Here is a 57,671-nt window from a genome sequence, read left to right on the forward strand (position 1 = left end):
CGGCATCGACGGTTGCGGATACCGCCGAGCGCCTGAGAATGTGCATGAGATCGCCGGCGAGACCGTCGGAGATATCGAGCGCCGCGTGCGCGACGCCGCCGAGCGCGAGGCCGAGCGCCACGCGCGGTTCTGGCTTCTCCAGCGCGCGTTTCCATGCGGATGCCGCTTCGTCGGGCGCGCGCCATTCGCCGCGCATGACGCCGAGGCCCGCGCGCGCATCGCCGAGCGTGCCGGAAACGTAGATGTCGTCGCCGGGTTTCGCTGCATCGCGGCGCAGCGCCGATGCATGCGCGACATCGCCGAAAACGGTGATGCAGATGTTGAGCGGGCCGCTCGTCGTATCGCCGCCGACGAGCGCGCAGTCGAAGCGTTCGGCAAGCGCGAACATGCCGTCGCTGAACGCTTCGAGCCACGCTTCGTCGGCGTGCGGCAAGGCGAGCGCGAGCGTGAATGCGTGCGGCTTCGCGCCCATCGCGGCGAGATCGGACAGATTGACGGCGAGCGCCTTGTGGCCGAGCGCGCGTGCGTCGACGTCGGCGAAGAAGTGGCGGCCCGCGACCAGCATGTCGGTTGAAATCGCCAGTTGATGGCCGGCGGGCGGGGCGATCAGCGCGCAGTCGTCGCCGATGCCGAGCGGCGCGTCGCCCTGTCTCGGCGACGGCGCTTTCGCACGGCGCGCGAAGTATCGATCGATCAGTGAAAACTCGGAAAGCATCGTCGGAAAAGCGGAATCATGGTGCGCTGCAAGAAGAAAACCGGAGGCGGCGCGAACGTGCTCATTCGCGTGGTGCGCGCAACCGCCGCGCGTCTCGAAAAAAATCGGCGAAGCGCCGCAAGCCTTGCCCGACCGGGACATCAGACGTTTTCCGGTCACGGCACTTGTAGCTGAATTGCATGCACTGCAGGCCGAAGCGGGGCTTGAATGGCGCTACAATGCGTTCGAACTTCCATTCTAATTCCCGCACCGCTAGCCCGCCTTATGACGACTCCCGCCAATACGAAGTTGCGCGAAGCCGCGCTCGATTATCACGAGTTTCCGACGCCCGGCAAAATCGCGATCGCCCCGACCAAGCAGATGATCAACCAGCGCGACCTCGCGCTCGCGTATTCGCCCGGCGTGGCGTTCGCGTGCGAGGAGATCGTCGCCGATCCGCTGAACGCCGCGCGCTTCACCGCGCGCAGCAACCTGGTGGGCGTGGTGACGAACGGCACGGCCGTGCTCGGTCTCGGCAACATCGGACCGCTCGCGTCGAAGCCGGTCATGGAAGGCAAGGCGGTGCTCTTCAAGAAGTTCGCCGGCATCGACGTGTTCGATATCGAGCTCAACGAGACCGATCCGCATAAGCTCGTGGACGTGATCGCCGCGCTCGAACCGACCTTCGGCGGCATCAACCTAGAAGACATCAAGGCGCCGGACTGCTTCATCGTCGAGCGGGAATCGCGCAAGCGCATGAAGATTCCCGTCTTTCACGACGATCAGCACGGCACGGCCATCGTCGTGGCGGCGGCGGTCACCAACGGCCTGAAGGTCGTCGGCAAGGACATCGGCGAAGTGAAGCTCGTCGCCTCCGGCGCGGGCGCGGCGGCGCTCGCGTGTCTGGATCTTCTCGTCGATCTCGGCATGAAGCTCGAGAACATTTACGTGACGGATTTGGCCGGTGTGGTCTACAAGGGCCGCGTCGAACTGATGGACCCGGACAAGGAGCGCTTCGCCCGCGAAACCAGCGCGCGCACGCTCGCGGAAGTGATCGAAGGCGCCGACGTGTTCCTCGGCCTGTCGGCCGGCGGCGTGCTCAAGCAGGACATGGTCAAGCAGATGGGCACGAAGCCGCTGATTCTCGCGCTCGCCAATCCGACGCCCGAAATCCTGCCGGAGCTCGCGCTCGAAGTGCGCCCGGACGCGGTGATCGCCACCGGTCGCACGGATTATCCGAATCAGGTCAACAACGTTCTGTGCTTTCCGTTCATCTTCCGAGGCGCGCTCGATGCGGGCGCGACCACCATCACGAAGGAAATGGAAATCGCCGCCGTGAACGCGATCGCGGAACTGGCGCGTCAGGAGCAGAGCGACATCGTCGCGACGGCGTATGGCATTCAGGACTTGTCCTTCGGGCCGGAATATCTGATTCCGAAGCCGTTCGATCCGCGTCTCATCGTGAAGATCGCGCCGGCGGTGGCGAAGGCCGCGATGGATTCCGGCGTCGCGACGCGTCCGATCGAAGACATGGACGCCTACGAGCAGCACTTGCAGCAGTTCGTGTATCACAGCGGCACGACGATGAAGCCCGTCTTTCAGCTCGCGCGCAGCGTGGAGCCGGAGAAAAAGCGCATCGTGTTCGCGGAAGGCGAGGAGGAGCGCGTGCTGCGCGCGGTGCAGATCGCCGTCGATGAAAAGATCGCCAAGCCCATTCTCATCGGCCGGCCGGCGGTCATTGCCCAGCGCATCACGAAGTTCGGCCTGCGCCTCACGCCGGGCGTCGATTTCACCGTCGTCGACACCGACCACGACGAGCGTTACCGCGACTTCTGGCAGACGTATCACGCGATGATGGCGCGCAAGGGCATCAGCCAGCAAATGGCCAAGCTCGAAATGCGCCGCCGCACGACGCTGATCGGCTCGATGCTCGTCAAGAAGGGCGAAGCGGACGGCATGATCTGCGGCACGGTGAGCACGACGCATCGCCATCTGCATTTCATCGATCAGGTGATCGGCAAGAAGGACGGCTGCAACGTGTACGCGGCGATGAACGCGCTCGTGCTGCCGGGCCGCCAGATTTTTATCGTCGATACGCACGTGAACGTCGATCCGACGCCCGAGCAGCTTGCCGAAATCACGATCCTCGCGGCGGAAGAAGTGAAGCGCTTCGGCATCGTGCCGAAGATCGCGCTGTTGTCGCATTCGAACTTCGGCACGAGCAACGCACCGACCGCGCAGAAGATGCGCGACGCGCTCGCGATTCTCAAGGAGCGCGCGCCCGATCTCGACGTGGACGGCGAAATGCACGGCGACGTCGCGCTCGATGCGCGTCTGCGCCGCGAAGTGCTGCCCGAGTCGACGCTCGAAGGCGATGCGAACTTGCTCGTGCTGCCGAACATCGACGCGGCCAACATCTCGTACAACCTGCTGAAGACGGCGGCGGGCAACAACATCGCGATCGGGCCGATTCTGCTGGGCGCGGCGAAGCCCGTCCATGTGCTCACGGCGTCGGCGACGGTGCGGCGCATTGTCAACATGACGGCGCTGCTGGTGGCGGACGCCACGGCTGCGCGTTGACGCGGGCTTCGGAGTAGCGAATAAGAAGGCGGCAAGAACATCCTGCCGCCTTTTTTTCGGGCAAAAAAAAGCGTGCCGTGAAGCACGGCACGCCTTGGGGCAAGAGCAAGGGGAATTTGCTGCTTCCCGGAAGGTGCAGGGTGTCCGGCAATGGAGCGCATTCCGTGAAACTGGCGACAAGTGAGGCGGCTTGCCCAGCGGTTCCAAACCCTGCGGACCAATTATTATCTTTCACGCGATAAAAATCGCTCAGATTTCGGCTAAATCCGGTTGCTTTTTCTCAAGGATCGCCAGTTCAATGGCGCGGGAGGAGGAAATAATTTCCGAATTCCCGGCCAACGTTGCTTCGCCCTGTCATTAGCGATACCCTTACATCTTTCAGGGTCGACGGATCTTCTGGGTCAACGCGGGGACAAACGTTTCGTGAAGCGTGCATCGGCACTCGCCTGCATCGTCGTATTGAGCGTCGTTCTGGGCGGCTGCGGCAAGGACGAATCGCGCAGCGACGCGCCTGCGGTGGCGAACGCGGCGTCGGTCAGCGAGGCGAACGCCGTAGCGCGCAAGCCGGATGAACCGCTCGCGCAGCCGGGCGTCGGCCAGTCGCCGGCCGCTGTCCGGCAGACGCGGGACGATACGCTCGGCACGGTCGCCGTCGCGCAGTTGCCGAAGCAGGCTGTGCAGACGCTCAGACTGATAGAAGCGGGCGGCCCTTTCCGTTACGAGAAGGACGGCGTCGTGTTCGGCAATCGCGAACGTTTGCTGCCGCAGCATCCACGCGGCTACTACCACGAATACACAGTCCCCACGCCGCGCGCGCGGGATCGGGGCGCGCGCCGGATCGTGTGCGGCGGACCGAAGCGGCAGATCGGCGATTGCTTCTATTCGGACGACCATTACGCCAGTTTTAAACGCATTGCGGGATAACTAGGGATTAACGGCATGAGCGACAACATCTACGCGCACGACCACGGCGTCGCGAGTGATCTTTTCGCCACCGGCGATGGCAACCTGTTCCAGCGAGTATTGCGGCTACGCATGACAGAACACGACAACAGACCCGACGACGAGCCGAACGGGAGTCCCGACGCGGCGTCCCATGCGCAGGACGAGTCGGAGTCTCTTTTCGCGACGGTGCGGCCCAACATCGTGCAGTCCATCCGCGCGTTTCGCGTGCAGGAACTTGCCGACGAAGCCAACCGCCTCGGCCAGCATTTTCTGTATGCGTATCTGGGCCAGGCGCAGAGCAAACAGGAAGTGCTGGAGACGATCGCGTTGTCGTTCCTGTTTCCGAAGCACTTCGGCAAGAACTACGACGCGCTCTACGATTGCCTCACCGATCTCGTCCAGAAGGCCGGTTCTCAGCCGGGTTTCGTGATCGTGCTCGAACAATTGCCGATCGCGCAGAAGTTCGACAAAGAAGGGCGCGAGACGCTGCTCGACGTTTTCCGTGATGCCGCCGAGTTCTGGGCCGAGCGGCGCGTCGCGTTCCGCGTTTTTTATTCGTTCGTTTGATCAGCAACAGCCAGCAGATCGTAAAGCAGACAGCCCGATGACACGTCATCGGGCTGTTTTCGTTTAGCGCGCGATTCCCGCCTTCACCATCCGCCCCAGCGCGCGGCCAGCGCCGCCAGCACCGCGATTCCCGCCGTCTCCGTGCGCAACACGCGCGGTCCGAGGCCGAGCGCCGAGAATCCCGCCGCGACGATCTCGCCTTCCTCCTTCGGCGAAAAGCCCGCTTCCGGACCGATGACCAATGTGACGCGACCGCGCGGAGGCGTGGCGGGCAGCGCGTCGAACGCGACGTCGGCGCGCGGCGACAGCAACAGCCGCAACTCGTCATCCGATGCGTCCGGCAGTTGCGCGAGCCACGCGCTCAGGTCGCGCGGCGCGGCGACTTCCGGCACGCGATTACGTCCGCATTGCTCGCATGCCGCGCGCACGAGCGCCTGCCAGTGCGCCTGACGCCGCAGCGCGCGCTCGCCCGCAAGCCGCACGACGCCGCGCTCGGCGATCAGCGGCACGATCTCGCCGACGCCCAGTTCCACCGTTTTCTCGATGAGCCAGTCCATCTTGTCGCCGCCGGCGACGCCCTGCGCCAGCGTCACGCGATAGGGCGGCTCGGCTTCGCGCTCGCTGTGCGCGTCGATGCGCGCGAGCACCGCGCGCTTGCCGATATCGACGAGCGCGCCGTGATATTCGCCGCCCGCGCCGTCGAAGAGCGTGATCGCGTCGCCGGGAGCGAGGCGCAGCACCTGAACGTGGCGGACGACGTCGTCGGGAAGGGAAAGCGTTTCGCCCGCCGCGAGCGGGCCGTCGACAAAAAAGCGTGGCATGGATGCGTGACCGTGAGACCTAGCGCAGATGCCGGGCGATGGCCCAGCGATAGCCGTCCGGATCTTCAATTTGGGCGAAGCGGTCGCCCCAGAACTGATCCTGCGGTTCGATGAGCGCCTTGGCGCCGACCGCGAGCGCGTGCGCGAACGTGGCGTCGACATCGTCGACATACAGATAGAACGACTGCGGCGCCATCTGCCCGGCGCTCTTCGGCGTGCGCGCCTGTGATCCGTAAGCGCCCTCTGGCGCGAACATCAGAATCAACTGCCCGCGATACGTCATCTCGACATGGATGACCGTGCCGTCGTCATTCACGCTGTCGCGCACCGCGAAGCCGAGCGCCTTCTCGTAGAACGCAATGCTCACGCGCGCATCGCGCACGGTCAGGTAGGGCGTCAGCCAGGGAACGTCGGCGGGGCGTGGGTCGGTCATCGAAAGCACTCCTTGAAGCCTCTTGCTCATTCGGGTGATGGGCATTTTGCCATGAGGCCGCGACCGGTCGCGGCACGCGGTCACAGGCGGCCACGGGATGAAGTGCCGCGCGCGCTCGCCGGCGCACGGAACATGCCCGCGAAACGCCGGGAGCCGCACGTTCGGGGCGGTATCGCACGCGTGTCAATCGGACCGGTCTGTTAGAATGACCGCCTCCCGATCCTCGTCGTTTCTCGTCGTTCCGGTCCTGAAAACGTGGTGTGCCGCGGGTCCGGCGTGCAGTGCGAAGCACTGGTTTGCACGTTGCGGCAAGAAGCACCGTGGATCATTTCAGCACCAGCCTCAACGCTCCCGTAGCCGCCGAAATCCGACATGACGATCCCGACTTCCAGCCCGACCGCCCTCATGGCCAACGCAATCCGCGCGCTCGCCATGGACGCCGTTCAACAAGCCAACTCCGGTCATCCCGGCATGCCGATGGGCATGGCCGAAATTGGCGTCGCGCTGTGGTCGCGGCATCTGAAGCACAATCCGTCGAATCCGCACTGGTTCGACCGCGATCGTTTCGTGTTGTCGAACGGTCACGGCTCCATGCTGCTTTACGCGCTGCTGCACCTCACCGGCTACGACCTGCCGATGAGCGAGCTGAAGAACTTCCGCCAGCTTCATTCGAAGACGCCGGGGCATCCGGAAGTGGGCATCACGCCGGGCGTCGAAACGACCACCGGCCCGCTCGGTCAGGGCGTCGGCAACGCGGTCGGCATGGCGCTCGCCGAAGCGCTGCTCGCCGCGGAGTTCAACAAGGCCGACGCGAGAATCGTCGATCACCATACGTATGTGTTCCTCGGCGACGGCTGCCTGATGGAAGGCATCTCGCACGAAGCCTGTTCGCTCGCGGGCACGCTCAAGCTCAACAAGCTGATCGCGCTCTACGACGACAACGGCATTTCCATCGACGGCCACGTCGAGCACTGGTTTCACGACGACACGCCGAAGCGCTTCGAAGCCTACGGCTGGAACGTGATTCGCGGCGTGAACGGTCATGATGTCGACGCGGTCGATGCGGCCATCGCTCAGGCCAAGCAATCGGACAAGCCCACGCTCATCTGCTGCCGCACGGTCATCGGCAAGGGCGCGCCGACGAAGGCGGGCGGTCACGATGCACACGGCGCCCCGCTCGGCGGCGACGAGATCGCGGCGACGCGCGCGGCAATCGGCTGGGCGTATGAGCCGTTCGTGATTCCGCAGGAAGTCTATGCGGCGTGGGATGGCAAGGAAGAGGGCAAGCGCGCCGAAGGCGAGTGGAACACGGCGTTCGCGGCTTATCGCGCGAAATATGCGAAGGAAGCGGACGAGTTCACGCGCCGCATGAAGGGCGAACTGCCCGCGAACTGGAAAGAGAGCGCGGCGAAGATCATCGAGGACGCGAATCAGCGCGCCGAAACCGTGGCGACGCGCAAGGCATCGCAGCAGGCCATCGAAGGTCTCGCCGCCGCGTTGCCTGAACTGCTCGGCGGTTCCGCCGACCTGACCGGTTCCAATCTCACCAACTGGAAGGCGTCCAAAGCCGTGCGCGCCGCGGGCGATGCCGAAAACGGCAACGTGAACCACGCGGGCATCCAGTGGGGCAATCACATCAACTACGGCGTGCGCGAGTTCGGCATGAGCGCGGCCATCAACGGTCTCGCGCTGCATGGCGGCTTCCGTCCGTTCGGCGGCACGTTCCTCACGTTCTCCGACTACAGCCGCAACGCGCTGCGCGTCGCGGCGCTGATGAAGTCGCGTTCGATCTTCGTGTTCACGCACGATTCCATCGGCCTCGGCGAAGACGGCCCGACGCACCAGTCGGTCGAACACGTGTCCAGCCTGCGCCTGATTCCGCATCTGCAGACGTGGCGTCCGGCGGATACGGTCGAAACGGCTGTCGCGTGGACGCATGCCATCGAGCATCAAGGCCCGTCGACGCTGATCTTCAGCCGCCAGAACCTGCAATACTCGCCGCGCAACGACATCCAGATCGCCAACATCGCGAAGGGCGGCTACGTGCTGCGCGACTGGAACGACGACATCCCCGCGCGCAAGATCATCCTGATCGCGACCGGCTCCGAAGTGCAGCTCGCGATGCAGGCGGTCGAGGCGCTCGCGAAGGACGGCATCGGCGCGCGCGTCGTGTCGATGCCCTGCACGAATGTCTTCGACAAGCAGGACGCCGAGTATCGCGAGCGCGTGCTGCCGAAGGGCGTCGCGCGCGTGGCGATCGAAGCGGGCGTGACGGATTTCTGGCGCAAGTACGTGGGCCTGGAAGGCGGCGTGGTCGGCATCGACTCGTTCGGTGAATCGGCGCCGGCCGGCGTGCTCTTCAAGTACTTCGGCTTCACGGTGGAGCACGTCGTCGAAACGGCGAAGGCCGTTCTCGCGGCGTAAGCGCTTCCGCGTGCAGCAAAGCCCGAGTTTTTTAAGCCAAGGAGATAGACCATGACGATTCGCGTTGCAATCAACGGCTACGGCCGGATCGGCCGCAACACGTTGCGCGCCTTCTACGAGAACGGCAAGAAGCACGACATCGAGATCGTCGCCATCAACGATCTCGGCGACGCCAAGACCAACGCGCACCTGACGCAGTACGACACCGCGCACGGCAAGTTTCCGGGCCAGGTGTCGGTGGACGGCGATTTCCTCGTCGTCAACGGCGACAAGATCCGCGTGCTGGCGAATCGCAATCCGGCCGAACTGCCGTGGGGCGAGCTGAACGTCGACGTGGTGATGGAGTGCACCGGCTTCTTCACGACGAAGGAAAAGGCGAGCGCGCACATCAAGGGCGGCGCGAAGAAGGTCATCATCTCCGCGCCGGGCGGCAAGGACGTGGACGCGACCGTCGTGTACGGCGTGAACCACAACGTGCTGAAGGCGTCGGACACGGTCATCTCGAACGCGTCCTGCACGACGAACTGCCTGGCGCCGCTCGTCAAGCCGCTGAACGACAAGATCGGCCTCGTCAACGGTCTGATGACGACGATCCACGCCTACACGAACGACCAGGTTCTGACCGACGTGTATCACGAAGACCTGCGCCGCGCGCGCTCGGCCACGCACAGCCAGATTCCGACGAAGACGGGCGCGGCGTCCGCCGTCGGTCTCGTGCTGCCGGAGCTGAACGGCAAGCTGGACGGCTACGCGATCCGCGTGCCGACCATCAACGTGTCGGTGGTCGATCTGTCGTTCATCGCCGCGCGCGACACGACGGTCGAGGAAGTGAACCGGATCATGAAGGAAGCGTCGGAAGGCGCGCTCAAGGGCATTCTCGGCTACAACGACGCGCCGCTGGTGTCGATCGACTTCAACCACAACCCGGCTTCGTCGACGTTCGATTCCACGCTCACGAAGGTCTCGGGCCGTCTCGTGAAGGTGTCGAGCTGGTACGACAACGAGTGGGGCTTCTCGAACCGCATGCTGGATACGGCCGTCGCGCTGGCGAACGCGAAATAAGCGTTTCAGCCATCGGCAGACGTGCGAAAGCCGCTCTTCGGAGCGGCTTTTGTTTTGGCGTTAGCGTCCGCAACGCACGAAAGCTGCAGGCGAAACAAAACCGCCGTCCATCAAAGAAGATGGACGGCGGTTCCAGTTCCGCGCCACGCGTTCAGTGCTTGCGGTGCGGGCAGTTCTCTTTCGTGCACGCGCCGTAGAGCGCAAGCGCATGTTCGTGCAGCTTGAAACCGCGTTCCTTCGCGATGGATTGCTGACGGCGTTCGATCTCGGCATCGAAGAATTCCTCGACGCGGCCGCAGTCGATGCAGACGAGGTGATCGTGATGCGAGCCTTCGTTCAGTTCGAACACGGCCTTGCCGGATTCGAAGTTGCTTCGCGACAGAAGGCCCGCCTGCTCGAACTGCGTGAGCACGCGATAAACCGTCGCCAGTCCGATGTCCAGTTCTTCGCTGAGCAGGTTGCGATAGACGTCTTCGGCGGTCAGATGACGCACCGGACTATGCTGGAAGATTTCCAGAATCTTGAGGCGGGGCAGGGTCGCCTTGAGCCCGATATTTTTCAGATCGGAGGGATTGGTCATGGCTAGGCATCCCTAGAGTACAATTCAAGGTTCTCATAGTAATGCGTTTTTCCGAATCCTGACATCTCATGCCGGACTGGAACGAGAACGGAATAGAAAGAGCGCAGCCTGCTAGCGCGGTGCGCGAAAGGTGAAATGATCTCAAAATTTTTATCGAATTGCAGGGAGAGCCGCCGCATGCGTGGAACCATGATCGCAGCAACCCTCGCCGCGTTGCTCGCGGGTTGCTCGACTTACGACAGCGTCACGCAGAAGATCGCGCAGAGCATCACGCCGTATCGCATCACGGTAGTGCAGGGCAATTTCGTTTCGCAGGAAGCGGCGAACCAGATGCAGGTGGGCATGTCGCGCGACCAGGTTCGCACGCTGCTCGGCACGCCGCTGCTCACGGACATGTTCCACGCGGACCGCTGGGACTACGTGTTCTACTTCAAGCGCGGCTCGACTTCCGTCGTGCAGCAGCGCGACTTTGTCGTGAACTTCGCGAGCGATCGCGTCGTGAGCTGGTCGGGTGGCGAGAATCTGCCGTCGAACCTCGAACTGCTCGCCGAGATCGACGGCGACAAGGGCGTGAAGGTCGCGAAGCCGGCGGCGGCTCCCACAGCGGCGGCGGCGTCAAGTGCGGCGTCCGCATCGGCGGTGACGGCGCCGGCTGGCCAGCCGTCCACGCAGCCGAACACGGCGGCCGCTTTCGCCGGCGACGCGAATCAGCAAGCGGCGCAAGCCGCGAACCGCGCGACGGCGCAGGTCGAAATGCCGACCGGCCGCTCGCAATCGTCGGTGCGAGCGAACGTTCCGCAAAGCCCCGGCGCGGCGCCGGGCGCGGGAAGTCAGGGCATGAATTCCCAGATCCAGTTGCAGCGCAAGCCGCAGACCATCAACATTCCCGACAGCAGCGCGGTCGGGCCGGCAAGCACGTCGCCGGCGCCTGCCAATGCGGGCGGACAAGCGCAGTTCTCCATGCCGCAGTAACACGGGCAGCTTCAGCGGGAACGCGCGGACGCCGCGCTTCCCGCCAGCATCATTCAATACGAGACAGCCATGAAGATCGCCATCGCCGGGGCGTCGGGCCGCATGGGCCGGATGCTGATCGAAACCGTTCTCAACGACCCCGACGCGCAACTCGTCGGCGCACTCGACCGTCCGGGCGTGCCGCAACTCGGGCAGGACGCCGGTGCGCTCCTCGGCAAGACGACGGGCGTCACGCTCACCGACGACATCGAACGCGTGTTCGCGCAAGCCGACTATCTGATCGACTTCACGCGTCCCGAAGGCACGCTCGCGCATCTGGAAGCGGCGCTGCGTCACAACGTGAAGATGGTCATCGGCACGACCGGCTTCTCCGACGAGCAGAAGGCGCGGCTGAAGCAGGCGGGCGAAAAGATCGGCGTCGTGTTCGCGCCGAACATGAGCGTCGGCGTGAACGTGACGCTCAAGCTGCTCGAATTCGCCGCGAAGCATTTCGCGCAGGGCTACGACATCGAGATCATCGAGGCGCATCACCGGCACAAGGTCGATGCGCCGTCCGGCACCGCGCTCGCGATGGGCGAAGTGGTCGCCAACGCGCTCGGCCGCGACTTGAAGGACTGCGCCGTGTACGCGCGCGAAGGCGTGACCGGCGAACGCGATCCGTCGACCATCGGTTTCTCCGCGATTCGCGGCGGCGATATCGTCGGCGATCACACGGTGCTGTTCGCGGGCATCGGCGAGCGCGTCGAGATCACGCACAAGTCCGCGAGCCGTCTCTCGTATGCGCAGGGCGCGTTGCGCGCGGTGCGCTTTCTCGGCGCGCACGAGACGGGATTCTTCGACATGCAGGACGTGCTCGGCCTGCGCTGAGACCGCATTCGCCGACGATGGCCGCAACGGGCGTCATCCACTATCTGCAAAGCGGCGATGCCGTGACGCATGCGGTCGCGGCCGTGCTGCTCGCGATGTCGCTCGCGAGTTGGTGCTTTCTGCTCGTGAAGGCGTGGATGCTCGCGCGCGCCAAGTGGCAAGGTCCGCGCGCGTTGCAGCGCTTCTGGCAGGCGGCGACGCTGAAAGAAGGCATCGGCGCGTTGCGAAGCGCGGATCGCGAGCGCGTATTTCTGCCGCTCGCCGAGGCGGCGTGGCGCGCATCCGAAGCCGAGGTGCCCGGCGCGCTGCTCGCGCGCGTCGAACGGAATGAGCGCGTTTTACGCGCATTGCGTCAGGCGTTGCTGAACTCGCAACGCCGGCTGGAATTCGGGCAAGTGCTGCTCGCGTCGGTGGGCAGCACCGCGCCGTTCGTCGGCTTGCTGGGCACGGTCTGGGGCATCTATCACGCGCTCGGCAGCATCGCGGCGAGCGGACAGGCGCTGATCGAAAACGTCGCGGCTCCGGTTGGCGAGGCGCTCATCATGACGGCATTCGGGCTTGTCGTCGCGATTCCCGCCGTGCTCGCGTACAACGTGCTCGGCCGCTACGTGCGGCAGGTTTCGGAAGAGCTGGACGGCTTCGCGCACGACCTGCACGCGTTCGTCTGCGGCGAGTCGAAGTAGGAGCGCGCGATGGCCTTCGGCGGACTCGACAACAAGCCCAACGGCTCGCCGATGGCCGAGATCAACATGACGCCGCTCATCGACGTCATGCTCGTGCTGCTCGTGATCTTCATCATCACCGCGCCGCTTTTCACGCACGCGATCCCGCTCGACTTGCCGAAAGTCGCATCGCAGGCGGCGCGCGAGACGCCGCAGACCATCACGCTTTCAATCGACGGCGCCGGCAGGCTCTACTGGAACGACGCGCCCATCACCGCCGACGCGATGCGCGCGCGCTTCGCTGCCGCGGGCAAGGCCGCCGACAAGCCGGAGTTGCATCTGCGGGCGTCGGGCGCGGCGCGCTACGAAGTCGTCGCGCAGGTGATGGGCGCGGCGCAGCAGGCCGGCATCACGCGAATCGGGTTCGTCACCGAGCCGGTGCAATAAAGCCGCGTCCGCGTTTTCCGCCCACTGCGCGAAGCTCGCCCGGCGCGCCAGCGCACGCGGGCGCGACGGTATAATCCCCTTTGCCCGTCCGGTGCGGCTGCGAGTTCGGCAGACGCATCCCAATCAAGACCGATTCAGCGGCAGAGGCCACGCGCGGCGCGTTCCGCATCGACGTGGCGAGTCCCGAGGTCCGTTCCCAGCATCAGCGTAAAGCCATCACACCATGCACGATAAATACGTACCCGCCGACGTCGAATCCGCCGCGCAGAGCACCTGGCGCGCGAACGACGTCTACCGGACGACCGAGACCTCCGACAAACCCAAGTTCTACTGCGTCTCGATGCTGCCGTATCCGTCGGGCAAGCTGCACATGGGCCACGTGCGCAACTACACCATCAACGACGTGATGTACCGCTATCTGCGCATGAACGGCCACAACACGCTCATGCCGATGGGCTGGGACGCGTTCGGCATGCCCGCGGAAAACGCCGCGATGGCCAATGGCGTGCCGCCCGCGAAGTGGACTTACGACAACATCGCGTACATGAAGAAGCAGATGCAGTCGATGGGTCTCGCCATCGACTGGTCGCGCGAAGTCGCCACCTGTTCGCCCGAGTACTACAAGTGGAACCAGTGGCTGTTCCTCAAGATGCTGGAAAAGGGCATCGCGTACAAGAAAACGGGCACCGTGAACTGGGACCCGGTCGATCAGACCGTGCTCGCGAACGAACAGGTCATCGACGGGCGCGGCTGGCGCTCGGGCGCGCTGGTCGAAAAGCGCGAAATCCCGATGTACTACCTGCGCATCACCGACTACGCGGATCAACTGCTCGACGATCTCGAAGGTCTCGGCTGGCCCGAGCGCGTCAAGATCATGCAGCAGAACTGGATCGGCAAGAGCTTCGGCGTGAACTTCGGCTTTCCGTATGAAATCGACGGCGAGCAGAAGCTGCTGCGCGTTTTCACGACGCGCGCCGACACCATCATGGGCGTGACGTTCGCGGCGGTCGCGGCGGAACATCCGCTCGCGACGCGCCTCGCGCGCGACAACGCGGACCTGCAGGCGTTCATCGAGGAATGCAAGCGCGGCGGCGTGGCGGAAGCGGACGTCGCCACGATGGAAAAGAAGGGCATGCCGACCGGCTTCTTTATCACGCATCCGCTGACGGGCGAGAACGTGGAAGTGTGGATCGGCAATTACGTGCTGATGTCCTACGGCGAAGGCGCGGTGATGGGCGTGCCGTCGCACGACGAACGCGACTTCGCGTTCGCGAAGAAATACGGTCTGCCGATCAAGCAGGTCGTTGCGGTCGAAGGCAAGACGTATTCGACCGACGCGTGGCAGGAGTGGTATGGCGACAAGACCGCGGGCAAGCTCGTCAACAGCGGCAAGTACGACGGCATGACGACCAGCGAAGCCATCGACGCGATCGCCGCCGATCTGAAGGCGAAGGAACTCGGCGACAAGCAGATTACGTGGCGTCTGCGCGACTGGGGCATCTCGCGTCAGCGTTACTGGGGCACGCCGATTCCGATCATCCACTGCCCGACATGCGGCGACGTGCCCGTGCCGGAAAAGGACCTGCCGGTCGTGCTGCCGGAAGACCTCGTGCCGGACGGCACGGGCAATCCACTCGCGAAGTCCGAAGCGTTCCTAAACTGCGCTTGCCCGAAATGCGGCGCGGCGGCCAAGCGCGAAACCGACACGATGGACACGTTCGTCGATTCCTCGTGGTACTTCTCGCGCTACAGCGCGCCGGACGCGCAGACGATGGTCGACGCGCGCACCGATTACTGGATGCCGATGGACCAGTACATCGGCGGTATCGAGCACGCCATTCTCCATTTGCTGTACTCGCGTTTCTGGACGAAGGTCATGCGCGACATGGGCCTCGTGAAGTTCGGCGAGCCGGCGAAGAACCTGCTCACGCAGGGCATGGTGCTCAACGAGACGTTCTATCGCGAGGACGCGAGCGGCAAGAAGACCTGGTACAACCCGCTCGACGTGACCGTTTCGCACGACGAGAAGGGCCGTCCGACGGGCGCGACGCTCAACGCGGACGGTCAGCCGGTCGTGCTCGGCGGCGTCGAGAAGATGTCGAAGTCGAAGAACAACGGCGTCGATCCGCAGACGCTCATCGACCAGTACGGCGCGGATACCGCGCGTCTGTTCGTGATGTTCGCGGCGCCGCCCGAGCAATCGCTCGAATGGTCGGGCGCGGGCGTCGAAGGCGCGAGCCGCTTCCTGCGTCGCGTGTGGCACTTCGCGCACGACAACGCCGATGCGCTGCGCCAGCACGCCAAGCTCGACGCGTCGAAGCTCAACGACGCCGGCCGCATGCTGCGCCGTGAAATCTACACGGTGCTCAAGCAAGCCGACTTCGACTACGGCCGCCTGCAATACAACACGGTCGTCTCCGCCGCGATGAAGATGCTCAACGCGCTGGAAGGCGCAAAGGCGTCGACCGAAGGCGTGCTGAACGAAACCTTCAGCGTGCTTCTGCGCGTGCTCTATCCGGTCGTGCCGCATCTCACGTTCCAGTTGTGGTCGGAACTCGGCTACGCGGACCGCTTCGGCCCGCTGCTCGACGCGCCGTGGCCGAAGGTCGATGAAGCCGCGCTGGAGCAATCGGAGATCGAACTCGTGCTGCAGGTCAACGGCAAGGTGCGCGGCGCGCTGACAGTGGCGAAGGAAGCATCGCGCGAAGCGATCGAGAAGGCCGCCATCGCGCACGAGATGTTCGAGAAGTTCTCCGAAGGCCGCACGCCGAAGAAGATCGTCGTGGTGCCGGGGCGTCTCGTCAACGTGGTGGTCTGATGCGGCCCATGCGTCCGATGCTCAAAACCAGAGGAGTGGATGTGACAGGTCTTGCGGACACGAAAGGCGTGAGCAGGCGTTCGTTTCTGGCGCTCGCATGCGGTGCGCTCGCGCTGTCCGCGTGCGGTTTCCAGTTGCGCGGCCAGCAGGATTACGCGTTCAAGCGCCTCGCCGTCACCGGCGGCGCGCCGCAGATGGTCGCGCGGCTCGAGCGCATGGTGCAGGGCGGAAGCGATACGGTCGTCGTGAGGCCGTCGGAGAAGCCGGACGCGACGCTGGTTCTTTCCGAGGGACAAGGCCTCAGGACTTTGAGTCTGAACTCGCAGGGCGTCATCGAGGAGTACGAACTCGTCTACAATCTGAGCTATAGCCTCGTGGGCGCGGACGGCACCGTGCTGATCCCGCCGAGCGCGATCGCGCTCAACCGGGCGATGACCTATAGCAACCAGTACACGCTCGCGAAACAGCAGGAAGCGACGCTGCTTTACAACGACATGCGCAACGACGCCGTCGACCAGTTGACGCGCCGGCTCGCGGCCGTGCGCTCGCTGCATCCGACGCCGGGCGAGCAGACGCCGGGCATCGCGCCGCGCGCGCCGCTGCCGACGCCGCCGCTTTGACGGCGGCAGACGCTTCATCATGCAACTGAAGCTCGACGCGCTCGAAGCGCACCTCGCGAAAGGCCTGAAGGCGCTCTACGTCGTCTATGGCGACGAGCACCTGCTCGCGCAGGAAGCGTGCGACCGCATCCGGGCCGCCGCGCGCGCGGGCGGCTTCACCGATCGCACGGTGTTCACGGTCGAGCGCGGCTTCGACTGGAGCGCGCTCATCGGCGCGACGCAGTCGATGTCGCTCTTCGGCGACCGTCAACTTATCGAACTGCGCATTCCAGGCGGCAAGCCGGGCAAGGAAGGCGCCGAAGCGCTGAAGACGCTCGCCGCCGCCGACAACCCCGACGTCGTCACGCTCATCACGCTGCCGCGCCTCGATTCCGCTACGCAGAAATCCGCGTGGTTCACGGCGCTCATCGGCGCGGGCGTCGCGCTCAAGATCGATCCGGTCGAGCGCGCGCAGTTGCCCATGTGGGTCGGCCAGCGGCTCGGGATGCAAGGCCAGCGCGTCGCACCGGGCGAGGAAGGGCGGCGCGCGCTCCTTTTCATCGCGGAGCGCGTCGAGGGCAATCTGCTCGCCGCGCATCAGGAAATCCAGAAGCTTGGGCTGCTGTATCCGCAGGGCGTGCTCAGTTTCGAGGAGATTCACGACGCGGTGCTGAACGTCGCGCGCTATGACGTCTTCAAGCTCAACGAGGCGATGCTGACCGGCGACGTCGCCCGGCTTTCGCGCATGCTCGACGGACTCAAGGGCGAAGGCGAAGCCGCCGTGCTGGTGCTGTGGGCGCTCGTCGACGAAGTCCGCACGCTGCTGCGCATCAAGCGCGGCGTGGCGTCGGGCAAGCCGCTCGCGACGCTTCTGCGCGAGAACCGCGTGTGGGGACCGCGCGAGCGGCTGATCGGTCCGGCGCTTTCGCGCGTGACGGAAGACGCGCTCGAACGCGCGCTCTCGCTCGCGGCGCGGCTGGATCGGCAAGTGAAAGGGCTGTCGGGCAGTTCCGGCCGGCGCGGCAGCGAGCCGCCGCCCGATCCGTGGGCGGGCATGTTCGAACTGGCGATGGCCGTCGCTCATGGCGGCGGGAACCCACGACCGCGTCGCTGAAAACGCATCGCGGCTTAGAATGATTCCTTGCGCGTCCGATTCACGCGGACGCGATTCTCAGAAGCGCCGCCGCGCCCGAGATGCGCCACCGGCACACGGAACACACGCACATGAACATCGACCAGTACATGACCGACCTCGGCCGCCGCGCGCGCGCGGCGTCACGCGCGATGGCGCGGGCGTCGACGGCGGCGAAGAACGCGGCGCTCGTCGCGGTGGCGAGCGGCATCGAGCGCGAGCGCGACGCGCTCAAGGCCGCGAACGCTCGCGATCTCGCGCGGGCGCGCGAGAAAGGACACGACGCCGCGTTCATCGACCGCCTGACGCTCTCCGACAAGGCGCTCGGCACGATGGTCGAAGGCTTGCGCCAGGTGGCGTCGCTGGCCGATCCGATCGGCGAAATCAGCGGTCTCAAATATCGTCCGACGGGCATTCAGGTCGGGCAGATGCGCGTGCCGCTCGGCGTCATCGGCATCATCTACGAATCGCGTCCGAACGTGACTATCGACGCCGCCGCGCTCTGCCTGAAATCCGGGAACGCGACGATTCTGCGCGGCGGCTCCGAAGCGCTCGAATGCAACACCGCGCTCGCGAAGCTCATCGGCGAGGGATTGCAGGCGGCCGGGCTGCCGCAGGACGCCGTGCAGGTTGTCGAGACGGCGGATCGCGCGGCTGTCGGCAAGCTCATCACGATGACCGAATTCGTCGACGTGATCGTGCCGCGCGGCGGCAAGAGCCTGATCGCGCGGCTAATGGAAGAGTCGCGCGTGCCGATGATCAAGCATCTCGACGGCATCTGCCACGTTTACGTGGACGACCGCGCGGATCTCGCGAAGGCTGCCGCGATTTGCGACAACGCGAAGACGCATCGCTACGGAACGTGCAACACGATGGAAACGCTGCTCGTCGCGCGCGGCATTGCCGCGCAAGCGTTGCCGGAACTGGCGCGCGCGTTTCAGGCGAAGGATGTGGAGCTGCGCGTGGACGGGCACGCGCGCGCGGTGCTGGAAGCCGCGAATATCGGCTCGCTCGTGGACGCGGCCGAAGCCGACTGGAGCACCGAATATCTCGCGCCGGTGCTGGCGGTGAAGATCGTCGACGGTCTCGATGACGCCATCGGACATATCAACGCCTACGGCTCGCATCACACGGACGCGATCGTCACCGAAGATCACGATCGCGCGATGCGCTTCCTGCGCGAAGTCGATTCTGCGAGCGTGATGGTGAACGCGTCGACGCGCTTCGCGGACGGCTTCGAATTCGGGCTGGGCGCCGAGATCGGCATCTCGAACGACAAACTGCACGCGCGCGGACCCGTCGGGCTGGAAGGGCTGACGTCGCTCAAATACGTGGTCCTCGGCCACGGCGAAGTGCGCCAATAAGAACCATCGAACCCTAACAACGATGCTCTGGATCAAGTCGCTGCATATCGTGCTGGTCGCCTCGTGGTTTGCCGGCCTCTTTTATCTGCCGCGCATTTACGTGAATCTGGCGATGGAGAAGGACCCGGCGGCCACGGCCCGCCTTCTTCTGATGGCACGGAAGCTCTTTCGCTTCATGACGTTCATCGCGGTGCCGGCGCTTGCTTGCGGGCTGTGGCTATGGCTCGTAGTCGGCATCGGGCGCGGGCAGGGCTGGCTGCACGCGAAGCTCACGATCGTCGTGCTTCTGATCGTCTATCACGCGTATTGCGGACGCTTGCTGCGCACGTTCCAGCGCGGCGAGAACACGCGCTCGGACAAGTGGTATCGCATGTTCAACGAGTTGCCGGTGCTGGGGCTTCTCGGCGCGACGCTGCTCGTCGTCATCAAGCCGTTTTGAAGCGGCATTTATCGAGGCTTTACCGCGAGCACACGAGCGATTGCGCGTTTTCAGCGCGCTAACGCCTAGGTTCCTACCCGCCGGCCTTCCAGAACGTCCTTCGTTTCCGCGAGCTTCTCCGCGAGCGCCGGCCCGCGCGCCAGCGCAAGCCCGACCGCCAGAATGTCGCCGATTGCGAGATGCGAAACGCGCGACGTCATCGGCGAAAAAATATCCGTGTCTTCATCGACATTTGCAAATAGCCCGACGGTCGCGAGGCGCGCGAGCGGCGAATTGCCGTGCGTGATCGCGATGACTTTCGCGCCGCCGTTGAGCGCCGACTTGCACGCTTCGAGGATGTCGCGGGTGCGGCCGGTGTTGGAAATGGCGACGACGACATCGCCCGCGCCGAGCAGCGCCGCCGACGTCGTGTAAGTGTGGGGGTCCGAATACGCGACCGACGGCACGCCGAGGCGGAAGAACTTGTGCTGCATGTCCAGCGCGGCGATGCCCGAGCCGCCCGCACCGTAAAACTCGATTCGCCGCGCATTCGAAAGAATCCCGATCGCCGCCGCGACGCTGTCCGACGACAAACTGTTGCGCACGGCAATGAGCGCGCCGATGGTCCGGTCGAGCACTTTGGCCGCCACGCCGGCGGGCGGCTCGTCGGCGCGCACGTCGCGGTACACGGTGGGGACGTCCGCCGCCACGCTTTGCGCAAGGCGAATCTTGAATTCACGAAAGCCCGAAAAGCCGAGCGCCTGACAAAAACGCGCGATGGTCGGCTGGCTGACGCCGGCGTGCGCGGCGAAATCGGTCATCGAGAGGTCGAGCACTTCGCGCGGCGCCGCCAGCACGTAGTCGGCAAGTTTGCGTTCCGAGGGGCGCAACTGCTCGCGCATCGCTTCGACTTGGGACAGCAACATCGGAAAACTCGCCTAAGCTGGAAATTTGCCTGCGACTATAGCCGATGAATCGATCTGTACAAATACTACATAACCAGACGTGCCAAAACTAGGTGATTTCCCTGAGAGGCAGGCGGACAAAGCGCCGCAGTTACGCGCTCGCTGAAGAAACTTAGGCGTGTGATGCGTTGTCATCGTGTAGTTTTTCTACTAACATCTGCGAGACGGCAGAACGACACGATAACGACGCAGCCGCCGTTCCTCGCGATTGACCCAACCCTCAAAACTCGACGGCAGCGCGCCGGAGTGACGCGCCGGAGTGAGATAAGGAGCTTCGATGGTTTCCCCGCATCCGCAACTCAAGAAAGTCACCGACCGCGTGATCGAGCGCAGCAAAGCGACGCGCGCGGCGTATCTCGCGCGCATCGACGCCGCGCATGGCAAATTCCCGGCGCGCGGCGCGCTATCCTGCGCGAACCTCGCGCATGGTTTTGCCGGGCTGGAAGGCCAGGAAAAGTTCGCGATCAAGGCCGTGCGCGAGCCGAATATCGGCATCGTGTCGTCGTATAACGAGATGCTTTCGGCGCATGCGCCGTACAAGAGCTTCCCGGACATCATCAAGCAGGCGGCGCGCGAACACGGCGGCATCGCGCAGTTCGCGGGCGGCGTGCCGGCCATGTGCGACGGCATCACGCAAGGCAACGCGGGCATGGAACTGTCGCTCTTCTCGCGCGAAGTCATCGCGATGAGCACGGCCGTCGCGCTCACGCACAACATGTTCGACGCCGCGCTGTGCCTCGGCGTGTGCGACAAGATCGTGCCGGGACTGGCTATCGGCGCGTTGCAGTTCGGGCATCTGCCGACCATTTTCGTACCCGCCGGCCCGATGACGAGCGGCCTCACCAACGACGACAAGGCGAAGGTCCGGCAGGAGTTCGCCACGGGCAAGTGCAACCGGGACGCGCTTCTCGAAGCGGAAGCCGCGGCGTATCACGGACACGGCACCTGCACGTTCTACGGCACGGCGAACAGCAATCAGATGCTGATGGAAGTCATGGGCCTGCATCTGCCGAGCGCCGCGTTCGTGCATCCGCATACGCCGCTGCGCGATGCGCTCACCGCCGAAGCCGCGCGCCGCGTGCTGGATCTCACGCTCGAGCGCGGCAACTACACGCCGATCGGTCATGTCGTCGATGAAAAAGCGATCGTGAACGGCATCGTCGCGCTGCTCGCGACGGGCGGTTCCACCAATCACACGCTGCATCTCGTGGCGATTGCGCGCGCGGCGGGCATCGTCATCGACTGGAACGATTTCGACGAACTTTCGCAAGTCGTGCCGCTCCTCGCGAAGATCTATCCGAACGGCAAGGCCGACGTGAACCACTTCCACGCGGCCGGCGGCGTGGCGTTTCTCGTGCGCAATCTGCTCGAAGGCGGGCTGCTGCATGAGGACGTGCAGACGGTCGCGGGCCGCGGCTTGTCGCATTACACGAAGGAACCCAAGCTCATCGACGGCAAGCTGCAATGGGTCGACGGCGCCGCGGAAAGCCACGACACGAAGGTGCTGCGCGGCATCGGCGAGCCGTTCCAGCCGGATGGCGGGCTGCGCCTGATGCAGGGCAAGCTCGGGCGCGGCGTCATCAAGATTTCGGCGGTCGCGCCGGAGCATCGCGTGGTGAAAGCGCCGGCGATCGTCTTCAATTCGCAGGAAGAAGTGCAGGCAGCGTTCGATAACGGCGAGCTGAAGCGCGATTTCGTCGCGGTCGTGCGCTTTCAAGGCGCGCGTGCGAACGGCATGCCGGAACTGCATCGGTTGACGCCGCTTCTCGGCGTGTTGCAGGATCAGGGCTTTCACGTCGCGCTCGTGACGGACGGGCGCATGTCGGGCGCATCCGGGAAGGTGCCGGCGGTCATCCACGTTTCGCCGGAGACGCTGTTGCAAGGGCCGCTCGGCAAGGTTCGCACGGGCGACATGCTGGTGATCGATGCGCCGGCCGGCGTGCTGGATATCGACATCGACGAGAACGAGTGGGCGTCGCGCCCTGTCGAAGCGCCTTTGAACCAGGCGGAAAACGAAGTCGGCTTCGGGCGCGAGTTGTTCGGCGTGTTTCGCAATGCAGCGTTGCCGGCGGAAGAGGGCGCGTCGGTATTCGGCGCGCTGATCGGCGCAGCGCCCGCGCAAGACGGGCACGCGGACGGCGCGGCTGCGGGACGGGAACGGCACGCGCTTCACGACAATGCGCGCGCGGCGGCATCGGCGCTCAACAAGGCGCACGCGACGCAGCACTGAATCTCCGAGCCGACGGAAAACCGCTCGAATCAGAAACCCGCGGACTGTCCGATAAGGCGCCGCTTAAAACAGGAGTCGCATCAAATGAAAACGGTAAGCGAAATCGTGCGTCTTGGCCCGGTGATTCCGGTGCTTGCATTCGATTCCGTCGAGCAGGGCGAACATGTGTCGCGCGCGCTGCATGCGGGCGGCGTGAAGGTGCTGGAGATCACGCTGCGCACGGCGGCGGGCATCGCGGCCATCGAGCGCGCAAGCCAGCTCGCGGATGACATCGTGGTGGGCGTCGGCACCATCACGAAGCCGGAACATTGCGAGCAGGCGAAGAAGGCGGGCGCGCAGTTCGGGGTGTCGCCGGGGCTGACCAAGGAGATGCATCAGGCCGCGCAGGACGCCGGCCTGCCGCTGCTGCCGGGCGTGATGACACCGACCGACATCATCGCTGCAATGGAACTGGGCTATGAAATCGTCAAGTTCTTCCCCGCGCAACAGGCGGGCGGCGTTCCGATGCTGCAGGCGTTTTACGGTCCGTTTCCGAACCTGAAGTTCTGCCCGACCGGGGGAATCACTGCGGAGACGGCATCGACGTTTCTCGCCCAGCCGAATGTGGTGTGCGTCGGCGGCTCGTGGCTCACGCCGAAGGCTGCGCTCGCGGCGCAGAACTGGGAGGAGGTGACGCGGTTGGCGCGGGCTGCGAGTGAGCTGGCACCGCATGCATAAGTGAGTACGCCGGTTCGGCGTACCTGTCGACGATGCGCTGGAGAGCGCATCGTCGATTGGCGGATTAGAACCGGCAGTCGCGTTCTGCTTGCAACGCGTCAATCCGCGGGGTTCGAGCAACCATGGTTTGGCGCTTTACTGGTTCGGAATCGTCGTGGCAGTGATATCAACGTTCACTGCGGTCGAGGACGACGAACTCGAGCTGCTCTTGGCAGCGCCGCCTGCGAGTTGCGCCTGAGCCAATGAATTGCGTTCGATCTTGATCATTTTATTGTTCCTTCTAATCAACGAATATAATAAACCTCAGCCTTGAGCGTGTAACAGGAGATACTCGAATCGAGTTTTTCCTTACCAAGTTTCCCATACGTATTCAGTCAAATTGTATTGCGCCTTGACCGAAATCGGTTAACTAGATATTCATCTATGCGACCGAAATTAAACGCCCGGCCGAATGCTAGCAGTGTGAAAATGCCCGGTCAATGTTGAAATGTCTTAAAGCTCAGTTATTAAGAATCTCGTAATTCTCGATGAGAATTAGCCGGAAAATTCTGTTGATTCGAAGCCGCCAATTGGCAGAAACCACTGTCATCTGATTGGATCTCATTCGGCGTTCCAGACCATGAGCGACACGCCAGTGACTCTTGCACCAAGAGCATGCCGTAGCGTGCGCCTCCGAAACGCCTTCGACTGCTACAGCTACCGAAACGCTGCAGTTCGATAGGACAACTCTTATAAATATCCCAGTCTGCTGGGAAATTTCAATTTTCTTCTATATATTCGACGATAGAAGTCGCGATCTTCGCGCTCGCTAAGACCGCTTCCTGTTTGTCGGTTCCGCTGGCTTCGCCGTCCCGAGTGTTGCGGGTTTTGCGCCAGTCAGTGAATCAAAGCCGAACAAATAGCGCCCGCCCTTTCGATTACTGCAATACGGCATTCTCTGAGATATCACTGATGGCTATCCGAATCGGAATTTCCGTCGTCACGCATCAAGGACAAAACATCTGGCAAAACGGTCTTGGCCAGAACGTCATTTTCCTCGCGGATGCGCTGCAAAAGCTGCCTTTCGTAGAGAACGTACTACTCATCGATGTCGGCGACCAAAACGCACTGCCCCCGCAGGTAGACGCGTCGGCGAAAGAACTGCGCATCGTCCGTATGTCGGACGCCACCGACCAGGTGGATGTCGTTTTTGAAATGGGCGGCGCGCTCGATACGCAATGGCTCGACCTGATGCGCGCGCGCGGTAAGAAGGTCGTGTATTACTGCTGCGGCCAGCCTTACGTCGGGCTCGTGGAAGCGCCGGTCTTCGACAAGCCGGTGCATGTCATGAGGCCCGACCGCTACGACGAGATCTGGCTGATGTCGAAAGATCGGCTTTCCGTTCCGATGATGCGAACGCTTCACCGTTGCGATGTCCATCTCGTGCCTTTCATCTGGCATCCGCAGTTTCTCCAGAAGCGCATTGCCGAAGTGGCCGAACACGGCTTGCACTATGGCTATCAGCCGCGCACGGAAGGTTCATTGGATGCCACCGCTCGGAAGCAGGGGTTCCGCGTTTCGATTTTCGAACCGAATATCTCGGTCGTTAAGACATCCAGCATTGCGATGCTCGCCTGCGAAGAGGCGTATCGCGCGGACCCTTCGAGCGTGTCCCACATGCATGTGCTCAATACGTTGCACATGAAAGATCATCCGACGCTCGTGCAAATGGCCAATTCGCTGAACCTCGTGAAAGACAGCAAGGCCACTTTCCACGGTCGTAACGATATCGCCGGGTTCATGGCGCAGTTCTCCGATGCAGTCGTATCGCATCAGTGGGGCAACGACCAGAATTATCTCTACCTCGACGTGCTTTATGGCGGCTATCCGCTGGTGCACAACTCACCGTGGCTGGATGCCGGGTATTACTACCCGGGTTTCGACGCGCAGGAAGCCGGGCGTCAAGTGTTACGCGCGTCACGCGAGCACGATACGTCGCTTACGGAATATCGCGGCCGCGCACAACGAGTCATCGACTCGGTGAAGGTTGCTGCATCTGTTCGTCGGCAGCGAGGCAAAACTCGGCGTATGAATAAGCAAACGAAGTCCCGCATGCCGGATCGGCTCAATGTGGGCGTCTCCATCTTCATTCGTAAAGGCGAACAGTCGCTTTGGGAAAACGGCATTTTTCAAAATTGCCTGTACCTCGTGATGTTGCTCAAACGCTCGCCGCGGGTGAAATCGACCTATCTCGTCACGGGCGGCGGTGATGGCGGGCCGGAGGACGCGAAGCGTTTTCTGGTCGATGCTCCGGTGCCGCTCATCGACATGGAAACCGCCATGACGAAGCTCGATGTGATGATCGAGATGAGCGCGGTGATTCAAGCCATCGACGAGCACGATCAACGGTTCGTGCAGTATCGCGAAGCGCAACGCTCCGCAATATCCCGGTTTCTGCCGGATGATCCGCGACTCGTCGAGTCATATTCGGCGCTTCTCGATTCGCTGATGCAGAAGGCTGCGCGCTGATCTGCGTTTTCTAAAGGCGAGCGGCGGCTCGTATCTTATTAGCTTCAAAGGCTGCGGGACGCACGTAAACGCGCGTCCCGCACGCGTCTTAAGACCAATCCGAATTTCGCGCCGATAAAACGTCGCCGTGCTTTTACACGGAAAGCTCACTGTCGTTTTTTGCGCAAATTGTCCACTCAAATTCAGACTAGTCCTACCTATTAGCGCGCGCGCTGCGCATCTCCGCGGCCCGCACGAAGCAGTTTGCCGTTGATCCATCGAATTTCTTCGAAATTAGGACGTGTCCGCTTCAAGCGCGGTGCGACCATGAATATTCTCTGTGGTGGTCAAAGGTGTTCCTTTATTTTTTGTAAAAGACGCTCGTTTTTTTGTGGGTCAATTCGGTTTATGAATAAGTCATACCGCAGTATTTGGAATGAGAAAGTGGGTACGTTCGTGGCTGTCGCGGAGACCGCGATGGCTCGAGGAAAGAGTACTTCCAGCGTCGCACGAGCGGACTCGGGTGAGGCCGGCTCGCACCTGCTGGAGAGGGAGGGTCATTCTGGGCTTCTTAAGGGCGCCATGGGTCTCGGTGCTTCCATGGCCCTTCTTTTTGGCGGAGCAGGCGGGTTCGGCGGGGCGCAAGCCGTCGCGGCACCCAGTATTGCATCATGTACCAGCGGTACCGGCTGGGGCTTTTCAAACACCAGCAGCGGCAGCGCCAACAACAACCAGTGCGGCGGTTCCAACGCGGCGGCAGGGCTGGGGACTAGTTTCACAGGCGTGTACCTCACCGATAACACGAGCGGCCCCACGGCATGGATGTCGGTCGGCAGCGGCTACGTGAAGATGGGAGCGAGTACGAGCATCCAGATGCTGCAGTATCTGGATATGACCTCGCACTCCATCACCAACCTGACGGCAGGTGCCATCAATGCGAGCAGCACGGATGCCGTGAACGGAAGCCAGTTGTTCTCGATGTCGAATTCGCTCTCGACTGTCGTGAGTTCCACGTCGCTCTCGCTGTCCACGAACGTCAGTTCCATGTCGACCGGTATGAGTTCGCTCTCCACGGCTTGGTCCAGCGCGTCGACCAGTTTGTCCACGAACATGAGCTCGGTCTCCACGGCGTGGTCCACTGCGTCCTCGAGCGTGTCGACTTCGATGAGTTCCATCTCGACGGCATGGTCGTCGGTTTCTGCGAGCACGTCGACTGTATGCGGTCCTTCAGGGACGCCCTAGCAATGGACGAGTGATTCTCTGATGCTACCTGTCCACGTGGACAGCTGGGATGAGAGTACATGACAGAAGATCGAGATTTGCGTAGCCGTCTGGTAGTCGGCGCGAAGCGGGATGGTCGCCGGGAATACGATCCGCAAGCCCGCGAGGAACTGGTCCAGTTGTGCATGACGTCCGGCGTTTCGATAGCGCGTACGGCGATGGAATACGGCTTGAACCCGAATCTGTTGCGCGAGTGGATCACGCGCTATCAGAAGACACATGCGGCGCAGAATTCGGCGGAGAAGGAACTGAGGCCAGTAGACAGGGCATCGCTTGATGTTACGCCGCCGGCCTTTCGGACTCACGCGCCCGACGTGTCATCACCATTTGTACCGGTCGTTCAGGGGGCTGTGACGGTTGAACGAGCGGTGTCCGCGCGCACACCATCGATCACGGTTGCCTTGCACATACGTTTGCCCAACGGTGTTGAGTTCGACATCGCAGAGGCGACCATCGACGAGCTGAGCACCGTGGTCCAGATGCTCGGGAGGATGCCGTGTTCCGGTTCGACGATAATCTGAAGGTCTACCTGCACCGCGATCCTGTCGACTTCCGCTACGGCATGAACAGTCTGTCGATTCTCGTCGAGCAGTCGATGCACCTAAATCCGATGGACACGTCGCTTTACATCTTCGGAAACCGACGTCGTGACCGAATAAAGATTCTTGGCTGGGACGGCAGTGGTTTCTGGCTTTTGATAAAACGATTGGAGAGCAGCCACTTCATCTGGCCAGACAACAAGGCTGAGATCGTGACGATGACGACCAACGTGTTGCACGCGTTGCTCGATGGCGATGACATCACCGCGATACGACGGCATCCGAAGCAGGAATATCGCCGCGTGAGCTGAACAGTGAGGCCGTGCGCCGGTCTAACCGGCCATGCCGATCAATGTCACGATCACCGCCGAGGAATTGAAGGCGTTGCTCGCCGAGCGCGATGCTGCTCGTGCATTGCGAGAAGAACAGGAGGCCTTACGCGGCGCCTTGCGGCTTATGACGGCAGAGCGCGATCTTGCTGAGGAGCGACTCCGAGCCTACCGTCGCGAACTGTTCGGCGCCAAGAGCGAGGCACGAGATTCTGATCAACTTGGCTTGTTCAACGAAGCCGAGGTGCTCGGCGCGAACAGCGCGCCTGCCCAAGAAGACACGCCGGAGACGACGGTTGGCGCGCACAAGCGCAAGAAGCGCGGTCACCGCAAGCCGCTTGATCCCAATCTACCGCGCGACGTCGTGCGGCACGAATTGCCCGAAGCCGAACGCTTTTGCACGAACGATGGGCACGCGCTCGTCGAGATCGGCGCGGAGATCAGCGAGCAGCTCGATGTGATCCCCGAGCAGCTTCGAGTGATCCAACACCAGCGCGTTAAATATGCGTGTCCGTGCTGCGATCTCGGCATCAAGGTCACTCCAGCGCCGCCGCGCATCATTGCGCGCGGACTGTTGAGCGAAGCGGCGCTCGCATGGATCGCCACCGGCAAATATCAGTTCGGTATGCCGCTCTATCGCCAGGCCGGTTTGCTGTGTCGCTTCGGCGGAGACATCTCGTCGAACACGATCGCCGCCAGCATGGTTCGCGTTGGCCTCGCGACCCAGCCCGTGATCAACCTCATGCGCGATGCGTTGCTCGATGCCGAACTGATCTACTGTGACGAGACGACCTTCCAGGTACTGAAAGAGAAAGGGCGCAAGCCGCAAACGAAGAGCTACCTCTGGGCGCAGATGACCAATTCAGGCATCCCCATCCGCTGCTTCAGCTATACGCCCGGACGCGGTGCCAAACTGGCCGACAAGCTGTTCACGGGGATCCGCAAGGGCGCCGTTCTGATGACTGATGGCTACGAGCCTTACAACGACATCGCTCAACGCTACGACCTCGTGCACCTCGGGTGTTGGGCACACCTAAGACGGTACTTCATCAAAGCGGAGGAGAACGTGCCGAAAGCCGCGCGTTCGCCCGATCTGCTCGCGACACGCTTCATCACGCTGATCGGCAAGCTGTTCACTGCGGAGGCCCGCTCTAAGAAATGGGCAGCTGAGCGACGACAGCGACTGCGACGTCGATACAGCACGCGCATACTCGACGCCATCTACGCTTTAGCCCTCGCGGAGTCGCCCGGCGTCGTACCAAAAAGTTTGCTCGGGAAGGCACTGACCTATCTGCGCGAGCAGTGGCCGAAGCTGATCCGCTACGTCGAGAACGGCACTTGGGCCATCTCGAACAACCCTTGCGAGAATGCGATTCGCCCATTCGTCGTCGGGCGCCGCTCATGGCTTTTTAGCGACACCGTAGCGGGGGCGAACGCAAGTGCAAACCTCTACAGCCTGATCGAAACCTGCAAAGCCGGGGGCATCGATCCCTATCGCTACCTTCACTGGTTGTTCCAACGTCTTCCTCTGGCGAGGACCGTTGACGACTACGACGCGCTGCTTCCTTGGAAGATGCCCGCAGATCTCCGCTGACCCGCATTGCTGATGCACATCACGCGCTCTCCACCTTACTCCGAGGGGCGTCGTTCGTGGATCGCGTACCGTCGACTAGCGTCAGCTCGATGTCCACCGCCACTTCTTCGCTGTCCGTCACGGTCAGTTCCCTGTCCACGGGCGTCAGCACTGCCAACAGTCGCGTGACGAGCCTCTCGACGAGCCTCAGTTCCTTGTCGACGTCTGCGTCGACCGGCATAAGCAGTCTGTCTCTATCGACGGCGACGCAAGTCGATTCACTGTCGACGGGTCTTAGCACGGCCACGAGTTCCATCAGCAGCCTTTCGACCGGCCTCAGTACGACGACGAGCGCGGTCTCGAGCATTTCGACCGGTTTGAGTACGGTCAACAGTTCCGTCAGCAGCCTGTCGACAGGCGTAAGTACCGTTACGAGCAACGTGAACAGCCTGTCCACGGGGCTCAGCACCACGAACATCGCGGTAAGCAGCCTCTCGACCGGTCTCAGCACGACGAACAGCGCTGTGAACAGCCTGTCCACGGGCCTCAGCACGACCAACAGCGCAGTAAGCAGCCTGTCCACGGGCCTTAGCACCACCAACAGCTCGGTGAGCTCGCTGTCGACCGGTCTAAGCACGACCAACACTGCAGTAAGCAGCCTCTCGACCGGCCTCAGCACGACCAACGCCGCGGTGAGCAGCCTGTCCACGGGCCTCAGCACCACGAACAGCACGGTGGACAGCCTGTCGACCGGCCTCAGCACGACGAACAGCTCCGTGAGTTCGCTCTCGACCGGCATAAGCAGCGTCAGCAGCTCGGTGAGCAGCCTGTCGACGGGCATGAGCACCACGGCCAGCACCGTCAGCTCGCTCTCGACCAGCCTCAGTTCGTTGTCGGTATCGACGTCGACGGGCATCAATTCGCTGTCGACCGGCCTGAGCACCACGAACAGTACGGTCAACTCGGTTTCGACGGCAGTGAGCACCGCCTCGAGCAAAGTGGATAGTCTGTCGACGGGTGTGAGCACGGCCAACAGCAGGGTAGACAGCCTTTCCACCGGCCTTAGCACGACCAACAGCACGGTGAGTTCCCTGTCGACCGGCGTCAGCACGATCGGCAGCACGGTGAGCAGCCTGTCCACCGGCCTCAGTTCTCTTTCGGTTTCCACGTCGACCGGTCTCGCTTCGTTGTCGAGCGGACTCAGCACGACGAACACGTCGGTGAACAGCCTTTCGACGGGGCTGTCCACCACGAGCAGCGCGGTGAGCAGCCTGTCCACGGGCATGAGCACGGTCACGAGCACAGTCAACAGCCTGTCGACCGGCATCAGCACGACGAACAGCTCGGTAAGCTCGCTGTCGACCACCGTGACGAGCCTGTCCACGGGCTTGAGCACGACGAACAGCAAGGTCGATAGCCTGTCCACGGGCCTGAGCACGGCCGGCAGCAAGGTCGACAGCCTGTCCACGGGCGTCAGCACGGCCAGCAGCGCGGTCAGCAGCCTGTCGACCGTCGTCAGTTCGTTCTCGACCGGTCTGAGCACCACGAATAGCGCGGTGAGCAGCTTGTCGACCGGTCTGAGCACCACCAACAGCTCGGTGAACAGCCTCTCGACGGGCCTCAGCACCACGAACAGCACGGTCAGCTCGCTCTCGACGAATCTGAGTTCGCTCTCCGTCTCCGCCTCGACGGGCATCAGTTCACTGTCGACCGGCTTGAGCAGCACGAACAGCACGGTCAGCAGCCTTTCGACCGGTCTGAGCACCACGAACAATACGGTGAGCAGTCTGTCGACGGGATTGAGCACGACGGGCAGCAAGGTGGATAGCCTCTCGACCGGTCTCAGCACCGCGACGAGCTCGGTGAGCTCGCTATCGAGCAGTGTGAGTTCGTTGTCGACCGGTTTGAGCACGACGAACAGCACGGTAAGCAGCCTGTCGAGCACCCTCAGCACCACGAACACCGCGGTGACAAGCCTGTCCACCGGCCTCAGCACGACCAATAGCTCGGTCACGAGCCTGTCCAGCGGCCTGAGTTCGGTCTCGGCGTCGGCTTCGACCGGTATCAGTTCGTTGTCGACCGGCTTGAGCACGGCCACGAGTTCGGTGAGCAGCCTGTCGACCGGTCTGAGCACGACGAACAGCACGGTAAGCTCGTTGTCGACCGGCCTGAGCACGACGAGCAGCAAGGTCGACAGTCTGTCGACCACGGTAAGCACGCTGTCGACGGGTCTGAGCACGACGAACAGCGCGGTAAGCAGCCTGTCGACTGGCCTGAGCACGACCAACAGCACGGTGAACTTGCTGTCGACGGGCTTTGCTTCGCTGTCGAATTCCACGTCGACCAGCGTCGGCTCGCTGTCGAGCGGCCTGAGCACGACCAATAGCTCGGTGACGAGCCTGTCGAGCGGTCTCGCGGCGACGAACAGCACGGTCGGCTCCTTGTCGAGCACGGTCGGCACGCTGTCGACCAGCTTGAGCACGACCAACGTAAGCGCGAATTAACACGCACCACGGCGGACCACTGAATAATCTGCGCTCGATCACGTTGACGCGAATTCGTCGTTCCGCTTCGTGAAGTTGAATGGGAGCAGGTCCCGGATATCGGCATCCGCTGAGCGCTGCGGCAGCTCGGTCAGCACGCGCAGCAGATAGGCATACGGCTCGACTCCGCATGCACGGCACGTCAGCATCAAGCTGTAAATGATCGCACTGGCCTTCGCGCCAGCGACTGTGTCGCTGAACAGCCATGCCTTTCTTCCGGTCGTAAATGGGCGGATGTCGCGCTCGAGCAGATTGTTGTCGATGGGTGAGACCCCATCATCGACATAACGTCGCAGGTATGCCCACTGATTGCGTGTGTAGCTGATAGCCTTGCCGGTCAGACTTTCAGGCAGCACTTGCGACGCCTGTTCATCGAGCCAGATTTTGAACGCCTCCAGCAGAGGCACGCTGTGCGCCTGGCGCAACTCATACGTGTGCTCGGCACGGCTTCGACCTTCGGGCAGTACGCCGCGTGCGAGGGTCTCAACCTGGTAAAGCGCCTTGAAGTATTCGAGCGCCTTGCGTGCGCGGCCGTCGGGTTTCCTGTGAGCCTTGTACGCCTCATCAAACCCGCGGCGCGCGTGAGCCATGCATCCGAGATGGGTCACACCTTCCAGCGTGCGCCACGCACTGTACCCGTCGGTCATCAGCGTTCCGGCGTAGCCGCCCAGAAAGGCCTGCGGATATTGCTGCCCGCGTCCTGGCTGATATTCGAACAGCACGACCGGTTCGGTACTGTCTTTGGCGCTGCGATACACCCACATGTACGACTTGCTCTGCGCTGTCTTGCCGTCTTCCTTGAGCACCTGCACTGTCGTCTCGTCGCCATGAAGCAGGGACTGCGCAAGCAGTGTTCTGCGCATCGCTTCATACAGACGGGACAGGTGCAGCTCGGCGGGACGGATAATCCAGTGTGCCAGCGTACCGCGACTGACCGCAATGTTCGAGCGAGTCAGCGCCTCTTCCATGCGATACAGCGGTGTGCCGTCCGCGTATTTGGCCGTCATCACCGTAGCGATCATTGCCGGGCTCGCGTTGCTTCCTGGCAGCGGCTGCGTCGGCATGGAAGCGATCACAACCGGCGTATGTTCGGCGTGGCGCTCGCAATGGCGACACGCATATTTGAAGCGCACGTGTTGCAATACCGATGCCTTGAGCTCGATATGCAACTGCTCACAGGTCTGCTCGCCCATCCGGTGCATCGCGCCCTTGCAGCACGGGCAGACCTTTTGGTCTTCGGGCAGGTCGTATTCGATACGGGTGCGGGGCAGATCGGCGGGCAGTGGTTTGCGACCGCGCTTCTGATGGGGTGGAGCATCCACGGCAGGCAGGCTGGTGGCGGGCAACGCGAAGACACCGTCCGGATCGTCTTCGACAGGTTCCACCGCGGCGACCTGCTCGGCTTCGTCGAACACGCGATCCTTGAGCTTCTCGCTGCTCGGCGCGAAGCGCTTGAGTTGCGCGAGGCGAAACAGCTCCTCGAGTTGCTCGACGCGTGCCTTCAAGTCCCGGTTGCTTGCCTCGAGCTCGCGGATGTAGGCGAGCACTTCGGGCGGCAGACCGGCGGTGGAATCGGGGGCTGACATGACCCTCACCTTAGCGAAATCGCCGGGCGCGTGGGTTTACGGAAGTTGTAACGACGAGGCCGATTTAAACGTCACGGCTGCGTCAACCAATGTGTCGATACTGTCGCGCAGGATGACGACGTACTGCGTCGATATCAATCCCCTCAAGCAACCAGTGCAGTTGTTCGGCGGTCAATTCCATCACGGCCTGCTGCCGGCGCGGCCAGACGAAGCGGTCTTCTTCAAGACGCTTCATCATCAGCCAGAAGCCGTTGCCGTCCCAGCCGAGCAGCTTGATGCGATTGTGACGCTGGTTACTGAACGCGTATAGCGCTGGCGCAAACGGGTCCAGTCCTGCCTGTTCTACTAGGGCGGCGAGCCCGTTGATCGACTTCCTGAAATCGACGGCTTCGCGATGAACATACACCTTGAGTCTAGCGTCGAGTCTGAACATCGCAGCGCCCCAGACTCTCGATCATGGCCGATACCAGCGACGCATCACCGGCTGTGCAGTCCAGCCGCAGCGTCACTCCGTTGGGCATCTCCACCGTCAGTTGCGAGCGCAAGGCCGGATTTGTGCCCACAGGCTCGGAGTCGGGCTTCGAGATGCTGGTCCGCTCAACGACCTCACTGCGGCCAGCCTCGCGGACCATCACAAATGCCGACGGCACGGCGAGTGTCGTCGCATCATCGACAATATCCAGCGCCCCCGCGGCGCGGCGGCGTTGCTCATGCAGCTTGATCCATCGGCGCAGCAGATTCGCGTTCACGCCGGCTTTGAGCGCCAATCCGGCCACTGAAACACCAGGTTGCAGGCAGGCCTCGATGAGCTTAAGTTTGGATTGCGAGTCGTAGCGACGCTTGCCGTCGCGCCCGACGAGGGTAACGGCGAGAAGCGCCGTATCTGAACCTGTTTGAGTCATGGCTGTGTCCACAGAATATCAGTGGACGCAGCTTGCCTTGCTCTGAACCGAGACGCTATGTGCGCATAAATTCGCGCTTACCGACCAACAGCACGGTGGGCGTACTGTCGAGCGGCCTGAGCACGACTAACAGCAACGTGGCGAGCCTGTCGTCGGCAGTCAGCAATGCGGTGATGTACGACGATTCGACGCACTCGCAAGTGACGTTGAACAAGGGCGGCTCCGCAGTGAAGCTCACGAACGTGGCGAGCGGCACGAGCGCGCTGGATGCGGTCAATTTCGGGCAGTTGACTTCGTTGTCCTCGTCGGCATCGACGGGCATCAATTCGTTGTCGACCGCACTGTCGACGTCCGGCGTGGAAATGGTGACGTCGCTGTCGACCTTGGTTGCGACTGACGTCAGTTCGCTCTCCACCGGACTGAGCACGACGACCAGCACGTTGAACAGCCTGTCGACTTCGACTTCTACGGGCATCAACTCCCTGTCGACGGCGGTGAACTCGCTGTCGGCGTCGACCTCGACGGGCATTAGCTCGCTCTCAACCGGCACGAACTCGCTGTCGGCGTCGACCTCGACGGGCATGAGCTCGCTGTCGAGCGGCATGAGTTCGCTCTCGGCGTCCACTTCGACGGCCCTCAGCTCGCTGTCCACCGGCGTGAGCTCGCTGTCCACCGGCCTGAGTTCGCTGTCGACCGGCATGAACTCGCTGTCGGCGTCCACCTCGACGGGCCTCAGCTCGCTGTCCACCGGCATGAACTCGCTGTCGGGCTCGACCTCGACGGCCATCAACTCGCTGTCGGCTTCGACCTCCACGGGCCTCAGTTCGCTGTCGACGGGCATGAACTCGCTGTCGGCGTCGACCTCGACGGGCCTCAGCTCGCTGTCCACCGGCATGAGCTCGCTGTCGGCCTCGACTTCGACGGGCCTCAGCTCGCTGTCGACCGGCATGAACTCGCTGTCGGCGTCGACTTCGACCGGCCTCAGCTCGCTGTCCACCGGCATGAGTTCGCTGTCGGCCTCGACCTCGACGGCCATCAGCTCGCTGTCCACCGGCGTGAGCTCGCTGTCCACCGGCGTGAGCTCGCTCTCGACGGGCATGAACTCGCTGTCGGCCTCGACTTCGACGGGCATCAGCTCGCTCTCGACCGGGATGAACTCGCTGTCGGCGTCGACCTCGACGGGCATCAGCTCGCTCTCGACGGGCATGAACTCGCTGTCGGCGTCGGCCTCCACGGGCATCAACTCGCTGTCGATGTCGACCTCCACGGGCATCAACTCGCTGTCCACCGGCGTCAATTCGCTCTCCACCGGCGTGAGCTCGCTCTCCACGGGCATGAGCGCGCTGTCGGCCTCGACCTCCACGGCGATCAACTCGCTCTCGACGGGCGTGGCCAACGCGGTGCAGTACGACGACGCGTCGCACACGAAGGTGACCCTGGGCGGCGCCGGCGCGAGCACGCCGGTGAAGCTCACGAACGTGGCGGACGGCGCGAGCCAGTACGACGCGGTGAACTTCGGCCAGCTGAGCTCGCTGTCGGCCTCGACCTCCACGAGCCTGAATTCGCTGTCGACGGCGGTGTCGTCCTCCACGGGCAACTTCGACTCGCTCTCGACGGGAATGGCCTCGATGTCGGCCAGCGTCAGCACGGTCACGAGTTCGGTCAACAGCCTCTCGAGCTCCACCTCGACGGGCATGGACTCGCTGTCCACCGGCGTGAACTCGCTGTCCACCGGCGTGAGCTCGCTCTCCACGGGCATGAACTCGCTGTCGGCCTCGACCTCCACGGCGATCAACTCGCTGTCCACGGGCGTAAGCTCGCTCTCGACGGGCATGAACTCGCTGTCGGCATCGACCTCGACGGCGATCAACTCGCTGTCCACGGGCGTGAGCTCGCTCTCGACGGGCATGAGCTCGCTGTCGGCATCGACCTCGACGGCGATCGACTCGCTGTCCACCGGCGTGAGCTCGCTCTCGACGGGCATGAGCTCGCTGTCGGCGTCGACCTCGACTGCCATCAGCTCGCTGTCCACGGGCATGAGCTCGCTGTCGACCGGCATCAGCTCGCTGTCCACCGGCATCAGCTCGCTCTCGACGGGCGTGAGCTCGCTGTCCACGGGCATGAGCTCGCTGTCGGCTTCGACCTCCACGGCGCTCAGCTCGCTGTCCACCGGCGTGAGTTCGCTCTCCACCGGCGTGAGCTCGCTGTCCACCGGCATCAGCTCGCTGTCGACGGGTGTCAGCTCGCTGTCCACCGGCATTAGCTCGCTGTCGACGGGTGTCAGTTCGCTGTCCACCGGCATCAGCTCGCTGTCCACGGGTGTGAGTTCGCTGTCCACCGGCGTGAGCTCGCTGTCCACCGGCGTGAGTTCGCTCTCTGAGATTGACCCGCTCTGACGGACGGATTTGCAGTTAAGAATTTGTCGTGGTCCGGCCTCCGTTAAGCGTTGAGTTGCGGGTTGTCCACGGACGGGCAGCGGGTCGCTTCTCACGACCACGACGCTGCCCGTCGGTGGGCAACTCGCAGGGTGATGCAGTTTTTGTCTTCGCGCTCAGGTTTTCGAATTCGAGCGGCGAACAATAGCCGATGCTGCTATGCAGGCGGCGTACGTTGTACCAGCCTTCCAAGAAGGAGAAGATGCGCCTCCGTGCTTGTTCATGGGTCGCGAAGTGTTCGCGCGACAGGAGCTCTGCTTCAAGCGTCCCAAAGAAGGATTCGCACATCGCATTGTCGTACGCGTCGCCGGCCGTACCCATCGACGGCTGCACGCCGGCTTCGCGGCAGCGTTTTCCGAAGGCAATTGACGTGTATTGCGACCCTTGGTCGGAATGCAAAATCACGCCCTCATGACGTCGCTGCTGGATGGCCATGTCGAGCGCGCGCAACATCAGTTCGGTGTACAAGTGGTTCGACATCGCCCAGCCGACGATGCGCCGGCTGAACACATCAAGCACCACAGCCAGAAAGAGAAAGCCTTCTGTCGTCGGAATGTAGGTGGCATCTGCGACCCACAGTATGTTGGGCCCTTCAGCATTGAAGTGCCGGCGCACGAGGTCCGGTGCGCGCCGTGCCCCGGTACGCTGGCGCGTTGTCCGTGGCCAGAGCCGTCGGGTTGCTCCCCGTAGGTCCGCGATGCGCATCAGGCGCGCGACTCGTTTGCGTCCCACGTGCACTCCCTCGCGCGCAAGTTGCGCATGGATGCGCGGCGCCCCATATGTACCTCGTGAACTCGCATGCAACGTACGAATACGCGTCAGTAGCTGAGCATCGCTACGTGACCGCTTTGATGGCTCCCGCACCAGCCACGCGTAGTAGCCGCTGGTCGAGACTCCCAGCAGCCGGGCCATCGTGGCAATGGGCCAACGGGCCTGATTTGCTCTCATGAATCCGTATCCTTCGAGGACACGGCTCCTGTCTCGCGGGCGAACCAGGCTGCAGCGTGAGAGAGAATGTCGCGCTCCGTCTTCAATTGCCGATTCTCGCGGCGCAAGCGGGTTAGTTCGTGGCGCTCAGCCGTGGTCAACCCGTCCTGACGCACGCCGGCGTCAATATCCGCCTGCGCCACCCAGTTGATTATCGTCTGCGCACTCGGCTCGAACTCTCGCGCAAGCTCCTCGGGTGTTCGACCCGCCTTCACCAGCTCGACTATGTGAGCCCGGAATTCCGCCGGGTACGGTGCTCGATGCTTGCCCATTTCGGCACCCCCTTGTTCCAAAGGATAGGTGTCCGTTTTGGCGGGTCAATCTCACTCCACCGGCGTGAGCTCGCTCTCCACCGGTGTCAGCTCGCTCTCCACGGGCATGAACTCGCTGTCGGCGTCCACGTCGACCGCCATCAGTTCGCTCTCGACGGGCGTGAGCTCGCTGTCCACGGGCATCAGCTCGCTGTCCACGGGCGTGAGTTCGCTCTCCACGGGCATGAGCTCGCTGTCGGCGTCGACGTCGACCGCGATCAGCTCGCTGTCGACCGGTATGAGTTCGCTGTCGACCGGTGTGAGCTCGCTCTCGACGGCGGTCAGTTCGCTGTCCACCGGCGTGAGTTCGCTGTCCACCGGCATCAGCTCGCTGTCCACGGGCGTGAGTTCGCTGTCCACCGGCATGAACTCGTTGTCGAGCTCGACGTCGACCGCCATCACCTCGCTGTCGACCGGCGTGAGCTCGCTCTCAACAGGTGTCAGTTCGCTCTCCACGGGCATGAGCTCGCTGTCGGCCTCGACCTCGACCGCGATCAGCTCGCTGTCCACGGGCGTGAGTTCGCTGTCGACCGGTATCAGCTCGCTGTCCACGGGTGTCAGTACGCTGTCCACGGGCATGAGCTCGCTGTCGGCCTCGACCTCGACCGCGATCAGCTCGCTGTCCACCGGTGTCAGCTCGCTGTCGACGGGCATCAGTTCGCTGTCCACGGGTGTCAGCTCGCTCTCCACGGGGATGAACTCGCTGTCGGCGTCGACTTCGACGGCCATCAGCTCGCTGTCCACGGGTGTCAGCTCGCTGTCCACCGGCATTAGCTCCCTGTCCACCGGCGTGAGCTCGCTCTCCACGGGCATGAACTCGCTGTCGGCCTCGACTTCGACGGGCATCAGCTCGCTCTCCACGGGCATGAACTCGCTGTCGGCGTCGACTTCGACGGGCCTCAGCTCGCTGTCGACGGGCATGAACTCGCTGTCGGCGTCGACCTCGACGGGCATGAGCTCGCTGTCGACGGGCATGAACTCGCTGTCGGCCTCGACCTCGACGGGCATCAGTTCGCTGTCGACGGGCATGAACTCGCTGTCGGCCTCGACCTCGACGGGCCTGAGCTCGCTGTCGACGGGCATGAACTCGCTGTCGGCCTCGACTTCGACGGGCATCAGCTCGCTGTCGACGGGCATGAACTCGTTGTCGAGCTCGACCTCGACGGCGATCAACTCGCTGTCGGCCTCGACCTCGACGGGCATCAGTTCGCTCTCCACCGGCGTGAGTTCGCTCTCGACGGGCATGAACTCGCTGTCGAGCTCAACTTCGACGGGCATCGCGTCGTTGTCCACGGGTGTGAACTCGCTGTCGATGTCCACGTCCTCGGCGATCAACTCGCTCTCGACGGGCGTGGCCAACTCGGTGCAATACGATGACGCGTCGCACACGAAGGTGACGCTGGGCGGCGCCGGCTCGACGACGCCGGTGACGCTCACGAACGTGGCGGACGGCACGAGCCAGTACGACGCGGTGAACTTCGGCCAGCTGAGCTCGCTCTCGGCGTCGAGCTCGACGGGGATCAACTCGCTCTCCACGGGTCTGAGCTCGCTGTCGGTTTCGACTTCGACCGCGGTCGACTCGCTCTCCACGGGCGTGAGTTCGCTGTCGACGTCGACCTCGAGCGCGATCAGTTCGCTGTCAACGGGCGTGGATTCGCTCTCGACGGGCGTGAGCTCGCTGTCGACCTCGACTTCGAGCGCGATCAGCTCGCTGTCCACGGGTGTCGACTCGCTCTCGACGGGCGTGAGTTCGCTGTCCACGGGCATCAGCTCGCTCTCGACGGGCGTGAGCTCGCTGTCGACCTCGACCTCGAGCGCAATCAGCTCGCTGTCCACGGGTGTCGACTCGCTCTCGACGGGCGTGAGTTCGCTCTCCACGGGCATCAGCTCGCTCTCGACGGGCATGAGCTCGCTGTCGACCTCGACTTCGAGCGCGATCAGCTCGCTGTCGACCGGTGTCGACTCGCTCTCGACGGGCGTGAGCTCGCTCTCCACCGGCATGAGCTCGCTGTCGACCTCGACCTCCACGGCGATCAGCTCGCTGTCGACGGGTGTGGATTCGCTCTCGACGGGCGTGAGCTCGCTGTCCACGTCGTCGTCCACGGCGATTAGCTCGCTGTCGACGGGCATGAGCTCGCTGTCGACCTCGACTTCGACGGCGATCAACTCGCTGTCCACGGGTGTGGATTCGCTCTCGACGGGCATCAGCTCGCTGTCGACGTCGTCCTCGACGGCGATCAGCTCGCTGTCCACGGGTGTGAGTTCGCTCTCGACGGGCATGAGCTCGCTGTCGAGCTCCACTTCGACGGGCATCAGCTCGCTGTCCACGGGTGTGAGTTCGCTCTCCACGGGCATCAGTTCGCTCTCCACGGGCATGAGCTCGCTGTCGACCTCGACTTCGACGGCGATCAGCTCGCTGTCGACCGGTGTGGATTCGCTGTCCACCGGCATGAGCTCGCTGTCGACTTCGACTTCGAGCGCGATCAGCTCGCTGTCGACCGGTGTGGATTCGCTCTCGACGGGCATCAGCTCGCTGTCGACCTCGTCGTCGACGGCCGTTAGCTCGCTGTCCACGGGCATGAGCTCGCTGTCCACCTCGACCTCGACGGCGATCACGTCGCTGTCCACGGGTGTGGATTCGCTCTCGACGGGCATCAGCTCGCTGTCCACGTCGTCTTCGACCGCGATCTCGTCGTTGTCGACGGGGGTCAGCTCGCTGTCCACCGGCATCAGCTCGCTGTCGACGGGTATCTCGTCGCTGTCGACCGGATTCGATTCCCTGTCCACGTCCATCTCGACCGGCATGGATTCCATGTCGACGAGCGTGAGCTCCATATCGACCAGCATCGACTCGATGTCGACCACGGTCAGCACCGCGATGAGCGATGTCACGAGCATCTCCACGGCGGTCAGTACCGCGGTGAACGGCGGCGGCATGAAGTACTTCCATGCCAACTCGGTCCTCATCGATTCGTCGGCAACGGGTAAGAACTCGATCGCGATCGGCGGCAACGCTTCGGCGACGGCCGACAATTCGGTGGCGCTCGCGACGAATGCCGTGGCGGATCAGGCGAACACGGTGTCCTTCGGCAACAGCACGGACAAGCTGCGCATCACGCATATCGCGGACGGTATCGCCAGCGACGACGTTGCAACGGTCGGTCAGTTGAAGGAGTCTGGCCTGTACGACGGCGGCAACACGGCGACGAAGGCTGCAGTCACGTTCGACACCGACGCCAATGGCAACAACGACTACGGCAACATCACGCTCGGTGGCACCAACGGCACGCAGATCCACAACGTGCAGGACGGCGTCGCTCCGACGGACCTGGCCAACAAGGAGCAGTTGGACGCTCTGGCCGCGTCCATCACGAACGTGACGGCAAACGCCAATCCGCTGTTCGCAGCGGACGGAGACCGGACGACGGAAGCTGCCATCGCGAGCGGTCCGCATGCAACGGCAGCCGGTGCGAACGCACAGGCAACCGGCATGAGTACCGCCGCATATGGTGCGAGCTCCCTTGCCAGCGGCAACTACGCCACGGCGATCGGTGCGAACAGCCAGGCAACGGCGGACAATTCCGTCGCGCTCGGCGCGAGTTCGGTCGCGGATCGTGCGCAGACGGTGTCGGTCGGTTCGGCTGGAAGCGAGCGTCAGATCACGAACGTGGCTGCGGGTACGCAAGACACGGACATGGTCAACGTCAAGCAGTTGGACGATAGCGTGGCGCAAGCCAACAGCTATACCGACAGCGTGGTCGGCGGCATGCAGAACCAGGTGAACAACGTTGGCCGCAACGCCTACTCGGGCATCGCCGCAGCCACGGCGTTGGCGATGGTTCCCAACATCGATCAGGACAAGAAGATGTCCGTCGGTGTCGGCGGGGCGTCGTACCAAGGCTATGCTGCCGCGGCCGTTGCGCTGAACCTGCGCGTCACTCAGAACCTCGTGCTGAAGGCTGGCGCGGGTACGAGCCGCAACGGAACGGTGTATAGCGCGAACGCATCGTATCGCTGGTAAGCATCACGTCTGAAGAAGCATTGTGAATGCCCGGGAGATCGCGATGTCGTGCGATCACCCGGGCGACACGGAGCCACTTCGTATTAACCTGGCAAAACACAGATGTCCAAACTTCTTATCTCAGCGCTTCTGCTGGCCGGCGTGCTCTCAGCGTGCGCGACGGACACGGACATGACTTACACCGCCCGCAAGGTGAACATCGCAGGGCAGGCCGATGCCTACCGCGTCACCTGTTCCGGTGTCTTCGAATCGCAAAAGTCCTGCATGGCAGCTGCCGCGCGGATTTGCAAGGAGGAGCAAGTCGTCATGACGCAAGCGATCGACGGCGCTCCGGTCGATCAAGGCCGAAGCAACCCACGCGAAATCACTTTCAGTTGCGCTGCGGCAGCGCCGCCCAAGCCGGCCGCTTGATCGCGCGACCGATTCACCCCGAAACCGACGCTCATCCGAGCGTCGGTTTTTTTATTTGCGCGCGCGCAATTCGGACGGCGCACGCATCGCACAGTCCATTGCGCGTTCAACGACACCTTCGCGGCTTGCCAGTAGAATTCGGATTTCTCCGCGCCGTGTGCGCGCTTGCCGGACATTGCCAGGAAGAGGGGCAGCGGCGGCAAACGCACGCATAGCGCAAATAATCTCAACAAAATCAAAGGAGGCGTTATGCCAGCCGTCCACGGGAGCATGTTGCTGCTCTACGCGGTGATCGCGATCGCGGTTCTGATCCTGATGATCGCCCGCTTCAAGGTTTACCCGTTTCTCGTTCTGATGATCGTATCCGTGCTGCTGGCGCTCGCCGTCGGCATGCCGATGGACAAGATCGTCAAGGCGTTCGAAACCGGCAATGGCAACACGCTCGGGCATATCGCGGTGGTCGTCGGCCTCGGCACCATGCTCGGCAAGATGATGGCGGAATCGGGCGGGGCCGAGCGCATCGCCAATACGCTGATCAATCTGTTCGGCGAGAAAAACATCCACTGGGCGATGATGGTCGTCGCGATCATCGTCGGTTTGCCGGTGTTCTTCGAAGTCGGCTTCGTGCTGCTGATTCCGATTGCTTTCAACGTCGCAAGGCGAACCGGCAAGTCGCTGCTGCTCATCGGTCTGCCGATGGTCGCCGGCTTGTCCGTGGTCCACGGCCTCGTTCCGCCGCACCCCGCCGCGCTGCTCGCGGTTCAGGCGTACCACGCGGATATCGGCAAGACGATCGCGTATGGTCTGATCGTCGGGATTCCGACTGCCATCGTCGCCGGCCCGCTGTTCGCGCTGCTGATTCACAAGCACATCAAGCTGCCGGATACCAACGCGCTCGCCGATCAATTCGTCGAAAAGCACGGCGAGAGCAAGAAGCGCGAGCTGCCGGGCTTCGGCATCACCCTCTTCACGATTCTGCTGCCGGTCATTCTCATGCTCGTCGGAAGCTGGGCGGATCTCGTGTTCACGCCCAAGACGCTGCCGAACGACCTGCTGCGCTTCGTCGGTCAGTCCGATATCGCGCTCCTGATTGCCGTGCTCGTCAGTTTCTGGACGTTCGGCGCGGCGCGCGGTTTCAATCGCGAGCAGATTCAGAAGTTCTGCGGCGAGTGTCTCGCGCCGATCGCCGGTATCACGCTGATCGTCGGTGCGGGCGGCGGTTTCGGCCAGGTGTTGCGCGATAGCGGCATTTCTCAGCAGATCGTCGCCACCGCTTCGCAGGCGAGCCTGTCGCCGCTTCTGCTCGGCTGGTTCGTGGCCGCGCTGATCCGCCTTGCCACGGGTTCGGCGACCGTCGCGATGACGACCGCCTGCGGCATCGTCGCGCCGATCGCGAGCGCCGCCGGCGGGCATGTCAGCCCGGAATTGCTGGTGCTCGCGACCGGATCGGGTTCTCTGATTTTCTCGCACGTGAACGATGGCGGTTTCTGGCTGATCAAAGAGTATTTCGGCATGACGGTCGGCCAGACGTTCAAGACCTGGTCATTGTGCGAGACCATCATTTCCCTGATGGGCCTCGGATTGACCTTCGCACTCGCGGCGGTCGTGTAAGGAGCTTTCGATGATTCTGATCGCGATGGGCGTGTCGGGCGCCGGAAAGTCCCGAATCGGTGAATTGCTGGCGGAACGCCTGCATTGCTCGTTCACGGACGGCGACGCCTTCCACAGCGCCGCCAACAAGGAGAAGATGCACCACGGCATTCCGCTGACCGACGAGGACCGCAGGCCGTGGCTCCAGACGATTCGCGCGGCTATCGAAGAGAAGCAGCGCGCCGGCGAGACGGCGGTTTTCACGTGTTCGTCGCTCAAGCGTTCTTACCGCGACGTGCTGCGCGACGGCGACAGCGACGTGTGCTTCGTTTATCTGCACGGCACGTTGGAGACGCTGAGCGAGCGGCTGCAGACGCGCACCGGCCATTTCTTCGATCCGTCGCTGCTGCAAAGCCAGCTCGACACGCTCGAGGAACCGGGCGAGGACGAGGCGATCAGCGAGAGCATCGAACTGTCGCCCGAGCAGATCGTCGATAACGTGATCGAGAAGCTGAAGACGCGCTGAATCCGCGCGAACCAAAGCAAAAGCCCCACGTTCGGCAGAACGTGGGGCTTCTCTATTTGCGGCGCGGCAGCGGCAGCGGACCTTATATGATCGTCAGGCGATCCGCTTCGCCAATTCCACCGCCTTGCCGATATACGACCCGGGCGTCATATCGAGCAGCAACTGCTTCGCGTCGGCGGGAATCGCCAGGCCGCCGATGAACGCCTGCAATGCTTCGCGCGTGATGCCCTTGCCGCGCGTCAGTTCCTTCAGCTGTTCGTAAGGATTCTCGATGCCGTACCGGCGCATCACCGTCTGCACCGGCTCGGCCAGCACTTCCCAGCAGTTGTCGAGGTCTTCGTTCAGGCGCGCGGCGTTGACTTCGAGCTTGTCGAGGCCGCGGATGAGCGCGTCGTAAGCAAGCAGCGAATAGCCGAACGCGACGCCGATGTTGCGCAGCACCGTCGAGTCGGTCAGGTCGCGCTGCCAGCGCGAAATCGGCAGCTTGTCCGAAAGATGGCGCAGCGTCGCGTTCGCGAGACCGAGATTGCCTTCCGAGTTCTCGAAGTCGATCGGATTGACCTTGTGCGGCATCGTCGACGAGCCGATCTCGCCGGCCTTCGTGCGCTGCTTGAAGTAGCCGAGCGAAATGTAGCCCCACACGTCGCGGTCGAGGTCGAGCAGGATCGTATTCGCGCGCGCGACGGCGTCGAACAGTTCGGCCATGTAATCGTGCGGCTCGATCTGGATCGTGTACGGGTTGAACGTGAGCTTGAGCCGGTTCTCGACGACATCCTTCGAAAACGCTTCCCAGTCGAAGTCCGGATAAGCGGACAGATGCGCGTTGTAGTTGCCGACCGCGCCGTTCATCTTGCCGAGCAGCGGCACATGCGCGATGCGCTCGATCGCTCGCGACAGACGCGCGGCGACGTTGGCGATTTCCTTGCCGAGCGTGGTTGGGCTGGCGGGCTGGCCGTGCGTGCGCGAGAGCATCGGCTGCTCGGCGTGGATATGCGCGAGCTTGACCAGACGTTCATGCACCGAGCGCAGCGCGGGGACGATCACGCGATCACGCGCGCCGGCAAGCATCAGGCCGTGCGACGTGTTGTTGATGTCCTCGGACGTGCACGCGAAATGGATGAACTCGCTCGCGCGCTCCAGTTCCGGCTGGCCTTTCACCGATTCCTTCAGCCAGTATTCGACCGCCTTCACGTCATGATTCGTGACGCGCTCGATGTCCTTGATGCGCGCCGCGTCGTGCGCGGTGAAGCGTTCGGCGAGGTCGAGCAGAAACTTCTCGGACGCGTCGGAAAAGCGCGGCACTTCGGCGAAACCCGCGCGCGACAACGCGATCAGCCAGTGAATTTCGACCGTCACGCGATGGCGCATGAAAGCCGCTTCGGAAAGCCAGTCACGCAGGGCTTCGGTCTTGGCGGCGTAGCGGCCGTCGAGCGGCGAAAGCGCGGTCAGCGCAAAGAGGGAATCGGGACGGGTATCGGACATGATGGCGTGTCGGCAGCGGCTTGCGGCTGGGAGGAAAAGACGGAAGAACCGCGCATTTTACCATCGGATGTCTCTCATTCCGGGGCGCTCAGCGCCTTCGCAGTTCTTCGTCGAGCGCGTGAAGCTGGGCGGGCGTGCCGACGTTTTCCCATCGGCCTTCGAACAGTTCGCCGCTCGCGCGCCCATCGGCGATAGTTTCGCGATAGTACGGCGTCAGCGCGCGGCGCGTGCCGGGCGTGAGATCGCGGAACATGCGCGTGTCGTAGACCCCGATGTTGCCGAACGTGCAGCGCGGCGCGCCGTCGAGCGAGAGCTTGCCGTCGATGAGCGCGAAATCGCCCGCCGGATGAAAGGGCGGATTCGGCGTCATCACAAGATGCATGCCGGGAACGTCGCGCAGCGCGAGCGCTTCTGCGTGCGTGCGCAGCGTGGCGTAGTCGAAGTCGCAGAACACGTCGCCGCTCACCGCGACGAACACGCCGCTGCCGATCATCGGAAGCGCCTGCGCGATGCCGCCCGCCGTCTCCAGCGCTTCGGTTTCCGGCGAGAAGCGCAACTCGACGCCCCAGCGCGAGCCGTCGCCGAGCGCCGCTTCGATCTGCGCGCCGAGCCAGGCGTGATTGATGACGATACGTTCGATGCCCGCCGCCGCGAGACGCTCGATCTGCCAGACGATCAGCGGCTTGCCGCCCGCTTCGAGTAGCGGTTTGGGGCATGTATCGGTGAGCGGGCGCATGCGTTCGCCGCGGCCGGCGGCGAAGATCATCGCCGTTTTGAGAGCGCGCATCGACGTGAGCCTAGAACGTATAGCCGACTTCGATCGCGCGGCCTTCGAGCGAATCGAGCAGGCGCGCGAACGGCCACAGCGGGGCGTAACGCTCCGCGACCTTGCGCGCGTAGCCGATGAAACGCGGCAGATCCGCGAGGTAACGCGGCTTGCCGTCGCGATAATGGATGCGCGCAAAAAGCCCCAGCACCTTGATGTGCCGCTGCAGGCCCATCCATTCGAGCTGGCGGTAGAACTCGCCGAAATCGGGATCGACGGGAAGCCCGGCTTTTTTCGCGCGCTCCCAGTAATACGCGATGCAGTCGAGCTGGAACTCTTCGTCCCAGCTGATGAACGCATCGCGCACGAGCGAGGCCATGTCGTAAGTGATCGGGCCGTACACCGCGTCCTGAAAATCGAGCACGCCGGGATTCGGCTCCGACACCATCAAATTGCGCGGCATGTAATCGCGCAGCATGAAGGTTTGCGGCTGCGCGAGCGCGCTTTCGGCGAGCAGCGCGAAGGTGTCGTCGAGCGTCTTGCGCTCTTCCTCCGTCACTTCGCGGCCCAGATGCCGGCCGATGAACCATTCGGGCATCAGCTCCATCTCGCGGCGCAGGAACGCTTCGTCGAACGGCGGCAGCACGCCTTCGCGCGCGGTCTGCTGAAAGCGGATCAACGTGTCGATGGCCGCGCGCATCAGCGGCCGCGCGTTCTTCTCGTCGAGCACGGACATGTACGTGGTCGTGCCGAGATCGGTGACGAGCATGAAGCCGGCGTCGAAATCCGTTTCCAGAATCTTCGGCACATGCACGCTCGCCGCTTCGAGCAATTCCGCGACCTGCACGAACTCGCGGCATTTTTCGGGCGGCGGCGCATCGACCGCGATCAGCGTGTTGCCGTAGTCCGACTCGCAATCGAGACGGAAATAGCGGCGAAAACTGGCATCGGCGGAGGCGGGGGCGAGGCTCGCGACATTCAGCCGATAACGCGCGGCGAAAGTCTCAAGCCAGGAACGGAGTTGGTCGAAGCGGGCGTCGGCGGGAATGTGCGTCATAAATTCGAGAGGCAAAACATCTTGCCATATAATACCCCACGACTTTTTCAAGCGATCCTTGAGCTATCTGTTCGCGCTTGGCGCCAGGCGCCGACGACCGTGCCGCGTCATCGTTCGATCGAGTGTCGTCCTGCATAGCGACGGACCGTCAGGTTCACCAGGGCATCGACGCGGGCAACGACGCGCACAGTGACGCCGGCAAAGCGGCCGCTCATTCGGCGGCATCGAGCGCGCGCCACGCGAACGGGATCGAACCGCCACCCATACATGCCGCCACGACAGTTTCCCGTATCGAAGATCCAAGGCGACGCTCAGCCACGCCGACGGCGGCTCGTCGCCGCGCTGCTTTCCGTACCGGGCCTGATGCCCGCTTTCGCGCATGCGCAGCTCGCCGGTCCCGCCGCCGATGCGCAGCCGCTCGACGGCGCCGGCAGCCTGCGTCTCGCGCCGCAACTGCTCGAGCGTCCGCTGAAAAGCGGGCAGCAGCCCACGACCTTCCTTCTGGGCGACAAGGCCACCGGCACGTCCGACGAGGACAAGGCGGCGAAGGGCGCGGCGGAAGTGCGCCGCACGGTCACGGTCATCAAGGCCGACGCGCTCCATTACGATCAGGATACGGACATGGCCGATGCTTTCGGCAATGTCAGGCTCATCAACAACGGCATGACGTTCGTCGGGCCGGAAGCGCATCTGAAGGTGGATTCGAACGAAGGGTTCATGACGAACCCGAAGTACCACTTCAATCTGACGGGCGGCTCGGGCAGCGCGGAACGCATCGATCTCATCGACAACGAGCGCGGGCGCGTCGATCACGGCACGTACACCGCGTGCCAGTGCGAGAGCGATCCGGCGTGGTACATCAAGGGATCGTCGTTCGACTTCGATACCGGCTCGGAAGAGGGCATCGCGCACAACGGCGTGCTGTTCTTTCAGGGCGTGCCGGTGTTCGCGAGCCCGTGGCTTTCGTTTCCGCTCACGGGCGAACGTCGCAGCGGTCTTCTGCCGCCGACCTTCTCGCTCAGTTCGACGACCGGCTTCGAAATCACCGCGCCGTACTATTTCAACATCGCGCCGAACCGCGACCTGACCGTCACGCCGCGCATCATGTCGCGCCGCGGCGTGCTGGGCGAGGTGAATTACCGCTATCTTTCGCCGACGTATTCCGGCTCGTTCACGGCCGACTATTTGCCGAACGACCGCGAAACGCACACGAACCGCTACGCGATCTTCTGGCAGCACACGCAGAATCTCGGCGGCGGCTTCGGCGCTTACGTGAATTACAACAAGGTTTCCGACGACCAGTATCCGGAAGACCTGGGCAACGCGTCGAACCAGTTCCTGAACGGCACGCAACTGGTCTATCAGCAGGAAGCCGGGCTGACCTACAACAACGGGCCGTGGTCGGTGCTCGCCCGCGAGCAGCGCTGGCAGACGCTGCAGCCGTCCATTCCGCCGTATGCGCGCGAGCCGCAACTGAACGTTCAGTACAACAAGTACAACGTCAACGGCTTCGACTACGGCGCGGAAGCGGACTTCACGCGCTTCACGATCACGCAGGAAGGCGCGACCGACGGCCAGCGCATGTACTTCAACCCGTACCTGAGCTACGGGATCAATGCGCCGGGTTACTTCTTCACGCCGAAGGTGCAGTGGCACTTCGCGTCTTACGACCTGAGCCACATCGCGACCGGCCCGATCGCGGGACAACCGCTGACGCCGGCCGGACAGCCCAAGAATTTCACCGAGTCGATTCCGACGCTCACCCTCGATACGGGGCTCGTGTTCGACCGGTCGGTGCGCCTTTTCGGGCAGGACTATATCCAGACGCTCGAGCCGCGGCTCTATTACGTCTATACGCCGTATCGCAACCAGAATTTCGCGCCGATTTTCGATACCGCCGAAGCCGACTTCGGCCTCGCGGAAATCTATACGCCGAACACGTTCGTCGGCAACGACCGCATCGCGGACGCGAACCGCCTGACCGCCGGCCTGACGACGCGCTTCATCAATCCCGCGACGGGCGACGAGCGCGCGCGTTTCGTCATCGCGCAGCAGTACTATTTCACGAGCCAGCGCGTCACCATTTCGCAAGATCAGCCGATGAACGAGGCGAAGCACTCGGACCTGATCGCGGGCGCGGCGATCAAGCTGGGCGCTGGCTTCGCCTCGGAAACGGCGTTCCAATATAATGTCGACAACAACCAGCTCGTGCGCTCGAGCGTCGGCTTCTCGTTCAGTCCGTCCGACCGCAAGGTCATCAACGTCGGCTACCGGTACACGCGCTCGAACCAGACCACGCTCGTGAACGAGCCGATCAACCAGATTCTGGTGTCGGGCGAATGGCCGCTGACGAATCGCCTCTATGCCGTGGCGCGTGTCAATTATGATCTCGCGAGCCACCGGCTCGTCGACGGCCTCGTGGGGTTCCAGTACGATGCCGACTGCTGGGCGCTCGGCTTCGGCGCGCAGCGCTACGCCAACGGCGTGAACACGAGCGGTCAGCCTTCGTCCGGTACGCGCGTGCTCGCGCAGATCACGTTCAAGGGGTTGTCGAGGGTCGACAACGGTCTCGTCAGCGCGTTCCGGGCAAGCGTGCAGGGCTACCAGCCTCCGCCGCCGGCAGCGCCGCCGCTTGCTCGCTTCAGCGACTACGAGTGACGGCGATGAGCCTTCGCGCGCAGGCATCCGCTAACCAGACGTAGACAGGCGAAGCGCGTCGCCGCGCGCCTGAGCACGTGCAGCACACGATTGATCCAGTGTGGAATTGATGGAGTATCTGTGGCAAACATGAAACTGTTTCGATCGACGGCGATTGCCGCGGGTGCGCTCGCAGCGGCGCTGATCGTGAGTTCGCCGGCCGGTGCGCAGGCGTTGTCGAGTCGCAATGCGCAGGTTGCGGATTCCGTCGTCGCGGTGGTCAACGACGGCGTCATCACGCAGCGCGAACTGGAAGAGCGCACGAGCCTCGTCGCGCAGCGGCTCAAGCAGCAGAACGCGCCCGTGCCGCCCGTCGAACAGATGCGCCAGCAGGTGCTCGACCAGATGGTGCTCGAGCGCATCCAGTTGCAGAAGGCGAAAGACGACGGCATCGTGATCGACGACGCCGCGGTCAACCGCACCCTGCAACGCCTCGCGCAGCAGAACCAGATGACGCTCGACGTCTACCGCGCGCGCATCGAGGCGCAAGGCGTGCCGTGGTCCACCTTCGTGCACGACGCGCGCACCGAACTCACGCTCTCGAAGCTGCGCGAGAAGGAAGTGGACAGCAAAGTCACCGTGTCCGACGGCGAAGTGGCGAACTACATCGCGAGCCAGCGCGGTCCCGGCGCGCGCAACGCGAGCGATCTGCACTTGCAGCACATCATGTTCAAGGTCGCGTCCGATGCGCCCGAGGCGCAGGTCGCCGCGGTGCAGGCCAAAGCCGACGCCGTGCTGAAGCAGGCTCAGGCCGGCGACGACTTCGCCAAGCTCGCGAAGCAGAACTCGCAGGACACCGACGCGGGCAAGGGCGGCGATCTCGGCTTTCGCGCGCCGGGCACGCTGCCGGCGGGCATCGTTTCGGCGGTGTCGGCGCTGCGTCCGGGTCAGGTCGTGCCGACGCTCCTGCGCACCGATGGCGGCTTCGAGATCGTGAAGCTCGTCGAGCGCCGCGCGAGCGAAGGCACCGCAGCGGACGCGCCCAAGCTCGTGCAGACGCATGTGCGCCATATCTTGCTGCGCGTGTCGGACGGCATGTCCGAGGCGAGCGCGCGCCAGAAACTGCTCGACATCAAGCAGCAAGTCGCGGCGGGCGGCGATTTCGCGAACTTCGCGCGCACGTATTCGCAGGACGGCTCGGCGTCGCAGGGCGGCGATCTCGGCTGGATCAGCCCCGGCGAGACCGTGCCCGAGTTCGAGCGCGCGATGAACAATCTGCAGGACGGCGCGGTCAGCGAACCCGTGCGCAGCGAATACGGCTATCACCTGATTCAGGTGCTCGGCCGGCGCGAGGCGGAAGGTTCGGCGACGCAGCAGCTCGACATCGCGCGTCAGGCCATCGGCCAGCGCAAGGCGGAGCAGGCGTACTCGGACTGGCTGCGCGAACTGCGCGACACCGCTTACGTGCAGTACAAGGGCATCGCTGCGCAAGAGGCGCAGCAGTAAGCGCCGATGACCACCGCCGCGCGTCCTGACCTGCCGCTCGCCGTCGCCATCACGACGGGCGAACCGGCGGGCGTCGGTCCGGAACTGACGGCGGCGGCGCTTCGCGAGGCGCACACGCGCTGGCCCGGCGTGCGCTTCACCGTGCTCGGCGACCGCGCGTTGCTGCAAGCGCGGGCGCTTTCCGGCTGGCCTTCCAGCGGCGATTCGATTCACATCGAACATCACGCGCTCGCCGCGCCCGCCGAGGCCGGCAAGCTGAACGCGGCGAACGGGCGCTATGTGCTCGGCCTGCTCGATGCCGCCATCGACGGCGCCGTCGCGGGGCGTTTCGACGCCATCGTCACCGCGCCGCTGCAAAAGAGCACGATCAACGATGCCGGCGTCCCGTTCACCGGCCACACCGAATATTTGGCCGAACGCACGCATACGCCGCGCGTCGTGATGATGCTCGCGGGCACCGGCGAGCGTCCGCTGCGCGTCGCGCTCGCGACGACGCATCTGCCGCTGAAAGACGTATCGGCGGCACTGAGCATCGACGGGCTCGTGGAAACGCTGCGCATCATCGATCACGACTTGCGCGCGCACTTCGGCCTTGCCGCGCCGCGCGTTCTCGTGACCGGCCTCAATCCGCACGCGGGCGAAAACGGCTATCTGGGCCGCGAGGAAATCGACGTGATCGCGCCCGCGCTCGAACGCGCCCGCGCGCTCGACATCGACGCGCCGGGTCCGTATCCCGCCGACACGCTTTTTCAGCCGCGCTATCTGAAAGACGCCGATTGCGTGCTCGCCATGTTCCACGATCAGGGCTTGCCCGTGCTGAAATACGCGACGTTCGGCGAAGGCATCAACGTGACGCTCGGCTTGCCGATCATCCGCACTTCGGTCGATCACGGCACCGCGCTCGATCTCGCCGGCACCGGCCGCGCGGACGCGGGCAGCATGATCGCCGCCATCGACGCCGCCGTGACCATGGCGCGCCACAAACGCAGCGCCTGACTGCATCCATCGAATACGTATGTCTACCAGACACCAGGGCCATCTGGCGCGCAAGCGCTTCGGGCAGAACTTCCTCGTCGATCAGGGCGTGATCGATTCCATCGTCGATGCCATCGGGCCGAAGCGCGGCGAGCGCATGGTCGAGATCGGGCCGGGACTCGCCGCGCTCACCGAGCCGCTGATCGCGCGCGTCGCCACGCCGGATTCGCCGCTGCATGCGGTCGAACTGGACCGCGATCTGATCGGCCGGCTGGAGAAGCGCTTCGGCGACCGGCTCGTCGTGCATTCGTCCGATGCGCTTGAATTCGACTTCGGCGCGCTCGCAACCGACGCCGACAAGCCGACGCTGCGCATCGTCGGCAATCTTCCGTACAACATTTCGAGCCCGCTGCTGTTTCATCTCACGGCGTTCGCGCCGAAAGTGATCGACCAGCATTTCATGCTTCAGGACGAAGTGGTCGAACGGATGATCGCGGAGCCGGCGAGCAAGGATTACGGGCGCTTGTCCGTGATGCTGCAATACCGCTATGTGATGGACAAGCTCATCGACGTGCCGCCCGATTCGTTCAATCCGCCGCCGAAGGTGAATTCCGCCATCGTCCGCATGATTCCGTTCGCGCCGCATGAATTGCCGGACGTGAGCGAAACCGTGCTGAGCGATGTCGTCAAGGCCGCGTTCGCGCAGCGTCGCAAAGTCTTGCGCAACAATCTGGCCGCGTATCGCGACAAGATCGACTTCGATGCGCTCGGTTTCGATCTCTCGCGCCGCGCCGAAGAAGTGCCAGTCGCGGAGTTCGTTGGACTCGCGCAGGCTGTCGCGCGTGCTTAGGTGCGTCTTCGGATGCGTTCATTGGCATAGCGCCTCGCACGTATCGGCGGCGAGCCGGTTCATCAGCCGTTCGAGCCGCATGCGCTGATCGCGCTGCAAACCGCGTGTCGCGCTGACCTGCTGCACGCGCTTGCGCCAGTACGTTTGCCCGAAGAGCGAATTCGCGCCTTCAGCCGACAACACGCGCTCCAGATGCACGATCGCGGCGTCGACGTTATGCGCGGTATAGGGACTCGTCATCGGTATGCCTCCGTTCGTTTCGACGTCCGCCGATTCTGCGTGCGCTTCGGGACATTCCGCGTCTCTTGCGCCGCACGCGCCGCTTCCGTTCAAAAGGACGCGAAGTGTCCCGATCGCGTGGCAGCATCGACGTTCGGATTCACGACGAAGCGCGGCCACTCATCCATAGGAGACAGCACCATGCGCTTCATTCACGCGGCTGACATCCATCTCGACAGCCCGCTGCACGGCCTATCCGCCTACGCCGACGCGCCCGCCGATATGCTGCGCAACGCCACGCGCGAGGCGTTTTCGAAGCTCGTGTCGATTGCCATCGACGAGCACGTCGACTTCATGGTCATCGCGGGCGATCTCTACGACGGCACCTGGCGCGACCACAACACCGGCATCTTCTTCTGCCGCGAGATGGGACGCCTGCGTCGCGCGGGCATTCCGGTCTACGTGCTGTACGGCAATCACGACGCCGAGAGCGAAATGACGAGCCAGCTTCAATTGCCGGACAACGTCCACACGTTCTCGACGAAGAAGCCGCAGACCTTTCGCATCGACGCGCTCAAGGTCGCGCTGCACGGCCACAGCTTCAAGGACAAGGCCGTGACGACGAATCTCGTCACCGCGTATCCGCCGCCCGTGGACGGCTATTTCAATATCGGCGTGCTGCACACGGCGCTCGAAGGCGCGTCCATGCACGCGAGCTACGCGCCGTGCACCGTCGCCGAACTGCACGCGCGCGAGTATCGCTATTGGGCTCTCGGTCACGTTCACGAATTCGCGATGTGGGGCGACGCATCGACCATCGTGTTTCCCGGCAATCTGCAGGGGCGCAATATCCGCGAGACGGGCAGGCGCGGCGCGGTGCTCGTGAACGTGTCCGAGTCCGACGAAGTGAGCGTCGAGCGGCTGTTCATCGATGTGCTGCGCTGGGAATCCGTCATCGTCGATGCCTCCGATCTCGCCACGCTCGACGAAGTCGCGCGCGCGACCGGGCGTGCGCTCGAACAACTCGTCGATAGCGCCGAGCGGCCGGTGCCGCATGCGGTGCGCGTGACGATCACCGGCGCGACGAAGGCGCACGGCGAACTCTTCGCGCATGCAACGCAACTGCGCGCGGAAGTGCTCGCGCAGATCGCCGCGATCAGCCACGACCGCCTGTGGCTCGAAAAGGTGAAAGTCTCGACGCAGCCCATCGCGCGCCAACTGGCCGAACCGCGCCTCGCCGACGGCGCCGACGCGCTCGCCGATCTTCACGGTCTTCTGATCGAAGCCGAATCCGATCCCGAATTTCTCGCGATGCTCAAGGAACGCCTCATCACGCTCGCGACGCAAGCGCCGAGCGAATTGCAGAAGTCCGTGCCCGAACTCGAATACGTGCGCGAGGGTGATCTCGCGAAGCTCGTCGCTGACGTGCGCTCGGGCCTGATCGCGCAACTCGCGGACGCGGAGTAACGCATGCGCATCAGCCAGCTCGACCTCATCCGATACGGAAAATTCACGGATCACGCCGTCGAATTTCCGCAAGCGGAGCACGATTTTCACTTCGTCGTCGGACCGAACGAGGCGGGGAAATCGACGATCAAGACCGCGATCGCCGAACTTCTCTTCGGCATGCCGCATAGTTCGCCGCTCGCGTTCGCGCATCCGCAAAGCGAGCTGCGCGTCGGCGGGACGCTTATGAAGGACGGCGCGCGCCTCGCGTTTCATCGCACGAAGAGCCGCAAGTCGCCGCTCGTCACGCCCGCCGGCGACGCGCTCGCCGCCGACGCGCTCGCGCCTTTTCTCGGCACGGCGGACAAGAGCTTCTTCGAGCAGATGTACTGCCTCGACCACACCGCGCTGATTCGCGGCGGCCAAAGCATTCTCGACGCATCGAGCGATGTCGGACAGGTGCTGTTTCAGTCGGCGGCGGGCATCGCGAGTCTGGGCGAAGTGCGCCAGCGTCTCGCCGACGAAGCCGACGCGCTCTGGGCGAGGCGCAAGTCCGGCGAGCGCGCGTACTACATCGGCCTGAAGCAATACGAGGACGCGAGCGCCGAACTCAAGGCCGCGAGCGTGCGCACCGCGCAGTGGCGCCGCGCGCACGGCGCGGTGGAGGAGGCGCAGGAGCGCAGCCGCGAACAGGAAGCGCGCCGCGCGGAACTCGAAACGAAGCGCGCGAAGCTGGAGCGCATCCGGCGCGTGGCGCCTTATCTCAACGTGTGGCGCGAGAAGGCCGCGCAACTCGACGAACTGCGCGCGTCGTGGGAATCGGGCGATGGCGTCGAACTGCCCGCGAACGCCGAAGCGACGTTGCAAAGCGCGCTGACGCGCCTCGCATCGGCGCAGACCGCGTTTCAACTGCACGCGGGCACGGTCGCGCAGTTGCAGAAGGACTTGAGCGCGATCCGCATCGACGAGGCCGTATTCGCGGTCGAAGCCGACATTCGCGCGCTCGAAGCCACGCGCCACCGATGCGCGAATCACGCGGACGAAATCGCGCGCCTCGAGCAGGAAGTCGCCGCGCGCGTGCAGCACATCGCGCTGGACTGCGCGCAACTCGGCTGGCCGCAGGACGAAGCCGGCGCGCGCCGGACGCTGCCGGGACCGCTCGCGTTGCAGACGGTGTCGAGCCTCATGCTCGAACGCGGCGAACTGGAACTCGCGGTGCGCAACGCCGAGCGGGCGGCGCAAGAAGGCGCGGAGCACATCGAAACGCTGAAGGCGCGTCTCGACGGAATCGCGAACGCGCAGGTCGCGCCCGGCCTGCGCGCGGCGTTGCGTGCGGCGCAGAAGTCTCGCGATACGAGCGCAACGCAGCGCCGCCTCGACGATGCGCGCCGCGAAGCCGAGCATGCGCTCGAAGCGGGAATGGCATCGCTTGGCAAGTGGGCGCGGCCGCTCGCGGAACTCAGGGCGATGACGCTGCCCGCCGCCGAGCGCATCGCTGCGTTGCGCGACGAAAGGCAAACGCTCGCGTCGCGGCTCGTGCTCGCGGGCGATCGTCTCGCGGAGGCGAACGAAGCGCTGCACGCCGCGCAAACGCAACTCGGCGACTTCGTGCAGACGCACGATGTCGTCACGGCGGCCGATGTGCGCGACGCACGCGACGCGCGCGACGCCGCATGGCGCGTCATCCGGTCGGGCGAAGCGCCGTTCGCGCAGAGCGCGCCGCAATTCGAAAACGCGATGCACGCGGCGGACGACCTCGCGAACCGTCAGCTCGGCTCGGTCGGTCAGGCGACGCAGCTCGTCACGTTGAAGCGGCGCGTTGCGGCGGAAGAGGAAGCGCTCGCGCGTCGCGAGGAAGCCGAGCGCGATGCGGCGGCGGCGCTCGAACGGTTCGACGCGGCGTGGCGCGCGCTGG

General features: G+C 63.7%; 46 protein-coding genes and 3 pseudogenes (2 of these 49 only partly in view). 34 read left to right on the forward strand and 15 right to left on the reverse strand.

The window, feature by feature from the left end:
* On the reverse strand, window positions 1-715 hold the 5' portion of the coding sequence (thiL, locus tag LDZ27_RS02705) for a thiamine-phosphate kinase (protein ID WP_244815209.1). It extends 269 nt beyond the left edge of the window; only the first 715 of its 984 coding nucleotides appear in the window; the start codon lies at window positions 713-715; the stop codon falls past the left edge of the window.
* Window positions 716-979: 264 nt separating this feature from the next.
* On the opposite strand from thiL, the gene LDZ27_RS02710 reads away from it, so the two are divergent.
* The 3 genes from LDZ27_RS02710 to LDZ27_RS02720 all read left to right on the forward strand — a co-directional run bounded on the left by LDZ27_RS02710 (window position 980) and on the right by LDZ27_RS02720 (window position 4,786).
* A complete protein-coding gene (locus LDZ27_RS02710; protein ID WP_244815210.1) occupies window positions 980-3,274 on the forward strand; it encodes an NADP-dependent malic enzyme in 2,295 nt (764 codons plus the stop codon).
* Window positions 3,275-3,697: 423 nt separating this feature from the next.
* A complete protein-coding gene (locus tag LDZ27_RS02715; RefSeq protein WP_244815211.1) occupies window positions 3,698-4,198 on the forward strand; it encodes a ribonuclease in 501 nt (166 codons plus the stop codon).
* Between the two features lie 15 nt (window positions 4,199-4,213).
* Complete coding sequence (locus LDZ27_RS02720) at window positions 4,214-4,786, forward strand: barstar family protein (protein WP_244815212.1); 573 nt, start codon at window positions 4,214-4,216, stop codon at window positions 4,784-4,786.
* 83 nt (window positions 4,787-4,869) lie between these two features.
* Here LDZ27_RS02720 and LDZ27_RS02725 read toward each other — a convergent pair whose 3' ends face one another.
* Window positions 4,870-5,607 carry a 16S rRNA (uracil(1498)-N(3))-methyltransferase gene (locus LDZ27_RS02725; RefSeq protein WP_244815213.1) on the reverse strand — a complete coding sequence of 246 codons (738 nt, stop codon included), beginning with the start codon at window positions 5,605-5,607 and terminating at the stop codon, window positions 4,870-4,872.
* Between the two features lie 19 nt (window positions 5,608-5,626).
* Window positions 5,627-6,040, reverse strand: coding sequence for a glyoxalase/bleomycin resistance/extradiol dioxygenase family protein (locus LDZ27_RS02730; protein ID WP_244815214.1), 414 nt, complete (start codon window positions 6,038-6,040; stop codon window positions 5,627-5,629).
* Window positions 6,041-6,412: 372 nt separating this feature from the next.
* Between LDZ27_RS02730 and tkt the strand changes: the two genes are divergently transcribed.
* Both tkt and gap read left to right on the forward strand, forming a co-directional pair.
* Complete coding sequence (tkt, locus tag LDZ27_RS02735) at window positions 6,413-8,464, forward strand: transketolase (protein ID WP_244815215.1); 2,052 nt, start codon at window positions 6,413-6,415, stop codon at window positions 8,462-8,464.
* Window positions 8,465-8,515: 51 nt separating this feature from the next.
* Window positions 8,516-9,526: a type I glyceraldehyde-3-phosphate dehydrogenase gene (gap, locus tag LDZ27_RS02740; RefSeq protein ID WP_244815216.1), complete on the forward strand. Its 1,011-nt coding sequence runs from the start codon at window positions 8,516-8,518 to the stop codon at window positions 9,524-9,526.
* 151 nt (window positions 9,527-9,677) lie between these two features.
* Here gap and fur read toward each other — a convergent pair whose 3' ends face one another.
* The gene (gene fur, locus LDZ27_RS02745) at window positions 9,678-10,106 is read right to left on the reverse strand and encodes a ferric iron uptake transcriptional regulator (protein WP_244815217.1); all 429 of its coding nucleotides are present in this window, start codon (window positions 10,104-10,106) and stop codon (window positions 9,678-9,680) included.
* Between the two features lie 177 nt (window positions 10,107-10,283).
* Between fur and LDZ27_RS02750 the strand changes: the two genes are divergently transcribed.
* The 9 genes from LDZ27_RS02750 (at window position 10,284) to LDZ27_RS02790 (ending at window position 19,406) form a co-directional block, all read left to right on the forward strand.
* The gene (locus tag LDZ27_RS02750; RefSeq protein WP_244815218.1) at window positions 10,284-11,078 is read left to right on the forward strand and encodes an outer membrane protein assembly factor BamE; all 795 of its coding nucleotides are present in this window, start codon (window positions 10,284-10,286) and stop codon (window positions 11,076-11,078) included.
* 69 nt (window positions 11,079-11,147) lie between these two features.
* Window positions 11,148-11,945 (forward strand): 4-hydroxy-tetrahydrodipicolinate reductase, encoded by a 798-nt coding sequence (dapB, locus tag LDZ27_RS02755; RefSeq protein ID WP_244815219.1) that lies wholly within the window; start codon window positions 11,148-11,150, stop codon window positions 11,943-11,945.
* A gap of 17 nt (window positions 11,946-11,962) precedes the next feature.
* Complete coding sequence (locus tag LDZ27_RS02760) at window positions 11,963-12,628, forward strand: MotA/TolQ/ExbB proton channel family protein (RefSeq protein WP_244815220.1); 666 nt, start codon at window positions 11,963-11,965, stop codon at window positions 12,626-12,628.
* Window positions 12,629-12,637: 9 nt separating this feature from the next.
* On the forward strand, window positions 12,638-13,054 hold the full coding sequence (locus LDZ27_RS02765; RefSeq protein ID WP_244815221.1) for a biopolymer transporter ExbD: 417 nt from the start codon (window positions 12,638-12,640) through the stop codon (window positions 13,052-13,054).
* Window positions 13,055-13,277: 223 nt separating this feature from the next.
* Window positions 13,278-15,872 (forward strand): leucine--tRNA ligase, encoded by a 2,595-nt coding sequence (leuS, locus tag LDZ27_RS02770; protein WP_244815222.1) that lies wholly within the window; start codon window positions 13,278-13,280, stop codon window positions 15,870-15,872.
* A 68-nt stretch (window positions 15,873-15,940) separates the two neighbouring features.
* Window positions 15,941-16,492 (forward strand): LPS assembly lipoprotein LptE, encoded by a 552-nt coding sequence (gene lptE / locus LDZ27_RS02775; protein ID WP_244816017.1) that lies wholly within the window; start codon window positions 15,941-15,943, stop codon window positions 16,490-16,492.
* 19 nt (window positions 16,493-16,511) lie between these two features.
* The gene (gene holA / locus LDZ27_RS02780) at window positions 16,512-17,585 is read left to right on the forward strand and encodes a DNA polymerase III subunit delta (RefSeq protein ID WP_244815223.1); all 1,074 of its coding nucleotides are present in this window, start codon (window positions 16,512-16,514) and stop codon (window positions 17,583-17,585) included.
* A 110-nt stretch (window positions 17,586-17,695) separates the two neighbouring features.
* Complete coding sequence (locus tag LDZ27_RS02785; RefSeq protein WP_244815224.1) at window positions 17,696-18,967, forward strand: glutamate-5-semialdehyde dehydrogenase; 1,272 nt, start codon at window positions 17,696-17,698, stop codon at window positions 18,965-18,967.
* 22 nt (window positions 18,968-18,989) lie between these two features.
* On the forward strand, window positions 18,990-19,406 hold the full coding sequence (locus LDZ27_RS02790) for a CopD family protein (RefSeq protein ID WP_244815225.1): 417 nt from the start codon (window positions 18,990-18,992) through the stop codon (window positions 19,404-19,406).
* A 65-nt stretch (window positions 19,407-19,471) separates the two neighbouring features.
* Here the strand turns inward: LDZ27_RS02790 and LDZ27_RS02795 are convergent, their stop codons facing one another.
* Complete coding sequence (locus LDZ27_RS02795; protein ID WP_244815226.1) at window positions 19,472-20,311, reverse strand: MurR/RpiR family transcriptional regulator; 840 nt, start codon at window positions 20,309-20,311, stop codon at window positions 19,472-19,474.
* Between the two features lie 316 nt (window positions 20,312-20,627).
* On the opposite strand from LDZ27_RS02795, the gene edd reads away from it, so the two are divergent.
* Both edd and eda read left to right on the forward strand, forming a co-directional pair.
* Window positions 20,628-22,580, forward strand: coding sequence for a phosphogluconate dehydratase (gene edd, locus LDZ27_RS02800; RefSeq protein ID WP_244815227.1), 1,953 nt, complete (start codon window positions 20,628-20,630; stop codon window positions 22,578-22,580).
* Between the two features lie 84 nt (window positions 22,581-22,664).
* A complete protein-coding gene (eda, locus tag LDZ27_RS02805) occupies window positions 22,665-23,297 on the forward strand; it encodes a bifunctional 4-hydroxy-2-oxoglutarate aldolase/2-dehydro-3-deoxy-phosphogluconate aldolase (protein ID WP_244815228.1) in 633 nt (210 codons plus the stop codon).
* Between the two features lie 135 nt (window positions 23,298-23,432).
* Here eda and LDZ27_RS28855 read toward each other — a convergent pair whose 3' ends face one another.
* Entirely contained in the window at window positions 23,433-23,564 is a 132-nt protein-coding gene (locus LDZ27_RS28855) for a hypothetical protein (protein ID WP_255751443.1), read from the reverse strand.
* 558 nt (window positions 23,565-24,122) lie between these two features.
* Here LDZ27_RS28855 and LDZ27_RS02810 point away from each other — a divergent pair.
* From LDZ27_RS02810 to LDZ27_RS02835, 6 genes and pseudogenes are all read left to right on the forward strand, one after another.
* Complete coding sequence (locus LDZ27_RS02810) at window positions 24,123-25,805, forward strand: DUF2827 family protein (RefSeq protein ID WP_244815229.1); 1,683 nt, start codon at window positions 24,123-24,125, stop codon at window positions 25,803-25,805.
* Between the two features lie 387 nt (window positions 25,806-26,192).
* A complete protein-coding gene (locus tag LDZ27_RS28965; RefSeq protein WP_370653349.1) occupies window positions 26,193-27,026 on the forward strand; it encodes an ESPR-type extended signal peptide-containing protein in 834 nt (277 codons plus the stop codon).
* A 59-nt stretch (window positions 27,027-27,085) separates the two neighbouring features.
* Window positions 27,086-27,586: a transposase gene (locus LDZ27_RS02820; protein ID WP_244815231.1), complete on the forward strand. Its 501-nt coding sequence runs from the start codon at window positions 27,086-27,088 to the stop codon at window positions 27,584-27,586.
* Window positions 27,562-27,915 carry an IS66 family insertion sequence element accessory protein TnpB gene (gene tnpB, locus LDZ27_RS02825; protein ID WP_244815232.1) on the forward strand — a complete coding sequence of 118 codons (354 nt, stop codon included), beginning with the start codon at window positions 27,562-27,564 and terminating at the stop codon, window positions 27,913-27,915. Before LDZ27_RS02820 ends, tnpB (LDZ27_RS02825) begins: the two co-directional genes overlap by 25 nt.
* A 31-nt stretch (window positions 27,916-27,946) precedes the next feature.
* Complete coding sequence (locus tag LDZ27_RS02830) at window positions 27,947-29,527, forward strand: IS66 family transposase (RefSeq protein WP_244815233.1); 1,581 nt, start codon at window positions 27,947-27,949, stop codon at window positions 29,525-29,527.
* 71 nt (window positions 29,528-29,598) lie between these two features.
* Window positions 29,599-31,995: pseudogene (locus LDZ27_RS02835) on the forward strand (beta strand repeat-containing protein); the annotation flags it as partial.
* 53 nt (window positions 31,996-32,048) lie between these two features.
* Here LDZ27_RS02835 and LDZ27_RS02840 read toward each other — a convergent pair.
* From LDZ27_RS02840 to LDZ27_RS02850, 3 genes are all read right to left on the reverse strand, one after another.
* Window positions 32,049-33,635, reverse strand: a complete 1,587-nt coding sequence (locus LDZ27_RS02840; protein WP_244815234.1) for an IS66 family transposase — start codon at window positions 33,633-33,635, stop codon at window positions 32,049-32,051.
* Window positions 33,636-33,717: 82 nt separating this feature from the next.
* Window positions 33,718-34,068, reverse strand: coding sequence for an IS66 family insertion sequence element accessory protein TnpB (gene tnpB / locus LDZ27_RS02845; protein ID WP_244815235.1), 351 nt, complete (start codon window positions 34,066-34,068; stop codon window positions 33,718-33,720).
* Window positions 34,049-34,537 carry a transposase gene (locus LDZ27_RS02850; protein WP_244815236.1) on the reverse strand — a complete coding sequence of 163 codons (489 nt, stop codon included), beginning with the start codon at window positions 34,535-34,537 and terminating at the stop codon, window positions 34,049-34,051. Before LDZ27_RS02850 ends, tnpB (LDZ27_RS02845) begins: the two co-directional genes overlap by 20 nt.
* Window positions 34,538-34,710: 173 nt before the next feature.
* Between LDZ27_RS02850 and LDZ27_RS28970 the strand changes: the two genes are divergently transcribed.
* The gene (locus tag LDZ27_RS28970) at window positions 34,711-36,933 is read left to right on the forward strand and encodes a beta strand repeat-containing protein (RefSeq protein WP_370653385.1); all 2,223 of its coding nucleotides are present in this window, start codon (window positions 34,711-34,713) and stop codon (window positions 36,931-36,933) included.
* A 162-nt stretch (window positions 36,934-37,095) separates the two neighbouring features.
* On the opposite strand, the pseudogene LDZ27_RS02860 reads toward LDZ27_RS28970, so the two are convergent.
* Window positions 37,096-38,231: pseudogene (locus tag LDZ27_RS02860) on the reverse strand (IS3 family transposase); the annotation flags it as partial.
* A 51-nt stretch (window positions 38,232-38,282) separates the two neighbouring features.
* The gene (locus LDZ27_RS28975) at window positions 38,283-39,605 is read right to left on the reverse strand and encodes a hypothetical protein (protein WP_370653350.1); all 1,323 of its coding nucleotides are present in this window, start codon (window positions 39,603-39,605) and stop codon (window positions 38,283-38,285) included.
* On the opposite strand from LDZ27_RS28975, the pseudogene LDZ27_RS28980 reads away from it, so the two are divergent.
* The 5 genes and pseudogenes from LDZ27_RS28980 to LDZ27_RS02885 all read left to right on the forward strand — a co-directional run.
* A pseudogene (locus LDZ27_RS28980) lies at window positions 39,583-39,765 on the forward strand (hypothetical protein); the annotation flags it as partial. The gene LDZ27_RS28975 and the pseudogene LDZ27_RS28980 sit on opposite strands and share 23 nt — an antisense overlap.
* 1,440 nt (window positions 39,766-41,205) lie before the next feature.
* Window positions 41,206-42,291 (forward strand): YadA-like family protein, encoded by a 1,086-nt coding sequence (locus LDZ27_RS02870; RefSeq protein ID WP_244815239.1) that lies wholly within the window; start codon window positions 41,206-41,208, stop codon window positions 42,289-42,291.
* A gap of 171 nt (window positions 42,292-42,462) precedes the next feature.
* Window positions 42,463-42,702: a hypothetical protein gene (locus LDZ27_RS02875; protein ID WP_244815240.1), complete on the forward strand. Its 240-nt coding sequence runs from the start codon at window positions 42,463-42,465 to the stop codon at window positions 42,700-42,702.
* 249 nt (window positions 42,703-42,951) lie between these two features.
* A complete protein-coding gene (locus LDZ27_RS02880; protein WP_244815241.1) occupies window positions 42,952-44,313 on the forward strand; it encodes a GntP family permease in 1,362 nt (453 codons plus the stop codon).
* A gap of 10 nt (window positions 44,314-44,323) precedes the next feature.
* Window positions 44,324-44,818, forward strand: a complete 495-nt coding sequence (locus LDZ27_RS02885) for a gluconokinase (RefSeq protein WP_244815242.1) — start codon at window positions 44,324-44,326, stop codon at window positions 44,816-44,818.
* A 93-nt stretch (window positions 44,819-44,911) separates the two neighbouring features.
* Here LDZ27_RS02885 and purB read toward each other — a convergent pair whose 3' ends face one another.
* From purB to LDZ27_RS02900, 3 genes are all read right to left on the reverse strand, one after another.
* On the reverse strand, window positions 44,912-46,300 hold the full coding sequence (gene purB / locus LDZ27_RS02890) for an adenylosuccinate lyase (RefSeq protein ID WP_244815243.1): 1,389 nt from the start codon (window positions 46,298-46,300) through the stop codon (window positions 44,912-44,914).
* Between the two features lie 88 nt (window positions 46,301-46,388).
* Window positions 46,389-47,087, reverse strand: coding sequence for an N-acetylmuramate alpha-1-phosphate uridylyltransferase MurU (murU, locus tag LDZ27_RS02895; protein ID WP_244815244.1), 699 nt, complete (start codon window positions 47,085-47,087; stop codon window positions 46,389-46,391).
* Window positions 47,088-47,097: 10 nt separating this feature from the next.
* Entirely contained in the window at window positions 47,098-48,123 is a 1,026-nt protein-coding gene (locus LDZ27_RS02900) for an aminoglycoside phosphotransferase family protein (protein ID WP_244815245.1), read from the reverse strand.
* Window positions 48,124-48,390: 267 nt separating this feature from the next.
* Here LDZ27_RS02900 and LDZ27_RS02905 point away from each other — a divergent pair, with 267 nt between their 5' ends.
* The 4 genes from LDZ27_RS02905 (at window position 48,391) to rsmA (ending at window position 54,091) form a co-directional block, all read left to right on the forward strand.
* The gene (locus LDZ27_RS02905) at window positions 48,391-50,781 is read left to right on the forward strand and encodes an LPS-assembly protein LptD (protein ID WP_244815246.1); all 2,391 of its coding nucleotides are present in this window, start codon (window positions 48,391-48,393) and stop codon (window positions 50,779-50,781) included.
* A gap of 120 nt (window positions 50,782-50,901) precedes the next feature.
* Window positions 50,902-52,266, forward strand: a complete 1,365-nt coding sequence (locus LDZ27_RS02910; protein WP_370653351.1) for a peptidylprolyl isomerase — start codon at window positions 50,902-50,904, stop codon at window positions 52,264-52,266.
* A 6-nt stretch (window positions 52,267-52,272) separates the two neighbouring features.
* Window positions 52,273-53,262 (forward strand): 4-hydroxythreonine-4-phosphate dehydrogenase PdxA, encoded by a 990-nt coding sequence (gene pdxA, locus LDZ27_RS02915; RefSeq protein ID WP_244815248.1) that lies wholly within the window; start codon window positions 52,273-52,275, stop codon window positions 53,260-53,262.
* 19 nt (window positions 53,263-53,281) lie between these two features.
* Window positions 53,282-54,091, forward strand: coding sequence for a 16S rRNA (adenine(1518)-N(6)/adenine(1519)-N(6))-dimethyltransferase RsmA (gene rsmA / locus LDZ27_RS02920; RefSeq protein WP_244815249.1), 810 nt, complete (start codon window positions 53,282-53,284; stop codon window positions 54,089-54,091).
* 18 nt (window positions 54,092-54,109) lie between these two features.
* On the opposite strand, the gene LDZ27_RS02925 is transcribed toward rsmA, so the two are convergent.
* Window positions 54,110-54,331: a hypothetical protein gene (locus LDZ27_RS02925; protein ID WP_244815250.1), complete on the reverse strand. Its 222-nt coding sequence runs from the start codon at window positions 54,329-54,331 to the stop codon at window positions 54,110-54,112.
* A gap of 180 nt (window positions 54,332-54,511) precedes the next feature.
* Here LDZ27_RS02925 and LDZ27_RS02930 point away from each other — a divergent pair, with 180 nt between their 5' ends.
* Both LDZ27_RS02930 and LDZ27_RS02935 read left to right on the forward strand, forming a co-directional pair.
* Window positions 54,512-55,777 carry a DNA repair exonuclease gene (locus LDZ27_RS02930; RefSeq protein WP_244815251.1) on the forward strand — a complete coding sequence of 422 codons (1,266 nt, stop codon included), beginning with the start codon at window positions 54,512-54,514 and terminating at the stop codon, window positions 55,775-55,777.
* 3 nt (window positions 55,778-55,780) lie between these two features.
* A protein-coding gene (locus tag LDZ27_RS02935; protein ID WP_244815252.1) for a YhaN family protein crosses the window boundary here: on the forward strand, window positions 55,781-57,671 show its 5' portion. Its footprint extends 1,592 nt past the window's final position; only the first 1,891 of its 3,483 coding nucleotides appear in the window; it begins with the start codon at window positions 55,781-55,783; the stop codon falls past the right edge of the window.

Source organism: Caballeronia sp. Lep1P3 (assembly GCF_022879595.1).
Lineage (GTDB): Bacteria > Pseudomonadota > Gammaproteobacteria > Burkholderiales > Burkholderiaceae > Caballeronia.

Excerpts from the sequence above, each read along its gene's own strand:
- LDZ27_RS02765 (WP_244815221.1), top strand. The coding sequence starts at position 12,638 with ATGGCCTTCGGCGGACTCGACAACAAGCCCAACGGCTCGCCGATGGCC.
- LDZ27_RS02790 (WP_244815225.1), top strand. The coding sequence starts at position 18,990 with ATGCTCTGGATCAAGTCGCTGCATATCGTGCTGGTCGCCTCGTGGTTT.
- LDZ27_RS02885 (WP_244815242.1), top strand. The coding sequence starts at position 44,324 with ATGATTCTGATCGCGATGGGCGTGTCGGGCGCCGGAAAGTCCCGAATC.
- tkt (WP_244815215.1), top strand. The coding sequence starts at position 6,413 with ATGACGATCCCGACTTCCAGCCCGACCGCCCTCATGGCCAACGCAATC.
- LDZ27_RS02905 (WP_244815246.1), top strand. The coding sequence starts at position 48,391 with ATGCCGCCACGACAGTTTCCCGTATCGAAGATCCAAGGCGACGCTCAG.
- LDZ27_RS02750 (WP_244815218.1), top strand. The coding sequence starts at position 10,284 with ATGCGTGGAACCATGATCGCAGCAACCCTCGCCGCGTTGCTCGCGGGT.
- LDZ27_RS02720 (WP_244815212.1), top strand. The coding sequence starts at position 4,214 with ATGAGCGACAACATCTACGCGCACGACCACGGCGTCGCGAGTGATCTT.
- murU (WP_244815244.1), bottom strand. The coding sequence starts at position 47,087 with ATGCGCGCTCTCAAAACGGCGATGATCTTCGCCGCCGGCCGCGGCGAA.
- LDZ27_RS02730 (WP_244815214.1), bottom strand. The coding sequence starts at position 6,040 with ATGACCGACCCACGCCCCGCCGACGTTCCCTGGCTGACGCCCTACCTG.
- LDZ27_RS02725 (WP_244815213.1), bottom strand. The coding sequence starts at position 5,607 with ATGCCACGCTTTTTTGTCGACGGCCCGCTCGCGGCGGGCGAAACGCTT.
- LDZ27_RS02840 (WP_244815234.1), bottom strand. The coding sequence starts at position 33,635 with ATGTCAGCCCCCGATTCCACCGCCGGTCTGCCGCCCGAAGTGCTCGCC.
- LDZ27_RS02710 (WP_244815210.1), top strand. The coding sequence starts at position 980 with ATGACGACTCCCGCCAATACGAAGTTGCGCGAAGCCGCGCTCGATTAT.
- rsmA (WP_244815249.1), top strand. The coding sequence starts at position 53,282 with ATGTCTACCAGACACCAGGGCCATCTGGCGCGCAAGCGCTTCGGGCAG.
- pdxA (WP_244815248.1), top strand. The coding sequence starts at position 52,273 with ATGACCACCGCCGCGCGTCCTGACCTGCCGCTCGCCGTCGCCATCACG.
- LDZ27_RS02795 (WP_244815226.1), bottom strand. The coding sequence starts at position 20,311 with ATGTTGCTGTCCCAAGTCGAAGCGATGCGCGAGCAGTTGCGCCCCTCG.
- LDZ27_RS02930 (WP_244815251.1), top strand. The coding sequence starts at position 54,512 with ATGCGCTTCATTCACGCGGCTGACATCCATCTCGACAGCCCGCTGCAC.
- gap (WP_244815216.1), top strand. The coding sequence starts at position 8,516 with ATGACGATTCGCGTTGCAATCAACGGCTACGGCCGGATCGGCCGCAAC.
- purB (WP_244815243.1), bottom strand. The coding sequence starts at position 46,300 with ATGTCCGATACCCGTCCCGATTCCCTCTTTGCGCTGACCGCGCTTTCG.
- dapB (WP_244815219.1), top strand. The coding sequence starts at position 11,148 with ATGAAGATCGCCATCGCCGGGGCGTCGGGCCGCATGGGCCGGATGCTG.
- LDZ27_RS28855 (WP_255751443.1), bottom strand. The coding sequence starts at position 23,564 with ATGATCAAGATCGAACGCAATTCATTGGCTCAGGCGCAACTCGCAGGC.
- LDZ27_RS02820 (WP_244815231.1), top strand. The coding sequence starts at position 27,086 with ATGACAGAAGATCGAGATTTGCGTAGCCGTCTGGTAGTCGGCGCGAAG.
- LDZ27_RS02875 (WP_244815240.1), top strand. The coding sequence starts at position 42,463 with ATGACTTACACCGCCCGCAAGGTGAACATCGCAGGGCAGGCCGATGCC.
- fur (WP_244815217.1), bottom strand. The coding sequence starts at position 10,106 with ATGACCAATCCCTCCGATCTGAAAAATATCGGGCTCAAGGCGACCCTG.
- LDZ27_RS02870 (WP_244815239.1), top strand. The coding sequence starts at position 41,206 with ATGAAGTACTTCCATGCCAACTCGGTCCTCATCGATTCGTCGGCAACG.
- LDZ27_RS02830 (WP_244815233.1), top strand. The coding sequence starts at position 27,947 with ATGCCGATCAATGTCACGATCACCGCCGAGGAATTGAAGGCGTTGCTC.
- LDZ27_RS28970 (WP_370653385.1), top strand. The coding sequence starts at position 34,711 with ATGTACGACGATTCGACGCACTCGCAAGTGACGTTGAACAAGGGCGGC.
- LDZ27_RS02850 (WP_244815236.1), bottom strand. The coding sequence starts at position 34,537 with ATGACTCAAACAGGTTCAGATACGGCGCTTCTCGCCGTTACCCTCGTC.
- edd (WP_244815227.1), top strand. The coding sequence starts at position 20,628 with ATGGTTTCCCCGCATCCGCAACTCAAGAAAGTCACCGACCGCGTGATC.
- LDZ27_RS02925 (WP_244815250.1), bottom strand. The coding sequence starts at position 54,331 with ATGACGAGTCCCTATACCGCGCATAACGTCGACGCCGCGATCGTGCAT.
- eda (WP_244815228.1), top strand. The coding sequence starts at position 22,665 with ATGAAAACGGTAAGCGAAATCGTGCGTCTTGGCCCGGTGATTCCGGTG.
- LDZ27_RS02880 (WP_244815241.1), top strand. The coding sequence starts at position 42,952 with ATGCCAGCCGTCCACGGGAGCATGTTGCTGCTCTACGCGGTGATCGCG.
- holA (WP_244815223.1), top strand. The coding sequence starts at position 16,512 with ATGCAACTGAAGCTCGACGCGCTCGAAGCGCACCTCGCGAAAGGCCTG.
- leuS (WP_244815222.1), top strand. The coding sequence starts at position 13,278 with ATGCACGATAAATACGTACCCGCCGACGTCGAATCCGCCGCGCAGAGC.
- LDZ27_RS02760 (WP_244815220.1), top strand. The coding sequence starts at position 11,963 with ATGGCCGCAACGGGCGTCATCCACTATCTGCAAAGCGGCGATGCCGTG.
- LDZ27_RS02785 (WP_244815224.1), top strand. The coding sequence starts at position 17,696 with ATGAACATCGACCAGTACATGACCGACCTCGGCCGCCGCGCGCGCGCG.
- tnpB (WP_244815235.1), bottom strand. The coding sequence starts at position 34,068 with ATGTTCAGACTCGACGCTAGACTCAAGGTGTATGTTCATCGCGAAGCC.
- LDZ27_RS28965 (WP_370653349.1), top strand. The coding sequence starts at position 26,193 with ATGAATAAGTCATACCGCAGTATTTGGAATGAGAAAGTGGGTACGTTC.
- LDZ27_RS02900 (WP_244815245.1), bottom strand. The coding sequence starts at position 48,123 with ATGACGCACATTCCCGCCGACGCCCGCTTCGACCAACTCCGTTCCTGG.